Raw genomic sequence first — 57,671 nt, 5'->3', positions numbered from 1 at the left:
CAGAAGAGGCGTAAATGAACTGACAATTATTAGCTTGGCTAAAATGAAGTAAACTCTTCGAGTACTCATAATTATTAGCCATCATGAACTTTCCATCCCACTCCGTGGTAGATGAACAAGCGCCTTGATGGAAGATGACTTCTAACTTTCCGTTAAATTCTCCAGCTTTGATTTGTGCCAGAAATTGGTCTTTATCCAGATAATCGGCAATTTCGCAATCGGCCAGGTTAAACATCTGTGTGCCATCACTGAGATCATCTACTGCGATAATGTCGTTGCGACCTAGCTGGTTAAGTGCCTTAACCAGGTTACTGCCAATAAAGCCTGCTGCACCGGTAACTACTATCATATTCAATTCCACATTTATGTCGATATTCTAACGAAGAATATCACGGTGAGTTTAATATCATTCACTATAGTGAGTATTTAAAAAATCAGCTATCCCAGACGATGCTGCATCCAGATCGATCAAGTCCATATTACGTCCCGTTTTCTTTCCTATGGGAGGGGTAAAGGCCAGACGCTTATGACTCTGGGTTAATGTTTGCCAACGCACTTTCGGCGCCGATCGCCTACCGGCGTAAAAACCAACGGTAGGAACGTTATGTAAGCCTGCGATATGTAATGGTCCAGTAGAACCCGCTATAAACATATCCGCTGCAACAATAGACTTAGCGAAATCTGAGAGCTCGTTAAGTGGTTTAGCCATGACCGCATTGGTCCCTTTTTCATTGAGGCCTGCGTGTATCTCCTCGGCTAAGCGCTCTTCATCTCCGTTGAAGGTCAGTACAAATCTGCATTTATGACGGCTCTTACTATCTACACTTTCCAGTAACTTTATGAAAGTCTCCGTGGATAGACTCCCGGATGACCCTCCGGTACCCGGATGGACAAAAATGAGCTTTTCACCATCTTGCTTACCATAGTACTCCTGCCACCTTGGACGTTCGGCACTCATATCCCAATATTGCGTGGGGTGGGGGGGAATGGTTATATCGTGTGCAGCCAGAAAGTGTTCAACCAGCATACAGCCACCACGCCAGCAGCCCTCTCCCTTTTTATATTGGGCGTCGGCTCTGTGTTTGTAAAAGTACTGATACCAGTTGTGTTTAGGGGCTAGTTTATAGGGAATATCAAGGTGCTGGATCATCTTATAAATACGGAATTGCGACAGAGATACAATAACCGCATCGTATTGGCGTGCAGCAAATTCGGCACTAATGGCTTGATCGTCACCGGTATCGACAATGACATGATCGATATATGGACAGGCTTCAGCCAGCGATTTTACCGCCGGTGCGACAAACACCTCGATACTGGCTTGAGGTAGTGCTGTCTTAAGCAAGTGTAATGCCGGCCAGAAAAGAACAAAGTCGCCAATTTTATCGTGTCGAATTACCAATACTTTTTTGATCATATAAAAACAACCGTTTATAGATATAGATACTGGTTAATACGGCGATGAACCGCAATAAACAGAGAGCTGTAAAACTATACAAATAGCCGCGTATTGTATCAGTTTTATATCCCTTAATCTGTACTTTTGGGTGTGTGGAGGTACAGTTTTCCAATTGGAATTTAGTTAACTCCTTGGCATTAGGGTCTTTTTACTTGCGTGTTGTTTCACTGGAGCAAGGCGGCGCGCCGTTGAACCTCGTTGCGTGAGAAAGTGTCTGTAGCAGAAATAGACTGTAAAGGTAACAGGAGCAAGAAAAATTAGGTACAATCGGGGTTTATTTTTGCAATAGATAAGAGTGTTATGAAGGTTTCTCTGCCAGCATTTGAAAAAGCGAAGGTTCTTGTAGTCGGTGATGTCATGCTAGATCGTTACTGGGCAGGGCATACAGGACGTATATCTCCGGAAGCGCCGGTGCCTGTCGTTCGCGTAAACCAGATAGAGGATCGCCCAGGTGGAGCGGCTAACGTGGCGCTTAATATTGCGACACTGGGCGGGCAGGTATCTTTAGCCGGTATTGTTGGCCAGGATGAAACAGCCGATGCTTTAACTACCGGTTTGCAAGCTCTGGGAGTTGAACCCAAGTGGCACAGTGTTGCCGATAAACCAACAATCACTAAATTAAGGGTCATGTCCCGTAACCAGCAGCTGATCCGTCTCGATTTTGAAGAGGGCTTCCAAGCCGCTGAGAGTCAAGCCTTGCTTAACGTCGCCGCTGAACAGCTTAGTTCTGCCAAAGTCGCCGTGTTATCAGATTATGCTAAAGGTGCGCTTGTCGATCCCCAGCCTTTTATTCAGCAGGCCAAGGCTCAAGGGGTTAAAGTTTTAGTCGACCCTAAAGGCAGCGATTTTTCCCGTTATCGTGGGGCGACCCTACTTACGCCAAACATGAGCGAGTTTGAACTTGTCGTCGGTGAGGTAAGTTGTGAGGCCGACCTTGTTGAAAAAGCGCATAAACTACTCGAAGAGTTTGAGCTGGAAGCGCTACTCGTGACTCGCTCAGAGAAAGGCATGACGCTCATCACTTCAGATAAAAATGAGCTGCACATTCCTACCGTTGCCAGAGAAGTCCATGATGTGACAGGGGCGGGGGATACTGTGATTGCATCACTTGCAACCGCGCTTGCAGCTGGAAGTGAGCTTCCCGAGGCTTGTGCAATCGCTAACATTGCCGCGGGTATTGTTGTGGCTAAACTCGGTACCTCCACGATCAGTCGTGTTGAATTGAGTGAAGCATTGTCCCGTAGCCATGGTGAGATGGGGTTTGGCGTTGTTTCAGAAGACCAACTCGCTTATGCACTTGAACAGGCAAAACTGCGTGGTGAGCGTGTCGTGATGACTAACGGTTGCTTCGATATATTACATGCTGGTCATGTGAGCTACCTGCAGGAAGCCAAAGCACAAGGAGACAGGCTCATCGTGGCGGTCAATGATGATGACTCAGTGAAACGTCTCAAAGGTGATGGTCGACCGGTGAACCAACTCGATAGGCGTATGGCTGTACTTGCAGGCCTGGCTTCGGTCGATTGGGTAGTACCTTTCAGTGAAGATACCCCGCAGCGGGTAATCGCACACTTACTGCCGGATATGTTAGTGAAAGGTGGTGATTATCAGATAGAGGAGATCGCCGGTGGCGAAGAGGTCATAGCTGCTGGCGGTGTCGTGAAGGTACTCTGCTTCGAAGATGGGATCTCTACGACTAAGATTATCGAAAATATTATGGCGAAGCAGTGATCGCTAAGGCCGTTTAAGTTGCTAACGCTCCGATCATCCTTTTGAGATTTTTTTATAATTTTAGTGTTAAAGGCTAGTTATGCACACAAGAGCTATATACCCCGGGACATTCGATCCTGTTACTAATGGTCACGCCGACCTCATAGAACGAGCGGCTAAACTGTTTAAGCATGTGGTGATTGGGATTGCTGCCAACCCCTCTAAGAAGCCGCGCTTCACTCTGGAGGAGCGTGTGGAGCTGCTCCGGGTGGTGACGTCACATCTGGATAACGTTGAGGTTGTCGGTTTTAGTGGCTTACTGGTGGATTTTGCCAAGGAGCAGCAGGCAAGTGTGCTGGTCCGTGGTTTAAGAGCCGTTTCTGACTTCGAGTATGAATTTCAGTTGGCGAACATGAATCGCCGTTTAAGCTCAGACTTGGAAAGTGTATTTTTAACTCCCGCAGAAGAGAATTCATTTATCTCATCGACCCTGGTAAAAGAGGTCGCGCATCATGGTGGTGACGTCAGCCAATTTGTTCACCCCGAAGTTGCGAAAGCACTGATGACGAAAAGTTGAGAGTGAAAGTCATAATGATGGAAAAATTAAAGTCATTTAGTGTGTGGTCTTTTGCAATACTTTGCTTATTTACCTCTTTTATTTCTGTATCCGCTCCTTGGGTGGATACTTCTGATATCTATCTGCGAGCAGATATTCAGGCTCTTGCCGATGAAGGTGTGATCACGGTTCCCGTTAATACCTATCCGCTGATGTGGTCCGGTATCGGTGCGGATCTGAGTAAAGTTGAGCCTTCGGTATTACCCCCTTCGGTAGCACAGGCCTTCGCCCGGGTTAATTACTATTACCGAAATGCGGTCGAAAATCGTGGCAATACGAGAATAAAAGCAGCGGCGGCAACCGATGCTGCTCGCTTTCAGCATTTTGGTTCAGATTACAGTGAGCAGGGTGAGTTACAAGCATCTTATGAGTATATGGGAGATCGCTTTGCCTTTAAGGCTTCGGCTTCTGCCAACTATGATCCCAGTGATGAGAAAGAGTTCAGACTCGATGATTCCTATATGGCGGTTATCTTAGGCAACTGGATTTTCAGCGCCGGCGCTATAGAGCAATGGTGGGGGCCAGGATTCGACTCGTCATTGCACAGATCTAATAATGCACGCCCATTGCCTTCGGTGATGGTCAGTCGTAATAATGCGGCGGCATTTGAAACCCCCTGGTTATCCTGGCTCGGACCCTGGACACTTACTGCCGGCGTGAGTCGTTTAGAGGAGGAGCGTGCGGTCGTTAATCCGCTACTGTGGAACTTCCGTAGTTCACTGCGGCCCTTCAGACAACTGGAGATAGGTTTCTCCTGGAGTACACAGTTCTGTGGTGAAGGGGAGGAGTGTTCCTGGGAAAGTGCCTTAAAGTCTATAACCGGTCAGCGTGATTGTCGTGGTGCGGGTGAGGCGGGTTGTACCAACTATGGTAATCAGATGGCGGGTTATGATATCCGTTTCAGCGATACCTGGTTCGATATTCCATTTGGTGTCTATTATGAGAAAACCTGTGAGGATGCCAAAGGTTCAGCCCCTTGGGATATCGTCGATTGTGGTCACGCTGCCGGTATAGATACTCGCTTTAACTTTGACTCTGCCCAGTACAAGCTCTTTTTCGAGTACACAGATACCATGGTCGCTTGTGGAGAAGATGACAACGTCTTCAACTGCATGTATGAGCATGGTGATTACCTGAGTGGCTCTCGTTATTACGGCAAGACCTATGGCAGCACCTATGAAAGCGATGCTAAAGTCTATGTACTGGGGCTTATTGGGCAGTTTGCGGATAGCCGGGGTATCACCTCACTGTTACGTTATGCACAATTGAACAAAGATGGATCCAGTCCGGCTCATGGTTGGGCGCCTCAACCTGCGAAAGAAGATCTGTTAATGCTGGAGCTTAGCTACCGCATGCCAATCTGGAAAGGGATGATGAGTGTCGGTGGCACAGTGTCTCAATCGGAATTTGAGGTCGAAGACAAACAAACCGATGCGACCCTGTTCGGTACCTACGAGTATCGTTTTTAGAAGAGTCTAGGAGCTAGACTCTAGACTCTAGGTTCTAAAAGCAGCTCGCAGCGCCCTCGCAGTGAGCCTGCGAACGTCCTTCTTTGTCATTTAGTCTGACATAGGCCACAAAATACTGTGGCCCTCTGTCCCAGTTTGATCTCGCTGAGCAGATTGCCACACTGGGTACAGGTCTCGCCGCCTCGGCCATAAACATGAAGTTTCTGGGCAAAGTATCCCGGCTTTCCTTCGGCATTGGTAAAGTCTTTCAATGTCGTTCCACCCTGCCTGATGGCGTTTGCCAAGATCTGTTTCACCTCGGTAACCAAAATGGTCAACCTCTCGCTGTCGACCTTGCCAGCCTGCATTTCTGGGTGAATGCCTGCAGCAAACAGGGCTTCGTTGGCATAGATATTACCGACACCCACGACAATATGGTTATCCATCAAACAGAGCTTAATGGCTTTCTTCTTATCCCTTAATTTCTGTTCAAGGTAGGCTGGATTAAACTCATCCTTCAATGGCTCAGGCCCAAGCTTTGACAGTAGTGGATGCGCCTCTTCCGGCAATTCACACCATAGCCAGGCACCGAAGCGACGTGGATCGTTAAATCTCAGTACTTTGCCGCTGGCCAATTCTAAATCTATATGGTCATGTTTCTCGACAGGCGTTTTCCTGGAGACGATTCTCAGGCTTCCTGACATGCCAAGATGCACGATTGTCGTGCCAGCATCGGTATCGATAAGCAGGTACTTTGCCCTGCGACGCACGTTTCTAATAGTTTCTCCCACGATCTGCTGGGCGATATCCGGTACCGGCCACCGAAGGCTGGCGTTACGAACTGTGAGAGCCGTTGCTTGTTGATCGACTAGATGAGGAGTGATCCCCTGACGGGTAACTTCTACTTCGGGCAATTCAGGCATATTCATTCTCGGATAAGTCGATAAGGTTAAGGCTAACTAAGAGCCGTCTTTTTGATTGTTAGCTATCGGTATTTGAGGCCGCGGCTATTTTGATGACCGGTGAAAGCGCCTCTCTTTGGCTGGGAGGGATCAGGTACCAGTTATTTGCCGGGGATTTCAGTAGTCCCAGCTTTTCATACCAGCTCCAGGGCTGCGCCTGCTCGCTGTTGGCGATAACTATGATGACCTCCTTGGGAATGTCGGCACTGGAATGTTCAAACAGCTCTTGTTGATCGACAAGTGGAGATAGTTGTATCTCGCTCCAGGCTTTTGCCCATACCTGACAATTGAGAATTTTTGGGTGGCATTGCCAATTGCTACTACCCTTGTTGAGCCAGAGTTCATTTACTTGCAGTTGCGCCAGAGGAGAAGTGTTATCGAAAAGTGGATGGGCATCTTCGGGCAGCTGAGATGTTTTGTCATCCAATAGAGTGAGTATAGTGATCATTAACAGGGAAGCGATAATGATTACGTTGTTCCATTTTTTTCGGGATAGAGCCATGGCATCAAGTTTCAGCGTGGTTGATTGACGGTAAATAGTCAGTCTATCATGCAGTAAAAAGCCAGGCGAAGAAAGCGGCGATAAATATTGGTAGCCGATTTTAGGACTGCAATAAAAAAGGTTGATAGCTTTATGCTATCAACCTTTTCGAATCGATTGGTACGCGTTTATCGTTATCCGCCTGTCGCGTTCATAAAGCGTAGGATCTGTACATCCCCCTCAGGCCCGAACACATGTTCTTTAGGTTTGAGTTTAATGGCATCCAAAATGGCAGTTTTTAGCTTCTCGATATCAGCGGGAAACTCTCTGACAATGGCTTTAAGATCCACGGAGTGTTCATTGCCTAAACAGAGTAACAAGCGGCCCTCTACAGTGACACGGACGCGGTTACATTCATGACAGAAGTTGTTGCTGTGAGGAGAGATGAAGCCCACATGAATAGAGCTACCCGGCATTGTGTAGTAACGTGCGGGTCCACCGGTGCGCTTGTCGGATACACTGAGTTCATATCGCTGAGAGATAATGGCTTTTACCTCTTCACTGCTGCAGTGACGACTCTTCTTACGCTCATCGATAATGCCGAGTGGCATCTCTTCGATGAAAGCTATGTCCAACTCTCTGCCACGACAAAATTCGATCAAGTCCAGAACTTCATCATCATTTTGGCCTCTCAGAATTACCGCATTGATCTTGATGCGAGTAAAGCCTGCGGCTTTGGCGGCATCGATCCCCTCAATGACGCGCTCAAGTTTGCCATTACGGGTCAGTTCGGTGAAGAGCTCAGGCTTTAATGTATCCAGGCTGATATTGAGCCTGCCAAGACCCGAGCCGCGCATCTTTTCTGCAAACTTGGTCAGTCGGGAACCATTGGTGGTCATCGAGAGCTCAGATAACCCGGGCAGTGCGCCGAGCAGTTTGACCAGTTGGTCGCAGTCGGTGCGTACCAAAGGTTCGCCGCCGGTGAGGCGAATTTTTTTCACACCCAGCTCAGTAAATGCCTGACCTACCCAGGCCAGCTCCTCTAGGCTGAGAACTTGCTCACGATTGAGAAAACAGGGATCTTCGCTCATGCAGTAAACACAACGAAAATCACATCTGTCAGTAACGGAAAGACGCAAATATTCAACCTTGCGTCCGAAGGTATCGACGATCAAACTCATACTAGCTACCTACAAAAACACCGTATTGACTCAGCTATCTGAGCCAATACAGAAAACAGTTAAACAGAGATCACCAATTAGAGTAGATCGGCAAAAGGTTGAATATAAACGGTATCACCAGGATTTAACTGATCATCTTTTTCGCTGATAACGATGAAACAGTTTCCTTTTACCATAGAGCTCAACATCCCCGAACCTTGTGCGCCTGTCGTCGTGACATGCAGCTTCCCATCGACTCCTAAGTGATAGATGCCTCTGGTAAATTCGGTGCGACCCACACGGCTACGTAAACCTGTATCTGCGATTGCGGGTACCATACTCTGGGTCCAGCTGTTTTCTCCGGCTAGTTTTCTAAGTGCAGGTTGCACAAATTGCATAAAGGAGACCATAACCGCAACCGGATTACCGGGTAGTCCGAAGAAGAGGCTATCGCCAATCTGGCCGAAAGCCAGTGGTCGTCCAGGTCGCATATTGATGCGCCAGAAGTTAATCTGGCCGACCCGCTCGAGTGCAAGCTTGATAAAGTCGGCATCGCCGACGGATACACCGCCGGAACTTATCACCACGTCGGCATCGACGGCGGCTTGGCTAAGCGCATCGGCAAGTGCATCTTCCGAGTCGTGAATGATCCCCAGGTCTATCACTTCACAACCCAACTTTCTGACCATAGATTTGATGGTGAAACGGTTTGAGTCGTAGATGCAATTAGGTTTTAGTGGCTCTCCGGGCTGACACACTTCATCACCGGTAGAGAAAACGGCAACCCTGGGGCGTTTGAATACCGGCAGCTGACCAAAGCCCAGTGAGGCCAATAGTCCCTGCTCTGGTGCTTGCAGCCGAGTATTAGCGGCTAGCGCCGTGTGGCCTTTAGCTATATCCTCGCCTGCGAGTCGGATATGTTGCCCCAAAGTGATATCGCCCTGAAAGCTAACTTGGCCTTCCAGCTCTGTAGCCAACTCTTTCATCTGAACGGTATCAGCGCCGGCGGGTACCGTTGCACCAGTCATGATGCGCACCGCTTCGCCTGCCTGAAGCACTGCAGAATATTGATGTCCTGCCATGACATCGGCGACAATCTTATAACTGGCTAGCATGGGACTGGAGTGCTTGAAGGCGTATCCGTCCATGGCCGAATTGGTCTGCTGTGGCACATTGACAGGGGATATCGCATCTTCGGCCAGTACCCGGCTGTTAAGCTCATCCAGAGGGAGTGCTTCACTGGACGTAATGGGATTAACGTAAGATAAGATCTTATCTATGCCTTGTCTTACCGACAGGGTTTTACTGGTATCGACCTCGCAACCACACTCTGGTGCCGGTGAGAGCGGTAAGTTGATATTTGCTGGCTGCCAGTTTTTTGCATACTCGATAACGAAGTCGGCAATTTGAGCGACATCATTGATATCCAGTCGTCTTAAGTCACCAGGAAGTTCAGTCTCATCACAGCAGGCGATTGCCTGAATGTTCTTGTCATGGGTATGAATAAAAGGTTTATCGTGGGCGGCACGATGGAGCTCAATCTTTGGTAGCTCGAGTTTTTTGAAGCCTTCAACCAATACAATATCGACACTATCTTGTTCAATCTGCTGGAGCAGGTGAGGTAGCTTGGGGTCTTCCTCGACGGCATCTTCCGTCATCAGCGCCCATCTGACGTGTGAGGCAACCAGCATCTGGCGAGCACCCGCCTTACGCATCTCGTAACTGTCTTTACCCGGAATATCCACATCGAAGTTATGATGAGCATGCTTTATGACTGCCAGCTTCACCCCCCTGCGGTTTAACTCGGGGATCAGTTTCTTTAATAGCGTGGTCTTTCCTGTGCCACTATAGGCACAAAATCCGAGAACAGGAATTGTTAACGGATTGGTAAAAGGGATGCTCATTTAAACCTCGGTTTTTATTTGGCAATTGCCTCAGAAAGTTGTTGTTTTTGTTCTGGCGTATTCACATTAACAAAGGCGTTCGGCTGATCTGAAAAGTCAGCTACGGCGCAGTTATGTTTAGCGTACCAAAAGTCGATTTTACGTTCGCCAGCATCTAAGAAGGCTTTCATCGAGTCTCTTAATTCTGGCTTTAAAAGTAGTACTACAGGTTGTTCGCGCTTCCCATCACTTGCTACTGCAAGGTCGGCATTTTCGATTTCTAACTGGGAGAGCATACGCTCGACAAGATCTGTCGGCAAAAGCGGACAATCACAAGGAACGACAAGAAGATAGTTGGCCTGTGTCTGCCCCATTGCAGTTATCATTCCTGCTAGTGGCCCAAGATAACCAGAGTCTTCGTCACTGATAACTTTATAGCCGAACTCAGCATAACGGGTTTGGTTACGGTTTGCGTTGATCAGGATCTCTCTAACTTGTGGTTTTATGCGATCTATGGCGTGTTTTATCATAGGTTGTGACTGGAGTTCGACTAAACCTTTGTCATTCCCCCCCATGCGCCTGGCCATGCCTCCGGCTAAAATAACTGCATCAATTTGCAATGACATATCTTGGTTCCTGTAGATTTATTGGCGTTGAGTCCGTAATATTCTCAGCCGTAAACGATGACATTATATGTTGATTTTCAATGACCCAGCTTTGGTTGCACAAACTCGTTAGTACACAAGATTGGTGGCTACTGATCAGCATGCCTGTTCCAAGTTGCTGTAGGTCAGAAATCATGGTCAGTACCAGATCTTGTGAAAACCTGTCCATATTGGATGTAGGCTCATCTAACATTAATAACTTAGGCTGCATTATCCAGGCTCTGGCGATAGCGAGTCGTTGTTTTTCACCACCAGAGAGGCTGGATGCCGCCTGATTTTTGAGGTGAGTTAATTCTGCCATCTCAATTGCAGTCTGGGTGCGCTCACTCAGTTGCTGTTTTGTCATGTTGCAAAACGGATGAGGGTAGCTCAGGTTATATTCGACGCTGCCATCGAACAGGTACGGATGTTGATGCAGATAGACGGCCTTACCTAACAAGGCATTGGAGCGCCACCATGGCAGTGGATCAAACCCTTCAGTTGTTATGACTCCTCTGCTGGGGGATATCAGACCGGCAAGCAGTTTCATCAGGGTGGTCTTTCCGCAACCGTTATCGCCCTGAAGGTGTATCGTTTGTCCCTGAGAAAGTTGAAGTCTATCGACACTGAATATATGTCTTTCACCAAACTTCATTTCTAGATTGTTAGCGACTAATTTGACCATCTCTTAATGACTCCTCGGCTCTGCTTTGCCTCTGAGCGTTCCTAAAGTAAAGTTAAGAACGAGAGATAAAATGAGCAGAACAAGACCGAGGGCTATTGCCTGGGCAAAGTCGCCTTTGCTGGTCTCGAGTGCAATAGCGGTAGGGATGTTTCGGGTCACATCTGCAATATTTCCACCGACCATCATGGAGCAACCCACCTCTGTTAAGATGCGGCTAAACCCAGCCACAATCGCCATGAGTAATGGTACTTTAAGTTCTCTACAAACTGTCCAGATGGCCCTGAACCATGAGGCTCCTAGAGTACGTGAGGTTTCCCAGGCTCTACGGTCGACGCTGGTAAAGGCCGCTTGACTCATCGCGACTAACACGGGAGCGCAGATCATCATCTGTCCTAAAATCATGCCTTTTTGAGTAAATAGCCATTTAAGATCACCCAGAGGACCCATGCGTGTGAGCATTAGATAGACGAGTAGGCCGATGACAACGGTAGGAATTGATTGGAGAGTTTGAATTAAGTTGGTGACAAACCAGCGGCCGGGAAAGCGGCCAAAAGCCAGCAGGAATCCCAATATCATCGAGGGCAACAGGGTGATCCCGAGAGCCGCAAAAGATACAGAAAAAGATACAGAAACAATGGACCACACATCCGGGTCCAATGAAAACAGCAGGCCTAAGGCCTGCTGTAAAAGGGCTAACCAGCCTTCATTCATCTGTGATAGCCCGATTCAGATAACTGGATAGCCAGAGCATTAGATGTGTCCGCTGTGTAGCATTTTAAAAAACGGCTTAACCAGAATCTTAGAGTCATTCGCTATAAGTTGCCTTAAATAGTTGCTCACCTTGAACTTTATAACTATTGATCATGCCTTGAGCTTCGGCACCAATCAACCAATCACTAAAGGCTCTTGCGCCTTTGTGGTTTAGATCAGGGTATTTAGCAGGGTTAATTAACATGATCTGGTATGGGTTCGCTAATGCCTGGCCGCCATCAAAATCGATAGCCATATCCAACTTTGCTTTGTAGGCCACGAAGGTACCACGGTCAGAAAGTGTGTAACCCTGAAGTTCGTTTGCCATCAACAGGGTTTTACCCATTCCCTGACCAACAGACTTATAACCAGCAAAAGAGGTTTCGACCTTAGCCTTGTTCCAGATGATCATCTCTTTCATGTTTGTGCCGGAATTGTCTCCACGAGAAACAAAAGTGGCGCCTGATTTGGCTATTTTAGCAAATGCCTCCTCAACTGTCTTACTGCTGCGGATCTTAGCCGGGTCATTTTTAGGGCCTAAGATCACAAAATCGTTTTCCATTATGCCGCGAGGTAAAAGACCGAAACCTTCATCTACAAACTTAGCTTCTGCTGCAGGGGCATGTGTCATGATGACATCGACATCACCTTGACGGGCAAGTTTAAGCGCTTTACCGGTACCCGTTGCAATTACCTGGACTTTGTAACCGCTTTCGGCTTCAAATTTAGGTAATAAATTTTTCAACAAACCTGAGTTCTCAGTGCTTGTTGTTGTGGCTAGCTTTATAATCTCTTCGGCCTGTGCTGGCATACCAGTGACTAAGGTCGCAGCTAATGCAAAGCTGAAGATAGATTTAAGGTTTAACATTCTTGCTCCTTGGCGATTAAATAATGAAGATTCTTTGCCAAAATTAATCTTCTACAAATTATGCCAGTTTATTTAGCAAATTTGATGCCAAAAGCTATCTGCCCGTGCAGGTGTCACAAATGGTTGTGGAGTGTGATCTTCGTCGCAAGCTTTAATGGTGTCATACAGACATTTTGTCCTATGTCCCTCATTCTTTGTCTCACAGTGACCTATTTTCTAGACTATGATGCTAGAATCACCGTTAAATGAGTCAAAATGTCCTAAAGAAGACAATATGAGCCAAAATAAAAAAGATTTAAAACCCCTTCCTTCAGCCGTATCTGTGCTTATTGTAGATGATGAGCCCGGTATGCGTAGCTTTCTGAAAAAGGCGCTATCTAAAAAATTCGCCCTGGTCGAGACCGCTTCCAGTGTCGAGGACGCAGAACAGTTAAGAAGTCGATGCCATTTTGATCTGCTGGTCGTGGATATTCGTCTACCCGGGCGTTCAGGAATTGAATGGCATGAAGCATTAAATGATCAGGAGAGACGTTCTGACATTATCTTTATGACCGGTTATGCGGATATGGATGTTGCCATCAAGGCATTAAGAGCCGGCGCTTCTGATTTTATCATGAAGCCATTCCATCTTGAGCAGATGATGAAGGCGGTAGATCGTTGTATCGAGCGTCGTCTACTCAAGCGTGAAAATCTGATGCTGCGTCGCGAAGTCTCTATTGGTCAATCCTCTACTATTATCGGCAGTAGTGATGCAATGCAAGAGGTGAAGCATGTCATCGAGCGTGTTGCCCCAACGAATGCGGTGATCTTAATTGAAGGTGAGTCGGGAACGGGTAAAGAGTTAGTCGCAAGACAGTTGCATCTTCTTAGTGGACGTCAGGGGCCTTTTGTCCCGGTCAATTGTGGTGCTATTGCACCGGAACTACTCGAGAGCGAACTCTTTGGCCATTCGGCCGGGGCTTTTACCGGTGCGAAGGGCAATCGTGAAGGTCTGTTTAGTTTTGCCTCCGGTGGCACAATCTTTCTCGATGAGATTGGTGAGATGCCTCTTAAGATGCAGACCGCTCTGCTTAGGGTTCTGGAACAGAGAACGATCCGTCCCGTCGGTAGTGAGAAAGAGACGAATATTGATGTCCGGGTACTAGCGGCTACAAACCGTAAACTCGCCGAAGAGGTGGAAGAGGGTAACTTCAGACGAGATCTTTATTACCGCTTAAATGTGTTAGATATCGTGATCCCACCCCTCAGAGATAGACCGGAAGATGTTGTTGAATTAACACATCATTTTACCAGACAGTTAGCGTCTGAACTCGGTGTTAAAGAGGTGGTTTGGAGCCATGAAGATATGCTCAAATTACAGCAGCATGAGTGGCCGGGAAATATCCGTGAACTGAGAAACATGATTGAGCGCTGCATCTTGCTGGGTAAACCACCTGCAGAGTATTGGAAACAGCAACCCAAATCTGACATGCCTAACGAGTCCGGTTATCCGTTAGACTGGGGACTAAAGGAGGTTGAAAAACATCACGTTACCCAAGTAGTCGACCTTCATAATGGCAATAAGTCCGCAGCGGCCAGGGATTTAGGGGTTTCGCGAAAAACCTTAGATAGGAAGTATAAAGAGTGGTTCGATACCGATAAACAAGAGGAGAGTTAAGGTGTCCTTTTTCCCTCGTATTTTTGGTATCAATTGGCAGCAGATGCAAGCTAAGGTCCGTTATCGAATTTTAATCCTTACCTTGCTTCCGATCTTGCTCACTCTGGTAAGCCTAGTATTTATCACCATCTATTGGAATATTAGCTATACGGGTAAGCAGTTGTTTATGAAGGTTAAGGCTGACCTGACTGTTGCGAATAACACGCTTATTTCCGTACAGAAGAGTCAGGAGAAACAGCTGGAACTCGTGATGGAATCATGGGAGTTTCAGAATGACTTTCGCCTGTTCGATAGCAATAAAAATAGCTACCGAAAGCAGATCGAGCTTTTACTGGATTCAAAAAAACAGCTGTTAAATTTAGATTTCTTGCGCCTGGTTAGTGTGTCAGAGGCCGCTGCAGATCCTGATCTTAGGGTTATGCTTCAGAAAGTTAATGGTGAGTCAGCATATTCAGGCTTAATGGTGCTGGAACCTAAGCGCCTGGCGTTAATCGATCCTGAGATGGTGAAGACGGCAAGTATTCCACTGGTTGAAACGCCAAGATCACAAAAACCGACTAAGACAGTCGAAGACAGGGGCTTACTCAGCCGAAGTTTGTTGCCCGTTCCCGATGCCGAAGGAAATATTGCCTGGTACTTAGATGGCGGCATCTTGTTTAATCGGGATATTCGTATCGTGGATCACATCCGAGACCTGGTTTACGACAAGGGAACATTGCCGGAACGCTCTATCGGTACTGTGACTATATTCCTGGATAACACGCGTATCAGTACCAATGTTCCCCTACACTTTTTCCCACAAGGTGGTGAGGTCGAGGGGCGCGCATTAGGCAGCTTGGTATCTGAAGAGGTGAAGCAAAAAGTATTTTCTCAGGGGTTGCTCTGGGTCGATCGAGCTTTCGTGTTTAATGATTGGTTTATCTCTGCCTATGCGCCACTCGAGGATGTTCAGGGTAAACGGATCGGGATGATCTACACCGGCTTCTCAGAATCGCCGTTTATTCACAACTATCTACTGAATATTATTGAGTTAGGGACAATTTTGATGCTGGTTTTACTGGTGTCTGGATTACTCGTCTATCGCGGTGCCTATAGTTTACTTCAGCCAATTGAGCGTATTCACCACGTGGTTAAGGCTGTGCAGTCAGGTCGAAACCTACGCATCGGATCTTTGGGACTTGAACGAGATAATGAATTATCAAACTTAGCCGAGCAATTTGATCGAATGCTGGATCTGCTGCAGCGCCGAAATTCACAGATCCAGGCTGCTGCCGAGCAGTTAGAGGTGAAAGTTGAAGAGCGGACACGAAGCCTGCAGGAGAAAACAGAGGAACTTCAAAACAACGTTGCTTTGTTGAATGAAACCAGACAGCAACTGGTCACCAATGAAAAGCTTACCGCACTGGGTGAGCTGACCGCAGGTATTGCCCATGAGATCAATAATCCGACCGCGGTGATCTTAGGCAATATGGAGTTGATGAAATATGAGTTAGGCGATAAAGCGGAGGATGTTGAGGAGGAGATCGATCTTGTCATCCAACAGGTGGGGCGTATCAGTACCATTATCCGTAGCCTGTTACAGTATAGTCGCCCCGGCGAGTTTAATGCGCCGCTTGAGATGCACCAGCTTACTCCGATTATCGAAGAGATGTTGGTACTGGTGCGTCACTCGATTCAAGAGCAAAAGGTGATACTGAATCAGGAGTTGAACGCCAGTTACCCGATAGAGGTTAACCGTCCTCAGCTATTACAAGTATTGATTAATCTCGTGGTAAACGCGGCCCATGCCATGGATGAAGAGGGAAGAATTTGGATTCGGACCTATGACTGGGTTCAAAGAGGTGAGCCTATCGGGGTTAAGATCGAAATTGAAGATGAGGGTAAGGGGATCCCGAAAGAGCAGTTGAGTCGCATTTTCGATCCATTTTACACCACCAGAGCCGACGGTACGGGTCTGGGGTTATCTTTGAGTTACGGGATTATTAAGCGTATCGGCGGAACTATAGAGGTCAGTTCTACGGTGGGCAAAGGGACGTTATTTACCATAGGTTTATACCATAAAGCTAAGGAAGAGCAGGTAGATACGCCCTATGAGGGGCTGCACTTTAACGGTAATTGATTCTGGTTATCTACTTCACTCGGAAATCTTTCTTGTGAAAATAGGCTAAAAAAATGCCGGGAAATAATCCCGGCTAATAAGTGTGTGAGCAATGTCGTGCTTTGCAAACCCATGCTATTTGTCTCTTAAAACCTGAGAGTGAATTAAACAGAGATGAAGTGTTTAAGTCTAAATAGAGCGAGTTTCTTGGAACGCATGTAAATAGTAATCATTATCATCTATGGGTGCAAGCTCTTTTTGATATTTTTATTGGTTATCTATATGTTCCTTTATTATCAAAGGTATACACTTTAATCATCCTATGCCTTACATTCCAGAAAAGTTCGTCGGTGCTAATCTCTGCTCTTTCTTATTGCTATTAGCTCTCTTTATCGAGCCTGATATATTTCAGACAAAAAAATGCCGGGAAATAATCCCGGCAAAAAAGTGTGTGAGCAATGTCGTGCTGTGCAAACTCAATCTAGTTTCTTCCTAAAACCGAGAATAGAATCAAACAGAGATGAAGTGTTCGAGTCTACATAGAGAGAGTTCCTTGGAACGCATGTAAATAATAATCATTATCATTAAGTGGTGCAAGTGATTTGTTGTTTTTAATTTAAATTTACACTATCTCTATGAGTGACTTCTGTAGTTCTATCTTGTTATTTTCAATATTATCAGTTGCTTGAGTTATATTGGTTATCTGATACCGACAGGCGGTTAGCATGGCTAACATAGATGGAAAACGGTTAAGGGTTTTAACTTCTATGTGTTGATATCCACTTTCCCTTGCCCAAGACTCTTGAGCCTGTAGCAGTTGTTGGGCTAAACCTAAATTTCGATACTCTGGAATCACACCACCGAGCCAGCTATAGAATGTAGAGCCATTGAGTTCGTAACCTAGCTTAAAACCAGCCAATTCACCCTCTACTCTGATAAACATGATAAGAATAGGTTTGTGATTAAGCCGTAATTGATACTCTGATTCAGGATATGGTTTATCAAATTCAGGGATCTGTTGATGTATATCGAGCAAATCCCTCAGCAGATCCGCGGTAAGCTCAGTTGTTGTTTCAATCTCTACATTGTACATGGGGGGCCAGTCTCTCTGTAAAAAAGCAGCAAGTGGATTGCTGCCTTCATTGGAATGGTTGTGTGCCTATATTATAAGCTGGCTATATTATTACAAAGTAACTGGTCTGGCCAGTTACTTCGGCGAAAGGTTTAGTTAGGAGCCAGTTCTTGTTGGCTTGGTATCTTTACGATTCTTCGTTCCAGTACCTTCAACAAAACACCATATGCTGGTAGAAATAGTCCTAAGCTAACGATCAGTTTAAAGCCATAGTCGACACTGGCAATTTCGGGCCAGTGTTCTGCCATGAAGCTGTCGCTGGAAGCATAAAAAGCCAGTGAGAAGAAGACTAAGGTATCAACCAGGTTTCCGACCAGTGTCGATGCTGCAGGCGCTACCCACCAAGATTGAGTATTCCTGAGTTTGGCGAAGACCGTGATATCCATCAGTTGGCCAATGAGGTAGGCGGCGAAGCTGGCGAAGGCGATACGGAAAACAAAACTATTAAACTCTGAGAGTGCCGTGAAGCCCTGAAAGCTTCCCTGGTGGAATATGACACCCATTAAATAGGAGATAAGCAGTGCCGGGACCATAGCCTTTAGAATAATACGCCTGGCAGAGCTCTGTCCGAAGATTCTGACGGTGAGATCGGTGGCAAGGTAGACGAATGGAAAGCTAAAAGCCCCCCAGGTAGTATGAAACCCAAATATCTGAAAAGGTAATTGAACCAAATAGTTGCTGGCGCAAATAATCAGTATGTGGAAGCCGACCAGCAGCAGCAGAGCGCGACGAATCTGCGCGTTTGTTAATGTTAACATCTTGTAGCCTTTTTAATTGATTATCCGTTTTCACGGTCACGGGGTGAGGGAACCCGTTAAGAAAAGTGGTATTTGGCACTATATTAAAACACTTAGCTTACTCGCGCACACTTAGCACGCACTTAGCATGTTAGTTATGCCTATTCTTGCCCCTGTAGGGGCGGCACATTATAGAGAGGTTTTCAGTTGGAGCAAGAGTTAAGAGGAGTTTTTGTTCAAAAGGTCGTAAAAAGACCTAGACTTCTATTAGTATTTACCAGATAGACTTAGTTTTTAGCTGATTTGAGTTTTGTTACTTTTGACTTAGCAGAGAATGGTTATCTCTATGAAGAGACAAATACTTACTACTTTACTGATATGTATGACTTTTCTGCCGAGTTACCTCTTGGCAAATCCTACTCAGCCTATCGAAGGCCCGAGGGTGGTAACCATAGCCACCGATAGCTGGTTGGGTTATACCAACAGAGATGGAAGCGGCTACTATTTCGATATTTTGAAACGGGTATTTCCTGAAAAAGAGTGGCAACTTCAAATCGATATCGTGCCCTTTTCCCGGGTGAGGTATTTAGTCGACCACAACAGGACCGATATGGCTTTAGGTTTCTATAGCGGAGACACTGCTAAGGCCTTGTATAGCCACTATCCGGTTGAAGTCGATAGTGTGGATGCCGCGATAACTCCAGAGATGGCTGTCATATGGAAAGGGGCCGAGAGCTTGAGCCACAAGAAGGTGCAGGCACTGCTGGCATATCGTTATGATGAATTTATCTCTGTACCTATGTACTACGAGGAGAGCAGTAATCTACTCGAGATGATGAATCGGGTAAACCGAGGCCAGGTGGATGCGGTGTTGGATTATAAGCCCGTGATGCTAACTATGGTGCCTAAGTTGAACCAGCCTAGGCAGTTCGTGATCATAGAGAATGTGTTCAGAACCGAAATCTACTTCGTTTTTTCTGACAATGAAAGAGGCGCAAAGCTAAAGCGCCACTTCGATAGCGAATTGAAAAAACTTATCGATAGTGGCGAACTCGACGAGCTCTTTCGTCATTACGTTGGGCCCGATGCTCAAAGGCTACATTCGAGCAGAGAGTAGTGATTCTTCGGTTTTCAAATCCTGTACAGAGGAGAAAAGCCCTGTAATCCTCAGAGTAGAACCCGAGCTTAGTCGCTTAGAGTTCAGTAACTCTTAACCCTGAACTTGATTTTAATAGCCTAGAGTTCAGTAACTCTTAACCCTGAACTTGAATTTAATAGCTTAGAGTTCAGTAAGAATGGAAAGTATCGTTGTTAGCTTATTTTCTAATTCAACCCATTCGGCTTCGGGCTCTGAGCCGGAAACAATTCCAGCTCCGGCAAATAAGTTGATCCGGCCCGGCTCTATGAGTGCACTGCGAATCGCGACGGCAAACTCACTCTCATATTTATTGAAATATCCACATGCACCGGCATACCAACCTCTGGCGTAGCCTTCACGTTGGCGGATAAAGTTCATAGCGGGTTCTTTTGGTAAGCCTCCCACTGCGGGTGTCGGATGGAGCGCCTGTAATAACTGAAAATCATCGATACCAGGCTTCAGTTCAGCGCGAATTGAACGGTGCAGATGTTGAATATGGCTGAGTTTAAATACACGAGGCGTCTCTTCTGCGCCAACGTAATTACTCAAAGGTGTCAGCGCATCAACGATGTGTTCCTTTACCAGCTGGTTTTCATGGCTATTTTTATTATCTTCCAGTAACTGCTGAGCAAGAGCCCTGTCTTCTTCCTGGTTTAGCCCACGTGTCGTCGTGCCAGCCAATGCTTCTGTAAATAGTTCTCTTTGTCTGCGTCGATAGAGGCGCTCAGGTGTGCAGGAGATAAAAGCCCGTTCGGGGCTAAACTGGAATCCAAATTGAAAACTATTTTGATTACGTCCCTGCCAGCAAGCAAGTAGCATCCAGGGGTCAACCTCTTCATCGACCTCCAGTTGCGTCAGGCGTGACAGCACAACTTTTGGGGTATCTTGTATAAACTTCTCGTGAGTGACTTTTTTTACCAATTCGGTCCAATGATAACGGTCGGGTCTATCACTTCTACTCAATAAGTTGATCTTATTTGGCGGGGGCAGTGGCCTTGGAGATACCAGTTTTGCCAGCGCTTCTATCGCTAGGGCTCGTTCAGCTTCCGGTTCATTACTTTCACAATTAAGGTTGATCAGTAATTTATATTCCTCACCACTACGTCTTAACTCTATTCTGGGCAGGACAAAGTGAGCGCGACCAAACTCAGGCCAACATTCAGTCGTTCTGTCGAAAGCGACGCCACCGTAATAGCGAATGTCCTGATTATTGGAGAGGGCTCTCTGTTTCTGATACTCCAGAGATAACTGGTTATCATCGACAGCTTCTTCATAGGTGAAATCTTTGCAGCTTCCGATGGCTGCAACTTCCTCTTCGGTATCCCTGCCTTTCCAATAAATTCTTGGGTAGATCGGCTGAGCGGCTAGCCAGGCGATTGCGGGCATGGCCGAAATTGGCACAGAAACTTGAATGATAGGATCACTGTGGGACTGAAATTTCAGTTGTTTTAGTTTGTCAGTAAGGGATGAGATAGCCTGTGACAGCGGGAAAGCAGTCAATTGAAACTCCAAACAAATATCAGTGAAAATAGAACAGTGGAAACTACCGCAGAGATCCTTTGATTCTGACGCTATCTAGTTCCTTTATATAGTTGGTAATAAGAATCTTTACCACAAAATAATGCTCAAGCTAAAAACTGTCAAGTCGTTGCGATTCAAGCTGTGAACTTGACCATGAATACAGCAACACAAGTTTGTATTTCACCTACCTTATCATCAAGTTGATGTCTATAACTCTGAGTAATTTTGTCCTTTCGCTTATCAGGTGTGGACAATTTGTCCCTGGGCATTAGCTCTATGTGTAGACATTGTCTGAATTTGTCGATCTTGGTTTGTTTTTGACTTTTTATTTCTTGAGGCCAGATAGGCGGATGCTGACAATAACGGCGAATAAGCTCTGGTCAGGATACGTTAAGTATGAAAGCACAACAAAAAATAATAAAAATGTCGGCAATCGCGCTCGCTATAGGTAGTAGTGGGGTTGCACTTGCGGACGATATAGATAGAGACCCTATCCTCAATATAAATGACGTCATCGTAGTTCATGGTGAGGGGCCGACCGCAACACAAGTTGCTACGACTCACTGGAGTATCGATGAGGACGAGATTAAGGCTCTCGGTGCTCAAAGCTTAGATCAAGTACTTAAGAATGTGCCTGGCGTATATGTGCGAACCGGCGGTCAGGGTACCCCAAGGGTCGATATTCGTGGTTTTAAGACTCGACACGTTACTCTGCTCATTAATGGCGTGCCGGCAAATGGTGCCGAAGATGGCCAGTTTGATCCAAGTGTGATCCCAACCAGTCAGATCGCTTCAGTCGAAGTTTCTGTGGGTCCGACTTCTGTTCTTTATGGTCCAGGTGGGGCCGGCGGTGTGATTAACATCATCACCAAGCAGGGAGAGGATGCGTCTACTTTGTCAGGGCGATTAGAAGCATCCGGTGAAGATACTTTCAATGGTGATATCAGCGCCGCGAGTTCAGGTGATAACTGGCAAAGCTTAGTCAGTATCAGTCATCAACAAACGGACGGTTTCCCCTTGTCAGGTGATTATCCACATAACGATGTTCAGTTTGATGATGTCAGGGCTAATTCAGATAAAGAGATCGATAATATCTATGCTCAGGGGAGCTATTGGTTATCGGAAAGTACCCAAATCACTGCCAACATGAGTCTTCGCTCCGGTCAGTGGGGCAAGCCTTCCCGAGATGGTAGTGGTAGCGGAACCGTTAAGTTTGAGCGGGCCGATGACTATGATGCAAAAACTTTCCAGTTGGGAATGGCACATAAATTCAGTGAGATGTTCACCCTTAGAGGCTTCGGTTATCACAATCAGAGTGATGTGCTGGAGACTCAATATACCGATGCCAGCTATACCAAGGTGAAGCAGAGCCAGGACGGACGCTCAAAGGTACAGGGCGGGAACCTGCAATTTATCACCAACTTTGGGGATGCGGGGATATTGACCAGCTCTGTAATCGCAGAGAATCAAAGCTGGGAGTCCACAACATCCAAGCCGTCGACAGGTGACAAGTCGAGTCAGAAACAGAGTCGGGCACTCGATGGCTACAGCGGCGGTGGAAACGGTGGCGGAAGTGGTGGTGGAAACGACGGTGGAAGTGGCGGTGGAAGTGGCGGTGGAAACGGCGGCGGAAGCGGCGGCGGAAGCGGCGGCGGAAGCGACGGCGGAAGCGACGGCGGAAGCGACGGCGGAAACGACGGTGGAAACGACGGTGGAAACGGCGGTGGAAATGGCGGTGGAAATGGCGGCGGAAATGGCGGCGGAAACGGTGGAAGTAGCAACTTCGATGACTCTGCATGGCTTTATACTTTAGCCGCCGAATATCAATATCAGGATGATGGCTTTTATGGTTTCACCATTGGTGGTGCTTTTCACGATCAAGACCGTGTCAAAGAGTCTGAAAATGATTACTCAGGACAGCTTTCCGGATTTTGGCAAGCATTTGAACAGACACGCTTTAATGCGGGAATAGCAAGAAAAGTTCGCTTCCCTTCGATGAAGAATCTGTATTCACAATCTTCAGGCAATGCCGATTTAGTTGCAGAAACGTCGAAACATTTTGAACTCGGTGTTGAGCAGGAGCTGGGAGCATCGACGGCGCTCTCTGTTGCGGGCTACTACACCGATGCCGAGAACTATATTGCTAAGGATATGTCAGGTGTTTATCAAAATATGGGACGTTATCAGTTCAAAGGGGTCGACCTGTCTCTGAACAACCAATCTTTCGACGATCTGTCACTAACATTCGTCTATAGCTTCCTGGACACCGAAGACAAAGATGCTTTCGATGGTATGGGGACTTTAGAGTATCGTCCAAGGCATCAGCTACGTCTTCAGGCCGAATATGAGCTTCCTTTTGCTATGCGAATCAACATGAACCTGGAAAGGATCATGGGGCAAATTTACTACGAGCAGGAGAAGGTTAACGGTAATAAAGTTTGGACTGAGCAGTCATTACAAGATTACACCTTGCTGGATTTGAACTTAGTACAGCCGGTATTGGATGACAAGCTTGAGCTCTATATCAGGGCGACAAACTTGTTAGATGAAAACTATTACCAAAGCGATGCTATTCCTCAGGCTGGCCGACAAGTCTTTGTCGGTATTAACTGGCAAATATAGGCCGATGATCTACAAGTTCAACTGAGGACTTAGTTGATCTGTGCTGGAACAGTTAACTCTCACTATCAAATCGGCGGATTTATCCGGGTGATGGTGGGAGTTGGCTTTTAGCTGGTTGGACTGAGCTTCAGTTATAACGCTAGCACTCAATAGCAAGTAAACAACATAAGTAATTCAAATGGATATGGTTTGTGTAGATATGAATCTACTGAAGTTAGATAGAGTAAGCTTCCGTTACTACAGTGACTCGCCTCTGGTGTTGAATGAGGTGAGTTTATCTGTTCGCAAGGGTGAGTGTCACTGCATTAACGGACCTACCGGCTCTGGAAAGTCCAGTCTTCTCAATCTTATTATGGGTTGCCTCTCCAGACCTTTCGATGGTGAGCTTCATATCGCCGACGGCGTTGTGCTTGGCTTGGTGATGCAAGACCCTAATGTGCAGTTCATCCGGCAGAGTGTCGGTGCTGAAGTTGCCTTTGCGTTAGAAAATCTGGCTGTCCCCTATGATCTTATGGTCGGTAAGGTTCAAGCGGCGTTAAGAAGAGTGGGGTTATACGTCAGTTTAGATATGCCCATCGAGCAGCTATCACTCGGACAGAAGTATCGCTTGATGATCGCGGCTCAATTGGTATATGAACCAGACATATTGCTGCTGGATGAACCCTGGGCTCAGCTCGATGATACCGGGGTCGAAGAGCTGATGTCGGTATTGAGGCGATTAAAAGCCGATAATGTCTCCATCGTTTTAGTTGAGCATAACCCTGCTGCCTTCGATGATGTGGTAGACCAATTTTGGAAACTACAAGATGGTAAGCTGACGTCAGGCTGTTTCGAGTCTGCTCCTGTTTCATTTACCCGGCCTGGATACGTTCCTGTTGGAAAAAGTGTACTGGCTTTCGAACCTTTTGAATTCTGCTTCGAAGAGCAAAGCCCACTGTTTTTGTGTCATGAACATCTTGAATTGTTTGAAGGCGAGATTGTCGCTTTGGTTGGCGATAATGGTGCCGGTAAAAGTAGTTTACTGAAGAGTATCGCTGGCATTCAGTCTAATGTCAGAGCTTTACCTCTGGCTGTATTAGGTAAGAAGCCTAAGCTTGGGATCTTCGGGTCAGAGCTGGGTTTACTGCTTCAACGTCCAAATCGTCAGCTTTTTGAAAACACTGTGCTGGAAGAGATGCAATTTAGCCTTAAGCGCTTCGGTTTACCGTTAGATAATGCCGACAGGCTATTGAGTGAGCTGGGATTGGAACACCTGAAACCTCATTCTCCCCATACCTTGTCCTATGGACAACAACATCTGGTCGCTCTGGCTTCACTTGCATCGCTGAAGCCTAAGGTACTGCTGCTCGATGACCCTCTTGCCGGTCTGGATCAGGCATTTTACTGCAGAGTATGGCAGCTGTTGGTCAGACTGAGTCAACAAGGTACGGCAATATTGTTGAGCAGTCACAGGCAGATGAGTCATATGCCTGTGACGAGATCATGGTTGCTTTCCGATGGCGTCTTGCAAAGTGAACAAGGGTTTATGGATAGTGTAAATGTGGGTTAAGGGCAGGCGTAAGCTAATTGCATATTGTGAAGACTATGCCTGTGAACATCAGCGGCTATGGCTGTTTTCGTATCGAATAATGCGCGGTGATGACTTGTCTTTGGCTGGTGTGGAGAGCATGAATGCAGGTTAAGGGCAGGCGTAAGGCTACTGAATATCGAAGAGCCACTGGCAGTGGCAATCGTTGCCTCGAAGGCTCGGCGGCTCAGAAAAGTAGTTTTGTTACTGCCGCCTCTTTAATTCTTGTCTTATTTTTGTCGAGTGCCGCTTTTTTTATTCCTGATAGATATCTTCCCGGTTTGATCTTGTGTGACATTTTCCTGGTTATCCATGGCTTATCTCGTCGCGGAAAGCTGGGCGTTATCGTTCGAGTTTTTTTGGTACAGCTCATTATCACCATGAGCCTCTACTATCTTATTCATGGTCAGGGACAGCTTGCTCAGGGAGCGCTAGCTGTACTGAGGATCTTATTGGCATTTATTCCTGGCTGGTGGTTGTCAGTCAGCTGTAGAGCGGAGCGGATCGGTGAGGTGTTAACCTGGATTTTGCCGGTTAAGTGGGCATTCGTTATTGCCGCATCGATAAGATTATTGCCATTTATGACGGTCGAACTGCGCGAAATTTATCAGATTCAGTGTCTGCGTGGTGCCCGTATCACTCCTAAATTCCTCAGAGATCCCAGGAATTGGCCTGAATTAATAAATTGCGTAATTTTCCCCCTTCTTATTCAACTTCTTAAGCTTTCCAGGCAGGTCGCTGTCGCCGCTCAATTACGATATTTTGGCAAGAATAAGAAACCGACTCATTGGAGGTGATTTTACATTTAGGGTATCTCTTTTTATTCAAACGGTTAAATAACCAAACTATATGAAGAAGGTGTTATGAGTAAGAGTTTTAACTTCAGTTTGCAGGATGCACTCTTTATCGGCTTTTGTGCCACCTTGTTGGTGGCATTGAAAAGTATGATGCGCCTTAAGTTGGGCATTTCGGGTCATTCGATGTTTCTGATGACATTTTTCTACCTCATCTGTTATGGAGTGGTGGGACGAGTGGGTTGTATCTCAGCATGTGGAGTGTTATCCGGGTTAGTTGCCATGATCTTAAGCGTGGGGAAAGGGGGGCCATTAATCCTCATAAAGTTTGCATTGCCGGCTATCGCGATGGACCTGAGTCTGCTCGTGTTTGCAGGGCTGTTTACCCTAAGATGGCGCTGCGTCGTTGTCGGTCTGATAGGTTGCTTCGCATGGGCTGGAAAGGGATGGGTAGAAGATCTGTTGGTGGGGATGACAATGCAGGTTGCCCTGGTTCAGTTTGCTCTGAGTATGTTAAAGGGGGGAATGTTTACCCTGCTTGCGGCCTCGATGGTTCCACCAGTTTTGAATCGATTGAAATCACATGATCTGTTGTACAAAGACAGCACCGAATAGCGTGGTAATTGTTGGTGTATAAAAAGTCCCATCACTTGGAAAAGCAGGTTTTATTGTATAGAGAGGCAGTAGATAAAATGAATAATGAACAGTTGAAGTCCTGGTTAATCTGTATCGATGATACGGATGATATAGGGACTAAAGGTACGGGAGAGATAGCGCAAGAGATCGCAGAGATACTGTCCGATGGTGAACATGAAAGCAGTTCGTTTATTACTCGTCATCAACTCTATGTACATCCGGATATTCCATACACCTCCCATAATAGTGCCATGTGTTTTCAGCTGCAGACCTATAAGTCTCTCGAGACGATCAAACAGTTGACCGTAGCACACCTGTTAGAGCAGAGCGCGGCGGCTTCCGATCCCGGCTTAGCGATATTGGATTGTGACTCAGAGTTCGATAGAGAGGCGCTCATCCGCTTCGGTTTGGAGGCAAAAGAGCAAGTTAAGACTAAACAAGACGCTTATGATCTGGCGCTGAGGTTAGGTATCTGTTTGAGTGAGCATGGTGGTACCGGACAGGGCGTTATCGGGGCGTTAGCCGGGATCGGATTAAGGCTATATGGCCGGGACGGCCGGGTGAAGGGACAGGTAGACCTTGGTCAGGAGCTTTATGAGGAGGGGGTAGAACTCACTGTGAAAGAAGCATTAACACGCAGTGGACTGGATATCGTCGTTGATTTAAGTGGTCAGCAATTAAAGATCACCGAAGTTCTGCACCTGACCAGGAAGGTCAAAGCTGTGTATTGCCAACATCAATTTGCTCTTTTGGTATATCGTCATGAGGGTCGGTGGTGTAACGCGTTAAAGCGACAGTTAAAGGAGTACTGATTGTGATGATACAGTTGAAACCTTGGTATGAGTTTGACGGTAAAGTTTTTCGCTTTAAGTTTGGCGTTGAAAATAGTGCAGCATCCAGAGAGGCGGCTCAAACCTGTAAGCAATTCAGCCCCGATGATGAAGATGAGCAGATCGATGACACGCTGGTTTCTTGTTACAACTGCATGAACCGACGCTGGCTCATCGATGGCGTCGAATGTATTCAGTTTAAGTAAACAATTGTTACAAAGATGAAGTTTTTACCCTTTGATAAATAAGCATTAACTTAAATTAACATGTGCTCTTGGTCAATGTTTGGATAGTTTGAGATTGAGATGCACATCTTTGCTGTGGTTATTTGTTTTTTCAAGGCTTAGAATACCTCCCCACAACGTCCTTGTTTTAAAGCAAAAAAATGTGGTAAAGATAAGACGTACCAACATATTCAAATCAATATGTTCATTTGCTGTAGGTCATCCTGGGGGGGCTTGGATTCATGGCAGATTCTGTAGAATCTAAAGCACTTGTTAAATTTCCTGTGTCTAAATTGACCGTTGGCATGTTTGTTACGGCAATTGACAGGCAAGGTTTGGTCAAAATTTCCAATGCCGGGCAGATCCGTCATCGTGATGCGATTGCCAAATTGGCTAAGAATGGTATTAAACATGTGTGGATCGATGTTGATCGCTCTGCAGACCATTGTGGATTAAAACGTGCACCATCACCAAAACCAGTCGTTAAGAAGCCCCAACAATCCCGGGAAAAGTCGCAAAAACAAGCCAAGAAGCTGATTGTTGAAGCTAAAGATCTCGTTAAAAAAGTCCTATCTGAAACATTTGAAGGCAAGGCGATAGAGGTTGCACCTTTTGGTGCACTTGCAGACAATATGATTGAGTCTGCCTTGCTCGATGCCGATGCCATGAAATGTGTATCGGCACTGAGAACGAAGGATGCCTATCTTCTTGAGCACTCTATCAATGTCGCTTTTCTCTTGGTCACCTTCGGAAAATACCTTAAGTTAGAGAAAGATACCCTGAGGCAGATGGCTATTGGCGGGATGCTACACGATATTGGCAAAATCAAGGTCGACGACAAGGTGCTGAATAAGCCGGGAAGGCTTACGCCTGAAGAGTTTGAACATATTAAGCTGCATCAGACTTTTGCCATAGATATCATGAAAGAGACAAAAGGCCTTTCCAGCATCAGTAAAGATGTTTGTCTGATGCATCATGAAAAGCTCGACGGTAATGGTTATCCGAACGGTTTGAAAGGCGATGAGTTACCGCTACATGGACGCATGAGCTGTATTGTCGATATTTTTGATGCCCTGACTGCAACTCGTTGTTACAAAGAGGCCATGAGTCCGGCTGCAGCCTTCAAAGTGCTCCTGAGCTTGACGCCATTTCATCTGGATCAAGCTTTAGTTTATGACTTTATTCGTTGTGTCGGAGTGTATCCGGTGGGCTCTTTAGTCGAGTTATCCGATGGCCGGATTGGTATCGTTTGGCAAGCGAGTAACCGAGATGCCCTGCATCCGATCCTCAAATGTTTCTACTCTATAAGACATAAGCGTTACACCGAGGTCGCCATGGTCGATCTGCTTAAGTCTGATCTGCATATTGAGCGTGGTGTTTCCCCCAGTAGCCTGGATGTCGACCCATCTCCCTTCTATTGATCGACTAAACAGCCTCCCTCTCAAGCAGAGACTGTCAAAGCACCAGCTCTCTGAATGTTCTAATCCTCGTTTTGCTTGGTATAATGCGTTTTTTTAATGCCGATGAGCAAGTTCCCCGATGAAAAGAATTCTCCCCGTTTTTATAATTTTGCTCTCCCTGGTATTACTGATCCCCGGAGTGACTCAGCCTATTTTGAGTATCAGTGGAACCATAGACAAGTCTGAATTGACCATGGCTGGTGTTGAGCATCTGGCAAACAGTTTTAGTGATGACTCTGCCGGTAGTGGAAGTGCCAGAGGCATGATCTCGATGATATCGGGTATGCTGGGACTCAACGAGATCGAAGGCGAAGTCGAAGTTTTTCAGAAGACACGGAGTATTTGGGGAACCATAGAGGAGCTCTATCGAGCGGGTAATGCTCCGGTGTCGGCTCTGGTGATGCTGTTTAGTGTTGTTATTCCTGCACTGAAATTAAGTTTGATGTTGTTGCTGCAATTTTCTGTTCCGGAAAAAGTTGAGTTGCGATTAAATCGGTTTATCGCATTAATCAGCAAGTGGTCGATGGCCGATGTTTTTGTTGTGGCACTGATGATCAGTTTTATGGCTGGAAATGCATCGGCTGGCATGGGAGAGTTATTGAGAACAACCGCGAACTTCGAGGTAGGATTCTACTATTTTACAGCCTATTGTATCTTCTCTGTCTTCAGTACCTATCTGGTGTCGCATACCGATCGTGTAAAAGCGGTCGATGAAGAGCGCCGCGTCGCTGTAATGGATGTTCAGTAGTGGTGCTATTGAGCTGTTTGAACGCAAACTTCAGTGATTAAATATCGGAGATCACGCCCGTGATCTCTTTCTCTATCAGAGGTAGCAAGGTTTCTATCGAGTCGAGTTGTTCGGTGATACTCTCCCTCGTCTGTTGATTATCAGGCCTTTTAGCGGCAGCTTCGATGGTTTCACAGTGGTTTCCTATTGAGAGTAAACCGACCGTTTTAGCGGAGGATTTGAGTTTATGGGCTAATTGTCCGATAGCGTCAATATCAAAATCGCGATCCTCAACCATAGACTTAATCTGTGGCAGGGCTATCTCCATAAAATCTGATAATGCGGCGAAATAGTCCTCTCTGTCATCGTCAAAGACTAAACTAATGACATTCTGGTCTAAGTAGCGCTTTTCAGCGCCCGTTTGTTTTTTATCAGTATCAATGCTGTTTTTAAGAGGTGAGGATAGCCATTTTTTTAGCATTTGGCTGAGTTTGACCAGTTCTACAGGTTTTGAAAGGTAATCATCCATTCCTGCAGCGATACACTTCTCAGATTCTCCCACCAGAGCATTGGCGGTGATCGCGATAATCGGCACTTCGATCCCACTCTTCTTTTGAATCCCCCTGAGTACTCTGGCCAGCTCGTAACCATCTCTTTTGGGCATATGACAATCGGTCAATACCATGGCGAATTTATAGGTCGGGTAAAGCTCTTCTGCATGAACTCCATCGTCAGCCACGACACAGGAGTAACCTAGCTTGCTCAGCTGGCGCTTAATCACCTCCTGATTGGTTTGATTGTCTTCGGCGACAAGAATTAGGCGTCCCGCTTTCTCGGCATCGGTAATCGACAGAGGAGTATGCGATAGGGCATCGGCTTCCTGAGCGGAAGAGTCTAACGGACTCTCTCTACCCAGAGCAACATGTAAGCCATATAGGAGAGTGCTTATTTTCAGAGGTGATGCTGCAATCGAGAAGGTTATATCATCTATGATGCCATCCCCTCTGGACGTTGGTTTTAGCACGAGAAAGCGTATGTTCTTCTGCTCTGCATCGGTAAAACTCTGCTCCACTCGCTGCCGGGATTGTTCGAGTTGATCTGTGGCTATGACGATTTGAATCCAGGTTTCAACATTCTCTCTGAGGTGTTCAGAGAGGTTCACATAAGGCATAGATATTATGTTGACCTCTTTTGAGCTTAAATATTCCTGAACTCTAATCGATAGCAGTTCTGAATCAATATCATTGATCACTAATACTTTTTGATAGTTATGAGTTAACGACAGAGGCCGTTCTAAATATGGAAATGAAAGGTTAACCTTAAAAATTGAGCCTTTATCCACAGTGCTGGCTACATCAATTTTACCTCCCATTAAGTTAATGAGATTATGGCAAATTGCGAGCCCCAGCCCTGTACCGCCGAATCGTCTTGTCGTCGATGATTCGGCCTGAGTGAATGGCTGGAAAAGTCTCTCTAGTTGTTCGGCTTCAATGCCTATGCCGTTATCCTGGATCTCAATAGTTAAGAAGACGAGTCGATTTCTCAATTCATTTTTTTTGAGAGAAATACGCACCTCTCCTCCATGATCCTGATCGGCAGAAAACTTAACCGCATTTCCAACTAAATTAAATAATACCTGTCGAATACGTACCGGATCACCCTGGATATGATGAGGAATATCGGGGTCAGTATAGAGCTCCAGAGTCACCTTCTTTTCATCTGCATGGGGCGTTATTGTGTCGACAACACTTTCGAGTAGTTCGCTAATGGAAAAGTTAAGGCTTTCAAGTTCTAATTTGCCAGCCTCTATCTTAGAGAAGTCGAGAATATCGTTAATAATGTTGAGCAGTGAAAAAGATGAATCGCGAATGGTATTAGTCATACTGCGCTGATCTCGGTTCAGACTCGATGTGAGCAGCAGATCTATCATTCCTATGATGCCGTTCATCGGAGTTCTGATCTCATGTGACATGGTGGCAAGAAAGCTGGCTTTTGCCTTGGATGCCGCCTCTGCATTATCTTTTGCCATTACCAGCTCCAGCTCTGCGGCATTGCGGGCGATCATATTAGTTTTAAACACCTCCACCGCCTGGGCCATATTACCGACTTCATCATGTCGATCCCGATAGACGACATCGACTTCGATATCGCCATCGGCGAGCTGTTTCATCGTGTTACTGAGCTTAGTGATGGGACGGGTGATGATCCGATAGGAGAAGTAGATAATACTGATACAAAGGGTCAGTACCAGAACTAATGAGATGACAAGGACGTATTGATTTGAGGTTGTCACTTCCCTCAAACCCAATAGCTCTTGATTGGTATTCTTCTCAGCATCTATAGATACATCATCTAATAAACGCTCTAACCGGGCGAAGGTTTGATGTTCCAGCTCATCGATAGCCTTGATTGCTTCGATCTTATTCGATGAGTTATAGCGTTGAAATACTTCAAACCCGCCATCTCGAAGTACTTTATAAAGGGCTTCTACCTCAGCCAGAAGGGCGATCTCTTCGGGTTTCTGCTCGAGAGGTTTCAGCTTGGTCAAATACTCCTCAAAATTTTGAGCGTTCTCAATGAAAGAGCTTTTAGCGTTATATATACCTGAAATATACTCAGTTAAGTTCGCCGTCATATCTCCGGCTTCATCGACTAACTCTAAGTAGTAGCGCACGCCGGGTAGATCATCATGGATCACCTCATCGAGCTCAGGCTGAGATCCGACATCTTTAATTTCACTCTCCTTGAGTGAATCTAATAGCACCTCCAGTTTATGGCCGGTGACATTAGTAAGTCCGTGGACTCTTTGCTTCGCCCAGGCTTCGTTATTCGGGTTATAACGGTTAAACACATTAGCTCTAGCGGAGGTGTGAAAGTCGTTAAACAACTCTTCGATCTCATCGATGCGGCGGTCATGTGCTTTAAGGGCTTTTTTCAACCTGGCAAGGTATTGTGTAAACATTATCTGGTTCTGGTCGAAATCACTTCTCTCATCGACTTCTCCCAGCACGTACTCCAGGATGTTGGCATTCATATCACCAATTTCGTCTAACATATTAATGGCTGCGATAGCCTTGGGGATCTCGTGTGTACTGACCTCTGTCGTATCCTCTTTTACTCGTGTATTCATGATGAAGTTTGATGCCGATAGCATGAGTACGAGTAAGCATATCCCAGTCATAGAAAGGATAACTTTACTGCCGATAGAAGTGAGTGAAAGCCATTGAGTTAAAAGCCTAAAAGGCATAATAAAAAACCGATTTTTCAATTTATACACTTTAGTGTAGAACAGAGGTTTAATTTTGGAGAGAAAGGACTGTATTAAGCTTACTCGAAGTTTCATTTCGATGATTCGGGCTAGGCTGCTGTTCAGCTTTTATAACCTGCTTGTTACGGGCACTGTTTAGTCAAATTCAGATCGATGTTTTTCTATCAATATCCCGTTTTATTGGCTATATCTTCTTAGTTCACACTTCAATTCATTTGCGATAAACAGAATGAATTTTCTCAAGATCAGACAGACTAATAATTTATATTTGTACCATTAATATGAGTAAGTGATGAAACGCCGTGATTTTTTAACTGCAGGCAGCCTGGCCATGGCCACCGCTATGGTCTCTCCGCAACTTTTTGCAGTAACTAAGGATAAACCTTTACAGATTCTAGCCTTAGTCTTCGATGACTATGAAACCCTGGATCTACATGGCCCGGTTGAGATGTTAGGCCATATGAAAAATGTGCAAATTAAGCTTGTTGGGGATAAGAGTATTATCAGAAGTTATCAAGGGCCAAAAGTGGTGACTGATGTCTCGATGAGTAGCGTGACTCCCTGTGATCTTTTCATTGTTCCCGGAGGGTTAGGTACCCGTAAACTGGTTGAGGATGAAGAGCTGATGGCTTGGCTAAGAAAGCAGGTTAGCGTATCGGGTAAGGTGTTTTCTATCTGCACCGGCTCCGCACTGTTGGCTAAAGCGGGAATTTTAGATGGCGTTAATGCCACAACCAATAAGATGGCCTATCAGTGGGTGACGGGATTAGCCGGGCAAGTTAATTGGCAACCGAGTGCTCGCTGGGTTGACGATGGTAAATATCTGACATCATCAGGTGTATCGGCTGGGACTGATGCGGCACTTTTTTATGTCTGTCAGCTGAGGGGGAAAGTTGAAGCGAGAAGAATCGAGAGACTTACCGAATATCATTGGAATGATGATGCAAAAAATGACCCCTACGCAGTCTCTTAGTTGATCTAGCTATTTGTTATTAAGAACGAATATTTTGGATCCCATCTCTATTCGATAAATAATGACCACTTCTTTGAACTTATGCCTGACTATTATTGAGGAGGCAAAATGAAGCAGTGGTTAATTATCTTATGTTGTACCGTTTTTGTTGCCGCCTCCCTGCTCACCAGCGGACTGACCCGCGCACTTATCGATCTGGCAGCCTTTGCCAGTCTGCTCTGGATTGTCCTGGGAATTAAATCAGAGCCTGTGAAGCACTAGCTCCCGGCTCTGATGATTTTAGAGATAGAGGATGTAGAGTAACGAACTCGTTCCTATCGATAACCATAACAGCACACCTAACAGCAGAGGCTTAGGACCTGCCGCCCGCATTTTTCTAACGGTGATCCCAGCGCCGATTAAGAACAGACAGAGCACCAAGACGCGCTTCGAAAGCTCAAATAGCACTTCATATACAGCCTGCCCCTGAGGAAGCCAGTGGGCGATGGCGATTGCCAGACAATAAAAGCCGATGAAATATGGGATGGTTATCCGTTTCTTGTCGCCGCCAAATGCCATAGCACTGAGCAGGGCTATCGGGATTATCCACAGCGCCCGAGCCAATTTAATGGTCGTTGCCGTAGTCAGTGCCTCTTCGCCATAGGCTGAAGCTGCACCCACCACCGAAGAGGTGTCATGAATCGCGATAGCGCTCCAAACGCCAAAGTCATACTGGCTCATCGAAAAGAGATGACCTAAGGCCGGAAACAGGAAGAGTGCCACCGAGTTTAAAATAAATACGGTTGCGAGTGCGATTGCCGACTGCTCACTCTTAGCATTGATTGCCGGTGCGACTGCGGCGATAGCGCTTCCCCCACAAATAGCCGTACCCGCCGAGATAAGGTGTCCCGTTTTGGTGTCGAACCTGAGTGCTCTTGTCAGTATAAAGCCCAGGAGCAGGGTGAAGATGATAGAGCCTAAGATCAGCGGAAGATTTTGCAAACTTGCCGATATAGCAGTTTGCAGCTGGATGCCGAATCCGAGGCCAATAATAGAATATGAGAGTAGACGTTTAGTGATCTTGCCCAGATCGATCTCATTGGGGATTAGCCCTAAGCTGGCTAAAGTGAAACCCAATACCAAAGCTATGGGTGATGAGATGATGGGGAACAGACACAGGGCAGCAATGAAGAAAAAAGGAAAGTGACGCTTTAGAGTCTGAAGGGATATTGTGCCGGGTTTCATCGAAAATTATTGCTAAGTGAATTAGGCGGTGATTATAGCCAGACCCATGTTTTCAATAAATTCAATTAATTTTAGCTTTAGGTTAAAAAAAACTTACTCTTTTGAACAGTAGAGTCACTCAATACTCAGCCCTTTAAGCCTGAACACCTGTCAGGCTTAGAGGAGAGAAGCATTATCTCATAGTCACAAACTCTTCGGCGCCCGTCGGGTGGATAGCGACAACGGAATCGAATTGTTTCTTGGTGGCGCCCATCTTCATGGCGACACCGAAGCCCTGAAGGATCTCATCCATGCCAAAACCTATACCGTGTATGCCCACCACTTTCTCATCGGGACCGGCACAGACTAACTTCATCTTACATGCCTGACGATGTGCTGTGACTGCGGTATACATAGAGGTGAAGCCCGAGCTGTAACACTTAACCTGATCTGCACCATATTGGGCGATGGCCTCCGGCTCAGAGAGGCCCATGGTGCCAATGGCGGGGTGACTGAAGACCACGGTAGGAATAAGGCTGTAATCCATTTTTGCATCTGTCATGCCATTGAACAGACGTTCGGAGAGTAGGCGACCCGCCTTAACGGCAACAGGGGTAAGCTCAACACCGCCTTCGATAATATCTCCCACGCAGTAGATGCCCGGGTTGGTGGTGTTTTGCTGTTCATCGACGACCACGTAACCTTTATCATTCAACTTAACTTGGGTATTTTCCAAGCCGATATTGCCTGTAGAAGGTTTGCGGCCTATTGCCCAGATAAGGGTATCAACCTCAAAACTCTCACCATTTTCAAGTTTCAGGGTCAGACTTCCGTCGTTATTTTTGATGACCGACTCAGGTATGCTGTTGGTATGCAGCGTTGGACCATCAGTCGCCATCGAATCCATCAGTGCTTCGCTGAGCATAGGATCGAAACTACGCAGCGGGGCATGTTTACGAACAAACAGATGAGTCTCACTGCCCAGAGAGTGCAGAACACCGGCGAGTTCTACCGCAATATAGCCCGCACCGATAACTGCCACACGTTTAGGTTGTGCGCGCAGCTGGAAGAAGCCATCGGAATCTATGCCATGCTCGGCACCGGGGATATTAGGAATGCTTGGTGAGCCACCCGTTGCGATCAGGATGTGATCGGCGGTGTACTCTTGTCCGTCGACCTCTATGGTGCGCTCGTTAACGAAACGGCCATAACCACGCACTAAGGTGACTTTATTGTTTTCAAGACCACGGTCGTATGAACCATGGATCCTCTCAATATAGGCTTCGCGACTCGCGACCAGAGTATTCCAGTCGAACTTGTTGACCGTGACATCGAAGCCATAATCTTTAGCGTATAGATGTAAGGCTTCGGCAACCTGAGCGCCATACCACATGACCTTCTTTGGTACACAGCCCACGTTGACACAAGTGCCGCCCAGCGCCTTAGCTTCGATCAGTAGTACCTTAGCACCACGCATGGCTGCGCGGTTTGCCGATGCAATACCACCACTACCTGCGCCAAGACAGATATAGTCAAAATGTTGGGCCATTCTTAATCTCCAAAGAGTATGTTCAAAAGTTGCTATAAAACAAGCAGCCATTGTAGGGGGAAATAATGCCTCAGTACAGAGAAGGTAGGCCTATCATATTTCAATCTAATCCATAGCTGTTCTCAGCGGCGGTATTGGCACCTGTCATAATCTTTTTGCTCCGGTCCTTCGACGCCACATTTCATACATTTCCACTCCTTGTTCCTGATGACCAACTCTTTTTTATGGTAACTGTTCGCCGAGCTATTGCCGGCAGATGCGAGGCTTTCCTCCAGTTTGTTCATTCTGCTGTTTAACCAACGACAGCTGGGATCGTTGGCGACATGTGATCTGCTGGTTAGTTGTTGTTTGCGGCTGAGTTTTTTCGTACGAGGCTTTTTTTTGCGGGGCTGAACAAGGGGGGAGTATTTATCGGTTTTTTTTACTTCCGGTGATCGAAACTCCAACGCACTCCGGTTTTGCTTGGGCAGAGATATGGGGTTACCTTCGCTATCCAGAACCACGCCAAGAGGGAGAGGAGCCCCGGTGTCTGCTTTATCGGATTCGGCTTGGCAAAAAAAAGAGGTGACTGTAGTAAAAATTAATAGGCTGAACATTGCCATTTTGGCAGGCTTATTAGGGCAAGTATATTTGGTTAAGAGTGACATTCCCTGTTCCTCTTGAAGGTGTGTTTTACAAACGTTTTGTCAAAAACATTCCCTGTCTTTGGTTTAGATAAATTTAGTCGAGGATCGATGTTTTTACAAAGTGCTCAGACTTTATCCCCTGAGCACTTTGGCTAAATGTCTAGAAGTTCCAGGTTAAATGAACACCTGCATAAGTTTGATCCAGGCTGCCTTCAACACCGTCGGCCTTAGCTTCAGCTTTGATATCTTCCTGGGCAATGGTGTGACTAACATGACCCGACAGAACTATTTGATCATTTAACAGATATTCAGCCTCTACACCAAACTGGAAATGGTTAGCTCCATCATGATCTTCGGTAGCATACTGAAAGTCGAATGCTTGAGTGACATAAGGCGTTACGGTGAAGTTTTCCAGTAACTCCCAGCTGCTGTGCAGGCTGGCCTCTACAAAGTAACCACCTGCTTCTGTCGCATAGGTGTAGGCTACAGATGGAGTTAGCCACTCGATACCGCTATAGGTAAGCGAGCTGAATAACTCATTATCATGGGCTCGTTCATCACCGTAAAACTCGAGTCTTTGGTAGCCAACGGTTGCCTCTAATGTATCGGAGAGAGGTATGGCATATTCAAGACCGAAGTTCCACTCGGTATAGTCCTGATCATCGGCGCGGCCAAGGGTGACGTAGACATTTAAATTTCCATGCTGTACGGCTGCTGTGCCCCAGAATATCCCGCCTTTATCCAGATTATTTCGGCCTTCCGAGACATATTTAGAATCCCAACCCAGATCGAGAAGGTAGTTTGTCTCTGGCTGTTCGTTTTGTGGGAGGCTAGTCCTGCTATGTGAGTCATCTATAGTTGCACTTGTGTCGGCATAAGCCGCCGACGCAGTAATGAGTAGGCTGGTCAGTAGTGAAAACTTAAATTTATTATTCATATATGGCTCAGATTCAGGCGAATTGGATGATGTTATTATTTACTTGGTGATAATAATACAAACGTCAAGAATGTAAATGATAACGCTTCCTATTTGAGAGATGATTCTCAACAGTAGGAATGTAAATGATTCTCATATGGTTTTCTTGCTCTAGATCAATTTATTCTAAGGTATGCCCTGATAGGTGAGCTGAGATGGAATGACTTGCTACAGATAGTTCTTGAATATGACTCAATTAGCCCATATCTAATCTTTAGACCATTATCTAGAGCATAGAGTATTTCTATGCTGAGGAATCAATATGAGCAACCCTTTGCTTACCAGCGCAGTGTTACCCCCTTTTTCTAAGATCAAACCAGAGCATATTCAAGACGCCGTTGAGCAGGGTATTGCCAATTGCCGCAGTCAGATAGAGAAGGTACTAGCCCAGTCAGTCCCTTTCGCATGGGATAACCTCATCGCTCCTCTCGAAGAGGTTGATGATGAGCTTAGTAAGATTTGGTCCCCTATCTCTCATATGAACTCAGTTGTAAGTAGCGAAGAGTGGCGCCAGGCCCACGATGCCTGTTTGCCCCTGCTTTCAGAGTACGGCACTTTCGTTGGGCAGCATCAACCACTTTATCAAGCTTATAAGTCTATAAAGGCTTCGGCAGAGTTTGAGCAGCTTACTCAAGCGCAGAAAATGGTGATCGAACATAGCTTGCGTGACTTCGAGCTTTCCGGAATCGGACTCAATGATACCGACAAACAGAGGTACGGTGAGTTAGTCAAACGTATGTCAGAGTTGACTAGCGGCTTCTCGAATCAACTCCTAGATGCAACTCAGGCATGGACTAAGTTGATCACCGATGAAAAGGAGCTCGCAGGTCTACCCGAATCTGCTATCGCAGCGGCTAAAGCCATGGCAGAAGCTAAAGAGCAGCAGGGCTGGCTATTCACCTTAGATTTCCCTTCTTATCTGCCTGTGATGACCTATAGTGAAAATCGTGAGCTGAGAGAGGAGTGCTACCGTGCATTTGTGACTCGGGCATCGGATCAAGGACCATTCGCCGGAGAATATGATAACGGCCCATTGATGGATGAAATCGTGGCATTACGCCATGAGTTGGCACAGCTACTAGGCTTCGACAGCTATGCACACAAATCATTGGCAACCAAGATGGCTGAGAGTCCCGAGCAGGTGCTGGAGTTTCTCAATGAACTGGCTTCCCGCTCTAAAGAGCAGGGAAAAACTGAACTCGCCGAGTTGACCGAATTTGCCGAGCAGGAGTTTGGCGCAACAGATCTATCACCTTGGGATCTCAGCTTCTACGCCGAGAAGTTAAAGCACCACAGGTATGAGATCTCTCAAGAGTTGCTTCGTCCCTATTTTCCGGAAGATAAGGTCTTATCGGGGCTTTTCTATACCGTTAATCGCCTGTTTGGTCTGAAGATCACCGAACTGAAAGAGTTCGACTCCTGGCATAAAGATGTTCGCTTCTTCAGCATCGAAGACAGCGAAGGCGAGCACAGAGGTAGCTTCTACTTCGACCTGTATGCCCGTGAAGGTAAACGCGGTGGAGCCTGGATGGATGATTGTCGCGTGCGCAGACAAACCACCTCTGGTATGCAAAATCCGGTGGCTTATCTTACCTGTAACTTTAATGCGCCTGTCGATGGTAAGCCTGCCCTGTTCACCCATGATGAGGTGACAACCCTATTCCATGAGTTTGGCCATGGCATCCACCATATGCTGACTAAGATCGACGTGGCCGGTGTTTCCGGGATTAACGGCGTACCTTGGGATGCCGTCGAGCTTCCGAGTCAGTTTATGGAAAACTGGTGCTTCGAAGAGGAAGCCTTGGCTGAGATCTCTGGTCACTTTGAGACCGGTGAGCCATTGCCGAAGGCTATGCTCGATAAGATGCTGGCTGCGAAGAACTTTCAATCTGGCATGGGAATGTTACGCCAGCTGGAGTTTTCACTGTTCGATTTCAGAATGCATTTGGAGTATAGCCATGAAGAGGGGGCTAATATTCAGGCTAAGCTGGATGAAGTGCGTAGTCAGGTAGCTGTGATCAAGGCGGCTGACTTTAACCGTTTTCAGCACAGTTTCGCTCATATTTTTGCTGGTGGATACGCTGCCGGTTATTACAGCTATAAATGGGCAGAAGTCTTGTCTGCAGATGCATTTTCTCGTTTCGAGGAGGAAGGCATATTTAACAGCGAGACAGGTCTGAGTTTCCTTAACAACATCCTGGAGATGGGAGGAAGTGAAGAGCCGATGGAGCTGTTTAAGCGTTTCCGTGGGCGTGAGCCTCGCATCGATGCACTACTTCGTCACTCGGGTATTAATGGATAACCCTATGCAGTAAAAGATGCCAATTGGTTCTGCCAATTGGCATTTTTGTAGCGTATTTTATTACTTTACTATCTCTAAAATATACCGTTTTTGCGAGCGAACCTCTTTGACACTACCATCCGTCTGAATTGATTCCGACCATGAATCAAGGCCGCCAATCGTCACTTTCTCTTCTGGTTCCGCTTTAACTTGGGTCACTATTTGATTACTGGAAACTAATTTCTCCCCTGTCACCTTATCAACTCTCGTAGAGATTATTTTCGCATCAATATGAAACAGGTTATCGCCAACATTTTGAATGCTAATTTCATATTGACCATTATTAAAGTTTAACTCCTTCTCAAGCTGAGCTCCGGACACCTTTATGGTTGCCAACGAGTCTGAGTCTTCGATAGTGATCACACTTGGTCGGGGATTATTGGCACATGCGCTTAGCGTTATTAATAGTGTTACTAATGAGATAGATAATATAAGGGACAAAAAAATAGACTTCACAAAATTTCCAGGTTTTAGTCGTTTGCTCAAGATGGTGATCTTAATGAATAGGTGCGGATAAGAGCAAGTCACAGTTTGTCTCGATATGTAATGAGACTGGTATCAAAAAAGCTGTGGTTGCAGTGGGTGTGAACTGGAGGGCTAAGATAAAACTAAAGGGTAACCCCTAATTTGAGCGAAACTTGTGATCTGGTATGACCTCTGTTAGCCTTTCGCGTTCATTCTAAGGGACTAATGTTAATGAACCTCTATTTCAGACTTTTTTGGCTATTTATCTGGCGTGTTCGCCACTGTAACTCTATCGATTTCTTGGGTACCAGTCGTATCAGTTATCGTGCATTGCCGTTGGACTGTGATATTAACTGCCACGTGACCAACTCTCGTTATCCGGCACTTATGGATCTGGCTCGTACATACATGCTGGCGGAGATGGGACTCCTTAAGCGCTTCCTTAAGCTTAAGTGGCTACCGATCGTCAATGCGGCAGAGTTTACCTATATTCGGGATATCAAGCCGCTCACTAAGTTTGAGATTGAATCTAAACTGGTTGGTTGGGATGATAAGTACTTCTATATCGAACAGCGCTTTGTCAGTGAAGATATACTGCACTGTATCGTTCATGTCAGAGGTGTCTTTGTGTGCAAAGGTAAACAGGTACCGATAGATACCATGGTTAAAGAGGTTAACTTCGAGGGACCCAGGCCCGAGTTACCGCCGGAGGTGGTTAAATGGAAAGCCTTCCTGCAACTGAAGAAAGAGCGCAATATATAAAAGGTCCTAAGTTCTTGAATTCAGGCCCTTCTCCTAAGGAATGGGTCTGCGGCCTGAGAGTACATCGACCATAGCCAGTTCAACCTCCTCTTTGACCTGTAGATATGAGCCTCTGAGCTGAGCCTGATGCCAGTATCGGTTCAGGTTGTCATATTGAAACAGTTTAAAATAGTCTTGTGCACAATAGAGACAAGGAAACAGAGCACAATCTGCCAAGGTTAAACCGTCTGAGCATAACCAATGATTTTTCTCTAATTTTTTGTCCAGATAAGCCAGAAACTGACTGAGATCATTTTCAAGTTGCTTGATCATTATATGGTTTTGATCGCTGTCCTCTAGTTTCTGATGCTCTAGCTCGAAGAGTACATTACTGAAATCATTGTCAATTAAGCGATCTTGTAATCTTGTATCGAGTGCAATCCTTTTATCTATAGGGAAGAGCCGTGTCCCGGTAGAAAATTCACTGTCGATGAATTCGATAATTATGCTGGATTCCGGGATCAGCTGACCACTCTTACTCTTAAGCAGGGGAAGTTTCCCCGGAGAGTAGAAATGACAAAACTCTTGTCTGGATAGTGGATCCGATAACTCAATAACCCGCGGATAAAAATTGGCTTGTTTTTCATAGAGCGCAATCAGTACTTTCTGTGAATAACGGGAAAGTGGGTGGTAAAACAGTTCCATCAGCAACTTCTCTCGACAGGGGTAACGAAAAGTTAGATCTAGATAACTTTGGCCTGGGTATACCCTCAATTATAGTCGTTAATCAGGTAAAACCATTCGTTCTTATTGCCTGAATCCTTTATGCCGCCTGAATTCCGAGAATATCCGGCGGCATAAGATATGTTGAAGTCTGGTTACATTTGGTTGTCAGGGAGCAGACGTTTTTCTATGAAATTGAGAAATGCCCTGACTCTAGGCGGCGTAACATCGTCAAACGGATGAGTGGCATATATCACTCCCTCCCTAAGGTGGTAGTCGGGAAGGATATGAACGAATTTGCCACTGTCTATCTGGGGCTGTACTAAATAGCTGGGGAGTATCGCTATTCCTAACCCCTGCTTAGCAAGTTTGACGATGCCATGATTGCTGTTACAGCTGATAAATGGATTGATCTTAATCTTGAATTTATCTCCGAAGCTGTTTTGTAGCAGACAACTCTTAGGAAGATAGTTAGATGACTGCATAATCCATTGGTGCTTTGCCAGCATGTCCGGGTGGAGAGGTGAGCCATGTTGTTCAACATATTCCGGACTTGCAATCAGGTATTCATCGAACTGACCGAGCTTGATAGAGGTTAATTCTGTAGCCTGCTCAGTCTGTATTGCGATATCGATATTATTTTCCAGTAGGTTAAGCCTTCTATCTTCGAGTAGTAATGTGATTCGAATCTTGGGATAGCGTTTATTAAATTCGCCTATGTGCTGAATGAGGTTTTGTTCTCCAAGACAAACGGGAGCCGAGATCTTGATGCTGCCCTGTAGCTCTTTATCTTGAGGTTTTGTTGAGTTCTCGGCTTGTTTGGCAAGTTGTAGCAGTTCGGCGCAGTAGTGATAAAAGCTTTGCCCATCTTCTGTTAGTGCCATTTTTCGTGTCGTGCGGTGTATCAGTTGTGTCGCACATCTTAGTTCAAGCTTCTTCAGGTGTTGACTGACCATAGAGCGGCTGATGCCAAGCTCATCAGCAGCTGCAGTGAGCGAACCTTGTTCGACAACGTTGGCAAAAACAAGCATTCGATAGAGTTGGGCCGCGTCCATAAGCATAATCCACGCTTGTTGATGTCTATTGGTTAATTTCGATTACCAAAATAGGGTTGTTGGTGTTGATTGTGTAATCTAATTAGGTGTGTATTAAACCTAGATGTCGAGGTGGATTTTGTCCAGTAAATAGCCCTTATGAGACAGGCTAAGGATTGCTTTATCTTACTGGTTTCATACTATGTAGCTCTCTACTTCGTTTGAAAGCTAATTTAATTATGAGTCAATTAGAGTCTTTTTCCTCTATTTATCAAAGAGCCAGTGATCGTAAAGGTGGAAGTTCCGGGTTAGAAAGCCTCTTGTCTGCAAGTTTATCCGCAGATGAGATTGGGCAATATCGAGATTCCGAGCTTCTGTCTGAGATGAGTAAGAAGGTCTTTCAGAGTGGTTTCGTGTGGCGTATCGTCGAGAATAAGTGGCCAGCTTATGAAGCTTCCTTCTTCAATTTTGAACCCCATAAAATTCTGATGCTGTCACCGGAACAGTTGCAGCAAAGGGCGACGGATCCAAATCTCATTCGGCATATGAAGAAGACCATGGCCATTTATGATAATGCCTTGATGACACATGATGTTGCTAAGGAGCATGGCAGCCTGGCCGAATATATTGCTAATTGGCCTAGTGAGGAGATCACTGGTCTTTGGTCTGTGTTAAAGCGACGGGGCACCCGCTTAGGCGGCAATACCGGTCCCTACTTTCTACGTGCCATAGGTAAAGACACTTTCCTGCTGACAGGCGATGTGCAAGGTTACCTTAAGACACATAATTTGGTCGATTTTGGTTTCAGCTCTAAGAGTGGATTAAATCAGGTTCAGGCCGTGTTTAATCAATGGCAGCAGGAGTCGGGGCGCAGTCTGGCGGACATCAGTCGGATCTTAGCCTGTAGCGTCGGAGATAACAGGGTTTAGAACCAGAAGCCAGAAGTCCGGAGTTGTAAGTGTTAAGTGGTAAGGAAATAGCCTACAGAAAAAAGCGCCAGCCTGGAGTGGGCTGGCGAAAGATTGCCGAAGATAGAGCAATAAATAGAGATAAACATCGAACTGTGTATTAGGTGGAACAGTTTTCCAAAGTTAAAACTTAAAAGCTCTTGTTGATGCCGATAACGACCCGGTCATCAAAAATTTCAGTCTGTGTACCGTAAACCTTGTGAGTCTCATCGACGGTGCTGCCATGATATCTAAGATCGAAATTCAGACCGTAAAATGCTTTGCTGACACCTAAGTTCCAGTGCCCCCAGCCTTCCGCATTGTCACCATCAAGATCCTGATAACCGACAGACCCCGATACTTTCAAGCCATTGCTGAATGCATAGCTTGGGTGAATTGAGTAGTTGACACCTTGCCAACCGTCGACACCAAACCAGTCATCGATTGTTGGAGTGACTTCTAGTTGAATATTGGCCTGACCGAACTGCTTACCGACTTTCATCCAGAGTTCGGTGTAGTTAGAGTAAGAGGCACCCGGATAAAGATATGAGAACACCATAACATCATAAGTGATACCACTGTCACCGAACTCACCGGCTTTACCTATGTAAGGTGCGGTAACGATCTCGAGATTGGGATCGGCAAATTTGATATTTGACGCAAATACTCCGCCATACCAACCGTCATCATTGCCCCAGCCAAGTGTGCCCTGAACTACCGGAACATCGCCGTCCATGGTTTCAGACTCGCCACGGAATACATAATCAGAAGCAAAGGTCAGGTTGCCACTGATTGTTCCACCGAGAACTTCAGCTTCATTTTCAGCTTGTGCAAATGAGGCCGCGGAGAGTAGTAGCCCGCCTAAAAGTATCTTGTGTTGTAGTTTCATCTGGATAGTCATGGTTCTCATCTCATATTGAATTATTTGTTAACACAGTTGTTACTATAGGGTTAACTTATGAATGGCGATGGGTTATGGCGTGAATCAATAGCGTCATAATATGAACAATTATGAACGAGCAGATCATCGACTGGCTTGTGGGGAGGCTGTGAATGTATTGGGAAGTTTGAGGCCGGCTCGGCAATTGTAAAAAAACAAGCGAGCAACAAGGGTAGGTTTAGGACATTGAATTTAACTTGTCATTAACACAACACGCTGATTAATGGTGAATATTTGCATTCGTTTACAAAATTATAGCCTTGTACTCCTTGTTGAGATGGGCCAGTTATGAGATAAAGACAGGTTCAAATCTTACACAAAAATTATGCTGTCAATAAATGAAGCCGCAGAATTTCCTGCTGCTACGATTGTTATGTTTGATAGGTAGCTTTATTAGGAGTTCTCATGCGGCAAATAGTGAAAATTGCCTCTGTTTTAAGTGTGGCGTTATGGATAACTGCTTGTGGACAACAACCTGAACAAGGGCCACAGGAACGTGGACCTATGGAAGTAGGTGTTATAAAAGTAGAGGCAAAGCCTCAATCAATTTTGGTTGAGTTGCCTGGTCGAAGTAAAGCTTACTTGGAAGCGGAGGTTCGTCCTCAGGTCAGCGGTATTATCATGACCCGCGGCTTTGTGGAAGGAAAAGATGTTGAAAAGGGTCAGTCTTTATATCAGATCGACTCAGCGACTTATACTGCAGCACTTATCAGTGCTAAAGCGGATCTCAAGAGCGCACAGGCAAACTTAGTATCGGCTAAGGCTAAGGCGTTACGCTTTGAAAAGTTGGTCGAGCTTAATTCTATTAGTGAGCAGGACTACGATGATGCCGATGCTGCATACAAAGCTGCATTAGCAAGAGTTACCGTTGCCGAAGCTGCGATCAATACCGCAAAAATTAACCTTGAGTACACCGAGGTGCGTGCACCAATTTCCGGGCGTGTAGGTAAGTCTTCAGTGACTGCCGGTGCACTCGTTACAGCCAATCAAACTCAAACGTTAGCGACGATTCAGCAACTCGATCCTATTAATATCGAGATAGCGCAATCAAGTGCTCAAATGTTGCGCCTGAAAGCTAAATTAAAACAGGGACAACTAGAGGCTGCTGACAACGCGGGTGTTCAGTTAATTTTGGAAGACGGTACAACATATAAGCACGATGGTGTGTTGCAGTTCGCCGAAGTTAGCGTGAATGAGGACACGGGTTCCGTGATTTTGCGTGCAGAGTTTCCTAACCCGGATGGTGTGTTAATGCCTGGCATGTATGTGCGTTCTGTGTTGAATACCGGTACCGATCCTGAAGCGATTTTAGTACCGCAAAGAGCCATCACGCGTAATACCAAAGGTGAGGCCGTAGCCATGATTATCGATACAGAGGGTAAGGTTGCTGCGCGAGTCGTCACGACTGCCGAGGTGATTAATAATCAGTGGCGTATTATTGATGGTTTAACTGTGGGTGATCAACTGATTGTTGAAGGTCTGCAAAAAATTCGTCCTGGTGCACCTGTTAAAGCTGGTCCGTTAGTGGCGGATAAGAAATCACAAGCACAACAACAGAAATAGGGTAAAACTATGGCACGTTTCTTTATCGATCGCCCTATTTTTGCTTGGGTGATCGCCATTATTGTGATGCTGGCCGGGGTGTTATCTATCCTGGGTCTACCCGTATCGCAATATCCGAGTATCGCACCGCCATCGGTTGAGATTAGGGCTGTGTATCCGGGAGCATCGGCTAAGACGATGGAAGATTCGGTAACTCAGGTTATCGAGCAGCGAATGACAGGTATTGACCACCTGCGTTACATCTCATCAACCAGTGATAGTTTCGGTAATGCTACAATTACCATAACCTTTAATGCCGAGGCCGATCCGGATATCGCGCAGGTACAGGTGCAGAACAAGCTTCAGCTTGCAATGCCACTGCTTCCGCAAGAAGTTCAGGCTCAAGGTGTTAACGTTGCCAAGTCCAGTGCTGGTTTCTTGATGGTTGTGGGCTTCGTATCTCAGGATGGTTCACTGGATAAGAATGATATCGCTGACTATGTCGGCTCTAACGTTCAAGATCCTATGAGTCGTGTGCCTGGTGTGGGGACAATCCAGTTATTTGGTGCCCAATATGCGATGCGTATCTGGCTCGACCCACTGAAACTGACCCAGTATAACCTGACCAGCCAAGATATTATTGCTTCTATCAGGGAGCAAAATGCGCAGGTTTCAGCTGGACAGTTGGGCGGCGCACCATCGGTCGCAGGCCAACAGTTGAACGCGACGGTATCGGCACAGAGTCGTCTGCAGACGGCCGATCAGTTTAAGAAGATCATCATCAAGGCCGATTCGACCGGTGCAAAAGTGTTCCTCGAAGATGTCGCACGAGTTGAGTTAGGCGCTGAGAACTATGATGTAGAGTCTTACTATAACGGTAAACCCGCTGCCGGTATCGGTATTCAGCTGGCAACCGGTGCCAACGCGCTCGCTACCGCCGAAGGGGTTCGCGCTAAGATTGCCGAATTGCAGCCTTTCTTCCCACAAGGGTTAGAAGTCGTTTATCCCTACGACACTACACCATTCGTTGAGAAATCGATTGAAGGGGTTGTGCATACCCTGCTTGAAGCTGTGGTCTTGGTTTTCTTGATCATGTATCTGTTCCTGCAGAACTTCCGCGCAACGCTGATCCCAACGATTGCGGTGCCGGTTGTACTCTTAGGTACATTTGCGATTTTGTCGGCTGCAGGCTTCTCAATCAACACCTTAACCATGTTTGCCATGGTACTGGCCATTGGTTTGTTGGTAGATGATGCCATCGTTGTGGTTGAAAACGTCGAACGCGTGATGTCCGAAGAGGGGCTCAGTCCCATTGAGGCCACCAAGAAGTCGATGGATCAGATCACCGGCGCACTTGTGGGTATTGGTCTGACGCTTTCAGCGGTATTCGTTCCCATGGCATTTATGTCTGGGTCGACCGGTGTGATCTACAGGCAGTTTTCGATAACGATCGTGTCGGCGATGGCGCTATCTGTGATGGTTGCTATCATCTTGACGCCTGCGTTATGTGCCACCATGCTCAAGCCCATAGCTAAGGGACATCATGCGGTTGATACCGGCTTCTTCGGCTGGTTTAACCGTAAATTTGATGCTTTGACCTCTCGTTATGAGGCAAGTGTTGCCGCCATGATCAAGCGCGCCGCTCGTACCATGATGGTTTATTTAGCCATTACGGTCGCTGTGGGTTGGATCTTTATGCGTATGCCAACCGCCTTCCTGCCGGATGAAGATCAGGGCATCTTGTTTACTCAGGCTATCTTGCCGGTGAACTCGACTCAGGAAGAAACGAAGAAAGTCTTGTCAGATGTGTCAGACTTCTACCTGGAACAGGAAGGCGACAACGTTAAATCTGTATTTAGCGTGTCGGGTTTCAGTTTCGCCGGTAACGGTCAGAACATGGGTATTGCGTTCGTGGGCTTGAAAGACTGGGCTGAACGAAGCAATCCTGGTCAGGATGTGCAATCTGTCGCTGGACGTGCCATGGGTATGTTTATGCAGATGAAAGAAGCCTTCGTGTTCGCGTTTGTGCCGCCAGCGGTTATTGAACTGGGTACAGCGAATGGTTTTGACTTCTATCTGCAGGACAGAAATGGTCAGGGTCACGATAAACTGGTTGAAGCGCGTAACATGTTGTTAGGCATGGCTGCACAAAACCCTAACCTTGTGGGCGTTCGTCCCAATGGTCAGGAAGATGCGCCCATGTATCAGATCCATATCGATCACGGTAAGCTCAGAGCCTTGAGCGTCGATATCGATGCAGTTAACAGCGTGCTGGGTACTGCCTGGGGTGGTAACTACGTTAACGACTTCATCGACCGTGGCCGAGTGAAGAAGGTTTATGTCCAGGGTGAAGCGGATTACCGTATGCAGCCTGAAGATATCGACTCCTGGTACGTCCGCAACACTAAGGGCGACATGGTGCCATTTTCAGCCTTTGCAACCGGCTCATGGGAATATGGCTCACCGCGACTGGAGCGTTTCAACGGTCTACCCGCGATGAATATCCAAGGTGGTGTTGCACCGGGCTTCAGTACCGGTGAGGCGATGAACATCATCGAAGATATGGTTAAGCAGCTGCCACCAGGTTTTGGTGTCGAGTGGAACGGTCTATCTTATGAAGAACGTCTCTCTGGTAACCAGGCGCCAATGCTATATGCACTGTCTATAGTGGTGGTATTCCTGGTACTGGCAGCACTCTATGAGAGTTGGTCGGTTCCTTTCTCGGTTATTCTGGTTGTGCCCTTGGGTATTATCGGTGCGCTGATTGCGATGAATGGTCGTGGTTTACCTAATGACGTATTCTTCCAGGTTGGTCTGTTGACGACCGTTGGTCTCGCGACCAAGAATGCTATCTTGATTGTAGAATTCGCTAAAGAGTACTACGAGAAAGGCGCTGGATTGGTTGAGGCAACGCTGCATGCTGTCCGCGTTCGTTTGCGTCCAATCTTGATGACGTCGCTGGCATTCGGTCTTGGGGTTGTACCTCTGGCTATCAGTAGTGGTGTAGGTTCAGGAAGCCAAAATGCTATCGGTACTGCGGTACTGGGCGGCATGATGAGCTCGACCTTTATGGGGATCTTCTTTATCCCGATCTTCTTCGTTATTGTTGAACGTATCTTCAGCAAACGTGAGAAGAAAGGAGCTAAAGCAGAAACACCAAAGGCTGAATAGCACTAACGTGTTTGCTTAAATCTTTAAAGCCCGGCAATTGCCGGGCTTTTTGTTAGGCTTTTTTTAAGGTCTCCTGAAGACTATTTATTTCACCTCCGACATGCACTCTTCGATTAATATCGCTTGGTATAGTGCGTTAACTTAATGGCTTATCAGCAGAAAAAACTATCAAAGATTTTTCTGTTAACCACATCGGATATTTAGTCATTACTTTACTGAACATCCGGCTTTGTAAGTAATCGTTGAGCCATTTTCTAATGTTGGGATAGGGTGACTGTAAGTACCACTGACGCTCAACTCGGGCCAACTGTCGAATAAATGGCAATATCGCTAAATCCGCTAAGCTTGGGCTATCAGACATCAAATATGTGTGTTGAGATAGCTTCAGCTCCAACATTTTCAAATATTGCTCACAAGCTAACCTATGTTCCAATACACTTTCGTCATGATAACGTTTTGCGCTGCGATACTTCTCAAGCCGTAACTTAAACTCGGTATCAAAAAGGTCGACTAAACTAAGCATTTCGGCTCGTGTATTCGGACTGTCGCTCATTAAGTAGTTGTTAGGGTCGCTTTGTTCAAAAGCCCATATCATTATCTCCAGACTTTGCTCCAACACTTCGCCATTGCTCAGTACTAAAACCGGTACTGTTGCCTTGGGCGAGACCTGGAGCATATGAACAGGCTTATCGCTTAATACGATATCGCGGAGCTGCACAGCTTGGCCTGAAACATAAACAGCCATTCTTGCGCGCATGGCGTAGGGACAATTTCGTAAAGAGTAAAGCATTGGTAGAGATGATATTGTGGTCATAGCGATAACATTAACTCCTTTTTACTCTGGAAATACCTCATATTTAGCTATCCAACTAAGCATAACTTAATCGCAAGTGGATCCATGCTAACTTGTTTTTTAGCTATGATAACCTTAGAGTTGCTTTATCATCTGCAATAGCGCTTAAATCATTAATTTACTATGGTTTACTAGTCTGAATTGCACCGATTTTTTAGTGTTAAAGAGGGTTTTGTGGATAAACTTACCATTGCAGTTGATTTCTTACTAACTCATAAGCTTTTATTGACCATTCTGGTGATTGTCTTCATCTCACTGATCAAACGTGTTGTGATCTCGAAAATTCGTGGTGATATCCCATTTTTAACAGAGGTGCAGCGCAAGTGGATGTCGCGTACCAAAAACGGTACCTTTATCTTAATCATCGTCATTCTATTTATGCTTTGGCAGACAGAGATAAATAGATTTGCACTGTCAGTTACCGCCATTGCTATCGCGATTGTGGTTGCTTCAAAAGAGATTATATTGTGTTTTACAGGCTCAATTCAGCGTGCGAGTTCACGCTCATTTGTCATCGGAGATTGGATTGAAGTTGGTAAATTATGTGGTGAGGTCATTGAACATAATTTAATGGCGACAGTGATCCAGGAGATAGATCTTCACCACGGGCAATACCATTACACAGGTAAAACGGCAACGTTACCTAACAGCATGTTCTTCAGCTATGCGGTCAAGAACCTTAATTTTATGAAGCGCTATGTCTACCATAACTTTCATATAACCATTGTTGAGTTCGTTAACTTATATCCTCTCTTTCCTGAACTACGCGAACAAATTGAAGCGCATTGTGAAGACTTCCATGAAGTGGCAACACGCTACAATAGTGTTATTGAAAAACATGCGGGTGTTGATCTACCAGGCTCAGAGCCGCATATCCATATCAATAGCGGTCCAAATGGCGAGCAAAATATTCATATTATGATTTTTTGCCCCACTGAGCGCGCAGCTCATCTGGAGCAACTTATTCGCGAAGATTTTATGATTGCTTACCATGAAGCTTTTGGTAAAGAAGCACTTCAGTAGATCTTAACACTCATTAAGATGTGATATTTAAAATATGTAAAGGCGCAGCACAGGGGAGCCCCAATTGCTGCGCCATATTTTTATCTCTTCATTTACGGGGTGTAATAGGTCTCTGCTCCGGGTCCTACCGGTAGACCCAGTACGAATACCCAGATGAAGAAGAAACAGGTCCAGCCGATGAAGAAGACGATGGAGTAAGGCAGCATGGTCGCGATCAGTGTGCCTATGCCGAGATTCTTCTTATATTGAGAAGCGACCGCGAGTATTAATCCAAAATAGCTCATCATGGGGGTGATCAGGTTCGTGACCGAGTCGCCTATTCGATAAGCCGCCTGAATCGTCTCCGGTGCATAGCCTACCAACATCAACATAGGCACGAAGATGGGGGCAGTTACGGCCCACTGCGCAGAGGCGCTACCCAGCATCAGGTTGATGAAGCCACACAGCATGATAAACAGCACAAACACTAATGGACCTGTCAAGCCGATAGCGCTCAGGGCGTCGGCCCCGGAGACGGCTAACACTGCACCTAAGTTAGTCCACTTAAAGAAGGCGACGAACTGAGAAGCGAAGAATACCAGCACGATATACATGCCCATAGAACTCATACTGTGCGACATGGCGTCGATGACATCTTTATCTTTTTTCATGGTGCCCACGACCTTACCGTAGACCAAGCCCGGAATAGCGAAGCAGATAAAGATAAAGGCGACAATGCCTTTAAGGAAAGGGGAGCCTGCCACTAAGCCTGTCTCAGGATCTCTCAGTGGACCATTTTCAGGCACAACAGTCAGTGCGACCAGTGAAGACAGTATTAATACCGCGATCCCCGCAGCCTTTAGACCGCGTTTCTCATCAGTGCTGACACCATCCATCTTTTGGCTGGCGAGATCGACTGCAGCTTCATCAGGATCATACTTCCCCAGTTTGGGTTCGACAATTTTCTCGGTGACGATAGCGCCCAGAATGGTGATAAGGAAGGTAGAGACGAACATGAAATACCAGTTCACCTCGGGTCCTACCATATACTCGGGATCGATCATCTGCGCTGCGGCTTCGGTGATCCCGGACAGAAGCGGATCCACCGTGCCCAATAACAGGTTGGCACTGTAGCCGCCCGATACACCGGCAAAAGCGGCGGCAAGCCCCGCTAGGGGGTGACGACCGAGAGAGTGAAATATCATCGCCGCCATGGGCACAAGGACGACATAACCCAGCTCGGATGCGGTGTTAGAGACAATACCGGCAAATACAATCGTGAGGGTTACCAGACGTTTTGAAGCTCCGATGACCAGTAAGCGCATCGCTGCCGAGAGTAGGCCGGAACGTTCGGCTATGCCGACACCCAGCAGGGCAACCAGTACAGTGCCCAGTGGAGTGAATCCGGTGAAGTTAGTCACCAGGTTTGAGACTATCATCCTCAAACCTTCGCCATTCATTAGGCTCACGACATGGATAAGGCCATCTTCACTTCGACCCGATGAGCCTATCGGACGGGGATCGACGACTGTTAATTCAAAATAGCCGGCGATGCCACTGATGGCGATAACGGCCAGACAGAACATAGCGAAAAGGGATATCGGGTGGGGAAGTAAGTTTCCTAATCGTTCGACAATATTAAGAAAACGAACAAAAGCACCACTCTGCGGCCCTGATGCTCCCGGTGAATTGAGAGGCAGTTCTATGCTCTCTTCTTTATTTAAACCCATACCCTTTCCTTCAATGTTTGGCCTCTGTGGACCTTTTAAATGCCAGCTTCGATTGCGGCTTTATACCAATCGGTATTATTGGTTTTCGGACTCGGTATTTCCGAGTAGACCAGCCATAGTGTCTTAGTTGGTTTAACTGAATATTAAATTTGTAAAAGAATTGAGGTATGACAAGACTCGAGCGAGGAGGGAATAGCGCGAGGGGAGGGTTTAAATATTAACCGAGTTAGCCGAAATTCAGGCAAAAAAATAGCCCCATAAAAGTGGGGCCAAAAGGGATAGGGTTGCGCCAGCAATAACATCAAATCAATCAGTTGGGGTTGGTTGTCATCATGTTTGCTTGTGACCAATATAGCTTATATTGACTGTATGAAAACTGAATGAGAATAGCGTGTTTTCATTGGGTTACAGGCAAAAAAATAGGCTCAAACTAGAGCCTAAAAAGGATGTACAACTATGACTTAATGAGATGATGTAACAAGACTTCATGAGACCTATTATGCCTGGGCTTGTCTGTATGGAAACTGAATGGTTTGCTGTAAATCTGAACATCAATGTCATTGTCGTTTGAGATGAATTCGATGGCGACATGCCGTTAAGCATGAATATAGGTGTTAAAAACCTGGTTATTGACAGCATCTCGCATAATACATCCCTTAGTGGTGATTTATTCAGGTTAACTTAGTGAGAGTTCAGGAATATGCTTTACTATTTCTGAATGGGTGCTCATTTTTTACCACTTCGCCGTTCGATGCTTTCTGATTGTTAAGTAAGGTTTTTTATCTGAAATTAAATTTATGATTTTATTTTAGTAGTGGTTTTTCTGATCCTCGCTGATATTTATCGTTAGCATCTTGTTAGCGTATGTTTACTTTTGAATAAATGTCATAAAATGGCTGAACATTTTGAAAAAAGCACAATTTGTACCCTTTATTCTTTGGCCTAGATGGCCGATAAATATCTGGAAATATTATAAAAAATAGGTGAGAGTAGAGAGTTATGGCTTTATAAATAAGCTGAGAATATCCAAATAAAAATCAGAATAATAAGGACATATGATGGAAGGGTTGCTGTTGGGGTTAGGGCTACTGGTTATCATTGCCTACCTTTGGTACGTCAGTCTGGTTAAAAAGCGTAATTCTGTTCGCGAAGCTCTATCCGGTATAGATGTGCAGTTGAAAAAAAGATCTAACCTGGTGCCTAATATTTTAAAAATTGCTCAGAAATTCATGGATCATGAAAAGTCCTTATTGACTGAGATCACCGAGCTACGTGCCCAGGTAGAAAAATCTTATGACATCGGCGATGCGTCAGCTGTTAAGGATCATCTGGTTAAAGCCGAGCTATTGAATGGCAAGATGGGTCAGTTGATGGTGAGTGTCGAAAACTACCCCGAGCTAAAATCCGACAACACTATGCTACAAGCGATGCAGACCTATAATGAGGTTGAAGCTCATATCTCTGCTGCTCGCCGATTCTACAATGCATCGGTAACTGAGCTAAATAATGCGGTGGAGATCTTCCCCGGCTCAATTATCGCTTCTATGGCGAATATTAAGGTGATGCCTTTCTACGAAGCCGACGAAGCTTCGAAGGCGCCGGTCGATGCCTCCGATTACCTGAACTAATGTTATGGGTGACACGAGTGCCGTACATCACTGCAGGTGTTCACTTAGCTTAACTTCTCATGAATATAATTAGTTTTCTTTTTGGTGCACGTATTAAGCCTAAGCGCCAGGCAAAACCTCTGAGTGCCGTGGGTGATGAACTCGAGTCGTTACAGGCGCATTATGATGAGCATATAGAGCCATTGACGCGCAAGTTTGAGAATCGTCGAGTGGCCTGTCTAAAGGCACTTAGGCTGCGAATATATATGAGCATAGGTCTTTTTGCTGCCGTGCTCTTTATCTGTCTCTTATTTGATTCGACACAGAGACTAGTCATACCTTGGCCCTTCTACTTGTTGCCCTTGGTCCCCCTTTGCTGGTGGTGTTCCAGACCCGTGACCCATTATCAGAGCGATGTAAAGCTGCAGGTATTTCCCAAGATATTTCGCTATTTTGGTGATGACTTTATCTTTAGCCCAACACACAGCATGAGCATGAGTACGCTCAAGCGTTCAAAGCTGCTACCCGGTTACGATAAGGCCCATTTCGATGATTACGTTCAGGGTACTCACCGGGGGATCGAGATAGCGATCAACGAGCTGGCGCTTACTAAGGAGGTCAGGCGAGATAAGCGCAACGAAACTAAGACGGTTTTCAATGGTGTGATGGTGCAACTGGGCTGTCATAAGAAGTTTAATGGTCACACTGTGGTTGTACGTAACAGAGGTAGTCTGATGAACTTCCTTTCTGACTCCTTTAAGCGGTTGTCCAGGGTCAAGCTTGAAGACCCGCGGTTTGAGAAATTATTCGATGTGTTTTCATCTGATCAGATCGAGGCCCGTTATCTATTGACCGTCTCTTTTATGGAACGCTTACAGGAGCTGGCGGACTGCTTTTCCGGTCAGTTTCAATGCGCTTTCTATGAAGATAAATTACTCATCATGTTAGCCAGCAGAGAAAACCGATTCGAGCTGGGTTCCATTTTTCATGGCGCCACCTTCGAGTATGAGTTTAGTCAGATTAACAGAGAGATGAGGCAACTGTTTGCTATGATTGAAGTACTGAAACTCGATGAATATACCGGTCTGTGATGAAATATATGCATGCCTTCTGCTGTGGTGGCATTGTCAGCTCTCTGCTTTGGCTTGCGGGCGTAACCCACAGTTATGCTCAGGTCACTATTGAGAGGGATGTTGAGGCGGATGCCAAGCCTCATTATAAAGCCAGTTACTCTAAAGAGGGGATACTGGGCAAGTCTTCTACTGCTCATCCTGCATCCTTCTCTCCTTCGAAAGAGGCTGAAAACCAGCTAAAGGTATACCAATACAGGCAGGAGAATGGTGTCATGGCATTCTCCGATCATGCTCCGGGTTCGGCTCAATATCAGGTGCTGTTATATGACTGCTATGCATGCCAGCCCGACTCCAGTCTGGATTGGAAGAAAATACCTCTTTTCTACAGAGACTATGATGAGTTAATCAATCAAGCCGCCAATACCCATAACCTTGATCCAGCACTCATTCGGGCGGTTATTCACGCCGAATCGGCATTTAAGGTATTTGCCTTGTCCCGAAGCGGCGCCATGGGGCTGATGCAACTTATGCCCGAAACGGCGAAAGAGTTGGGGGTTAAAAATGCCTTCAAGCCGGAGCAAAATATCGATGGCGGGGCAAAATATCTGGCTCAAATGTTGCGACGCTTCGATGGGGATATAGATTTAGCCTGTGCCGCCTACAATGCCGGCCCCGCGAATGTTACCCATTATAAGGGGATCCCGCCTTACCCTGAGACTCAAGCCTACGTAAAACGGGTGAAGATCTTACTCGAACGATACCGCAAGCCGGGGTAAGTCGTTTTAGTGGCTGAGTGCTTAGGCGATAATCTCCTTCCTTAGGATCCCGCTCCAATACCTTCAGAGACCCAAGCCTACGTTAAACGGGTGAAGATCTTGTTGGAGCGTTATCGCAAGCCCGGCTAAGTAGTTTCAGTAGCTGAGTGCTTAGGTGATAATCTCCTTCCTTAGGATCCCGCTCCAATACCTTCAGAGACTCAAGCCTACGTTAAACGGGTGAAGATCTTACTCGAACGATACCGCAAGCCGGGGTAAGTCGTTTTAGTGGCTGAGTGCTTAGGCGATAATCTCCTTCCTTAGGATCCCGCTCCAATACCTT

The 57,671-nt window shown here is 46.1% G+C and carries 49 protein-coding genes (1 of these 49 running past the window's edge); 25 read left to right on the top strand and 24 right to left on the bottom strand.

The window, feature by feature from the left end; all coding sequences use genetic code 11:
* Both rfaD and EKG39_RS19535 read right to left on the bottom strand, forming a co-directional pair.
* Positions 1 to 349 carry the 5' end (the start) of an ADP-glyceromanno-heptose 6-epimerase gene (gene rfaD, locus EKG39_RS19540; protein WP_126507687.1) on the bottom strand. Its footprint begins 605 nt before the window's first position, so only the first 349 of its 954 coding nucleotides appear in the window; it begins with the start codon at positions 347 to 349; the stop codon falls past the left edge of the window.
* 57 nt (positions 350 to 406) lie between these two features.
* The gene (locus EKG39_RS19535) at positions 407 to 1,417 is read right to left on the bottom strand and encodes a glycosyltransferase family 9 protein (RefSeq protein WP_126507686.1); all 1,011 of its coding nucleotides are present in this window, start codon (positions 1,415 to 1,417) and stop codon (positions 407 to 409) included.
* Positions 1,418 to 1,759: 342 nt separating this feature from the next.
* On the opposite strand from EKG39_RS19535, the gene hldE reads away from it, so the two are divergent.
* From hldE to EKG39_RS19520, 3 genes are all read left to right on the top strand, one after another.
* On the top strand, positions 1,760 to 3,190 hold the full coding sequence (hldE, locus tag EKG39_RS19530; protein ID WP_126507685.1) for a bifunctional D-glycero-beta-D-manno-heptose-7-phosphate kinase/D-glycero-beta-D-manno-heptose 1-phosphate adenylyltransferase HldE: 1,431 nt from the start codon (positions 1,760 to 1,762) through the stop codon (positions 3,188 to 3,190).
* A 79-nt stretch (positions 3,191 to 3,269) separates the two neighbouring features.
* Entirely contained in the window at positions 3,270 to 3,746 is a 477-nt protein-coding gene (coaD, locus tag EKG39_RS19525) for a pantetheine-phosphate adenylyltransferase (protein WP_126507684.1), read from the top strand.
* A gap of 14 nt (positions 3,747 to 3,760) precedes the next feature.
* Entirely contained in the window at positions 3,761 to 5,254 is a 1,494-nt protein-coding gene (locus tag EKG39_RS19520) for a capsule assembly Wzi family protein (protein WP_126507683.1), read from the top strand.
* 86 nt (positions 5,255 to 5,340) lie between these two features.
* Here EKG39_RS19520 and mutM read toward each other — a convergent pair whose 3' ends face one another.
* From mutM to EKG39_RS19480, 8 genes are all read right to left on the bottom strand, one after another.
* The gene (gene mutM, locus EKG39_RS19515) at positions 5,341 to 6,156 is read right to left on the bottom strand and encodes a bifunctional DNA-formamidopyrimidine glycosylase/DNA-(apurinic or apyrimidinic site) lyase (RefSeq protein WP_126507682.1); all 816 of its coding nucleotides are present in this window, start codon (positions 6,154 to 6,156) and stop codon (positions 5,341 to 5,343) included.
* Between the two features lie 58 nt (positions 6,157 to 6,214).
* On the bottom strand, positions 6,215 to 6,697 hold the full coding sequence (locus tag EKG39_RS19510; protein WP_126507681.1) for a hypothetical protein: 483 nt from the start codon (positions 6,695 to 6,697) through the stop codon (positions 6,215 to 6,217).
* Between the two features lie 173 nt (positions 6,698 to 6,870).
* On the bottom strand, positions 6,871 to 7,857 hold the full coding sequence (gene moaA, locus EKG39_RS19505) for a GTP 3',8-cyclase MoaA (RefSeq protein WP_126507680.1): 987 nt from the start codon (positions 7,855 to 7,857) through the stop codon (positions 6,871 to 6,873).
* Between the two features lie 77 nt (positions 7,858 to 7,934).
* Positions 7,935 to 9,740: a bifunctional molybdopterin-guanine dinucleotide biosynthesis adaptor protein MobB/molybdopterin molybdotransferase MoeA gene (locus EKG39_RS19500; protein WP_126507679.1), complete on the bottom strand. Its 1,806-nt coding sequence runs from the start codon at positions 9,738 to 9,740 to the stop codon at positions 7,935 to 7,937.
* A 14-nt stretch (positions 9,741 to 9,754) separates the two neighbouring features.
* Complete coding sequence (mobA, locus tag EKG39_RS19495) at positions 9,755 to 10,345, bottom strand: molybdenum cofactor guanylyltransferase MobA (RefSeq protein WP_126507678.1); 591 nt, start codon at positions 10,343 to 10,345, stop codon at positions 9,755 to 9,757.
* Positions 10,329 to 11,048 carry an ABC transporter ATP-binding protein gene (locus tag EKG39_RS19490; RefSeq protein ID WP_126507677.1) on the bottom strand — a complete coding sequence of 240 codons (720 nt, stop codon included), beginning with the start codon at positions 11,046 to 11,048 and terminating at the stop codon, positions 10,329 to 10,331. Before EKG39_RS19490 ends, mobA begins: the two co-directional genes overlap by 17 nt.
* A 3-nt stretch (positions 11,049 to 11,051) precedes the next feature.
* A complete protein-coding gene (locus tag EKG39_RS19485; protein WP_126507676.1) occupies positions 11,052 to 11,759 on the bottom strand; it encodes an ABC transporter permease in 708 nt (235 codons plus the stop codon).
* A gap of 94 nt (positions 11,760 to 11,853) precedes the next feature.
* On the bottom strand, positions 11,854 to 12,666 hold the full coding sequence (locus EKG39_RS19480) for an ABC transporter substrate-binding protein (RefSeq protein WP_126507675.1): 813 nt from the start codon (positions 12,664 to 12,666) through the stop codon (positions 11,854 to 11,856).
* Between the two features lie 226 nt (positions 12,667 to 12,892).
* Here EKG39_RS19480 and EKG39_RS19475 point away from each other — a divergent pair, with 226 nt between their 5' ends.
* Together EKG39_RS19475 and EKG39_RS19470 are read left to right on the top strand one after the other, a co-directional pair.
* The gene (locus EKG39_RS19475) at positions 12,893 to 14,323 is read left to right on the top strand and encodes a sigma-54-dependent transcriptional regulator (protein WP_185817661.1); all 1,431 of its coding nucleotides are present in this window, start codon (positions 12,893 to 12,895) and stop codon (positions 14,321 to 14,323) included.
* 1 nt (position 14,324) lies between these two features.
* A complete protein-coding gene (locus tag EKG39_RS19470) occupies positions 14,325 to 16,442 on the top strand; it encodes a sensor histidine kinase (protein ID WP_126507673.1) in 2,118 nt (705 codons plus the stop codon).
* A 601-nt stretch (positions 16,443 to 17,043) separates the two neighbouring features.
* Here EKG39_RS19470 and EKG39_RS19465 read toward each other — a convergent pair.
* Together EKG39_RS19465 and EKG39_RS19460 are read right to left on the bottom strand one after the other, a co-directional pair.
* Positions 17,044 to 17,514: a GNAT family N-acetyltransferase gene (locus tag EKG39_RS19465; protein WP_126507672.1), complete on the bottom strand. Its 471-nt coding sequence runs from the start codon at positions 17,512 to 17,514 to the stop codon at positions 17,044 to 17,046.
* A 131-nt stretch (positions 17,515 to 17,645) separates the two neighbouring features.
* Positions 17,646 to 18,311 carry a 7-cyano-7-deazaguanine/7-aminomethyl-7-deazaguanine transporter gene (locus tag EKG39_RS19460; protein WP_126507671.1) on the bottom strand — a complete coding sequence of 222 codons (666 nt, stop codon included), beginning with the start codon at positions 18,309 to 18,311 and terminating at the stop codon, positions 17,646 to 17,648.
* A 325-nt stretch (positions 18,312 to 18,636) separates the two neighbouring features.
* On the opposite strand from EKG39_RS19460, the gene EKG39_RS19455 reads away from it, so the two are divergent.
* Complete coding sequence (locus tag EKG39_RS19455) at positions 18,637 to 19,407, top strand: substrate-binding periplasmic protein (protein ID WP_246028567.1); 771 nt, start codon at positions 18,637 to 18,639, stop codon at positions 19,405 to 19,407.
* Positions 19,408 to 19,569: 162 nt separating this feature from the next.
* Here the strand turns inward: EKG39_RS19455 and EKG39_RS19450 are convergent, their stop codons facing one another.
* The gene (locus EKG39_RS19450; RefSeq protein WP_126507669.1) at positions 19,570 to 20,928 is read right to left on the bottom strand and encodes an isochorismate synthase; all 1,359 of its coding nucleotides are present in this window, start codon (positions 20,926 to 20,928) and stop codon (positions 19,570 to 19,572) included.
* 417 nt (positions 20,929 to 21,345) lie between these two features.
* On the opposite strand from EKG39_RS19450, the gene EKG39_RS19445 reads away from it, so the two are divergent.
* From EKG39_RS19445 to EKG39_RS19410, 8 genes are all read left to right on the top strand, one after another.
* The gene (locus tag EKG39_RS19445; RefSeq protein WP_126507668.1) at positions 21,346 to 23,571 is read left to right on the top strand and encodes a TonB-dependent receptor plug domain-containing protein; all 2,226 of its coding nucleotides are present in this window, start codon (positions 21,346 to 21,348) and stop codon (positions 23,569 to 23,571) included.
* A gap of 199 nt (positions 23,572 to 23,770) precedes the next feature.
* Positions 23,771 to 25,120, top strand: coding sequence for an ATP-binding cassette domain-containing protein (locus EKG39_RS19440; RefSeq protein ID WP_126507667.1), 1,350 nt, complete (start codon positions 23,771 to 23,773; stop codon positions 25,118 to 25,120).
* 122 nt (positions 25,121 to 25,242) lie between these two features.
* The gene (locus tag EKG39_RS19435; RefSeq protein ID WP_126507666.1) at positions 25,243 to 25,935 is read left to right on the top strand and encodes an energy-coupling factor transporter transmembrane component T; all 693 of its coding nucleotides are present in this window, start codon (positions 25,243 to 25,245) and stop codon (positions 25,933 to 25,935) included.
* 66 nt (positions 25,936 to 26,001) lie between these two features.
* On the top strand, positions 26,002 to 26,547 hold the full coding sequence (locus EKG39_RS19430; RefSeq protein WP_126507665.1) for a core component of ECF transporter: 546 nt from the start codon (positions 26,002 to 26,004) through the stop codon (positions 26,545 to 26,547).
* Between the two features lie 92 nt (positions 26,548 to 26,639).
* Entirely contained in the window at positions 26,640 to 27,380 is a 741-nt protein-coding gene (locus tag EKG39_RS19425) for a DNA-binding protein (protein ID WP_126507724.1), read from the top strand.
* A 5-nt stretch (positions 27,381 to 27,385) separates the two neighbouring features.
* On the top strand, positions 27,386 to 27,604 hold the full coding sequence (locus tag EKG39_RS19420) for a hypothetical protein (RefSeq protein ID WP_126507723.1): 219 nt from the start codon (positions 27,386 to 27,388) through the stop codon (positions 27,602 to 27,604).
* A 260-nt stretch (positions 27,605 to 27,864) separates the two neighbouring features.
* Entirely contained in the window at positions 27,865 to 29,043 is a 1,179-nt protein-coding gene (locus EKG39_RS19415; RefSeq protein ID WP_126507664.1) for a cyclic di-GMP phosphodiesterase, read from the top strand.
* Between the two features lie 118 nt (positions 29,044 to 29,161).
* Positions 29,162 to 29,830 carry a paraquat-inducible protein A gene (locus EKG39_RS19410; RefSeq protein WP_126507663.1) on the top strand — a complete coding sequence of 223 codons (669 nt, stop codon included), beginning with the start codon at positions 29,162 to 29,164 and terminating at the stop codon, positions 29,828 to 29,830.
* Positions 29,831 to 29,867: 37 nt separating this feature from the next.
* Here EKG39_RS19410 and EKG39_RS19405 read toward each other — a convergent pair whose 3' ends face one another.
* A complete protein-coding gene (locus tag EKG39_RS19405; protein WP_185817660.1) occupies positions 29,868 to 33,056 on the bottom strand; it encodes an ATP-binding protein in 3,189 nt (1,062 codons plus the stop codon).
* Positions 33,057 to 33,369: 313 nt separating this feature from the next.
* Between EKG39_RS19405 and EKG39_RS19400 the strand changes: the two genes are divergently transcribed.
* The gene (locus tag EKG39_RS19400) at positions 33,370 to 34,050 is read left to right on the top strand and encodes a DJ-1/PfpI family protein (protein ID WP_126507661.1); all 681 of its coding nucleotides are present in this window, start codon (positions 33,370 to 33,372) and stop codon (positions 34,048 to 34,050) included.
* Positions 34,051 to 34,158: 108 nt separating this feature from the next.
* Positions 34,159 to 34,311: a hypothetical protein gene (locus tag EKG39_RS23455; protein WP_185817659.1), complete on the top strand. Its 153-nt coding sequence runs from the start codon at positions 34,159 to 34,161 to the stop codon at positions 34,309 to 34,311.
* Positions 34,312 to 34,329: 18 nt separating this feature from the next.
* Here the strand turns inward: EKG39_RS23455 and EKG39_RS19395 are convergent, their stop codons facing one another.
* The 4 genes from EKG39_RS19395 to EKG39_RS19380 all read right to left on the bottom strand — a co-directional run bounded on the left by EKG39_RS19395 (position 34,330) and on the right by EKG39_RS19380 (position 38,365).
* Positions 34,330 to 35,274, bottom strand: a complete 945-nt coding sequence (locus tag EKG39_RS19395) for a YeiH family protein (RefSeq protein ID WP_126507660.1) — start codon at positions 35,272 to 35,274, stop codon at positions 34,330 to 34,332.
* Positions 35,275 to 35,446: 172 nt separating this feature from the next.
* Positions 35,447 to 36,802, bottom strand: coding sequence for a glutathione-disulfide reductase (gene gorA / locus EKG39_RS19390; RefSeq protein ID WP_126507659.1), 1,356 nt, complete (start codon positions 36,800 to 36,802; stop codon positions 35,447 to 35,449).
* Positions 36,803 to 36,924: 122 nt separating this feature from the next.
* The gene (locus EKG39_RS19385) at positions 36,925 to 37,449 is read right to left on the bottom strand and encodes a hypothetical protein (protein ID WP_126507658.1); all 525 of its coding nucleotides are present in this window, start codon (positions 37,447 to 37,449) and stop codon (positions 36,925 to 36,927) included.
* A gap of 139 nt (positions 37,450 to 37,588) precedes the next feature.
* A complete protein-coding gene (locus EKG39_RS19380) occupies positions 37,589 to 38,365 on the bottom strand; it encodes a hypothetical protein (protein ID WP_126507657.1) in 777 nt (258 codons plus the stop codon).
* Positions 38,366 to 38,666: 301 nt separating this feature from the next.
* Between EKG39_RS19380 and prlC the strand changes: the two genes are divergently transcribed.
* Positions 38,667 to 40,706 (top strand): oligopeptidase A, encoded by a 2,040-nt coding sequence (gene prlC, locus EKG39_RS19375; protein WP_126507656.1) that lies wholly within the window; start codon positions 38,667 to 38,669, stop codon positions 40,704 to 40,706.
* Between the two features lie 60 nt (positions 40,707 to 40,766).
* On the opposite strand, the gene EKG39_RS19370 is transcribed toward prlC, so the two are convergent.
* Positions 40,767 to 41,201 (bottom strand): hypothetical protein, encoded by a 435-nt coding sequence (locus EKG39_RS19370; protein WP_126507655.1) that lies wholly within the window; start codon positions 41,199 to 41,201, stop codon positions 40,767 to 40,769.
* Positions 41,202 to 41,441: 240 nt separating this feature from the next.
* Here EKG39_RS19370 and EKG39_RS19365 point away from each other — a divergent pair, with 240 nt between their 5' ends.
* Positions 41,442 to 41,972, top strand: coding sequence for a thioesterase family protein (locus tag EKG39_RS19365; RefSeq protein ID WP_126507654.1), 531 nt, complete (start codon positions 41,442 to 41,444; stop codon positions 41,970 to 41,972).
* Between the two features lie 33 nt (positions 41,973 to 42,005).
* Here the strand turns inward: EKG39_RS19365 and EKG39_RS19360 are convergent, their stop codons facing one another.
* Both EKG39_RS19360 and EKG39_RS19355 read right to left on the bottom strand, forming a co-directional pair.
* On the bottom strand, positions 42,006 to 42,656 hold the full coding sequence (locus EKG39_RS19360) for a glutathione S-transferase family protein (protein ID WP_126507653.1): 651 nt from the start codon (positions 42,654 to 42,656) through the stop codon (positions 42,006 to 42,008).
* A gap of 173 nt (positions 42,657 to 42,829) precedes the next feature.
* Positions 42,830 to 43,729: a LysR family transcriptional regulator gene (locus tag EKG39_RS19355; RefSeq protein ID WP_185817658.1), complete on the bottom strand. Its 900-nt coding sequence runs from the start codon at positions 43,727 to 43,729 to the stop codon at positions 42,830 to 42,832.
* A 218-nt stretch (positions 43,730 to 43,947) separates the two neighbouring features.
* Between EKG39_RS19355 and EKG39_RS19350 the strand changes: the two genes are divergently transcribed.
* Positions 43,948 to 44,637, top strand: a complete 690-nt coding sequence (locus EKG39_RS19350; protein ID WP_126507651.1) for a DNA-3-methyladenine glycosylase I — start codon at positions 43,948 to 43,950, stop codon at positions 44,635 to 44,637.
* A gap of 169 nt (positions 44,638 to 44,806) precedes the next feature.
* Here EKG39_RS19350 and EKG39_RS19345 read toward each other — a convergent pair whose 3' ends face one another.
* Positions 44,807 to 45,544, bottom strand: coding sequence for a TorF family putative porin (locus tag EKG39_RS19345; RefSeq protein ID WP_126507722.1), 738 nt, complete (start codon positions 45,542 to 45,544; stop codon positions 44,807 to 44,809).
* Positions 45,545 to 46,000: 456 nt separating this feature from the next.
* Between EKG39_RS19345 and EKG39_RS19340 the strand changes: the two genes are divergently transcribed.
* Together EKG39_RS19340 and EKG39_RS19335 are read left to right on the top strand one after the other, a co-directional pair.
* Positions 46,001 to 47,158, top strand: coding sequence for an efflux RND transporter periplasmic adaptor subunit (locus tag EKG39_RS19340; RefSeq protein ID WP_126507650.1), 1,158 nt, complete (start codon positions 46,001 to 46,003; stop codon positions 47,156 to 47,158).
* A 9-nt stretch (positions 47,159 to 47,167) separates the two neighbouring features.
* The gene (locus EKG39_RS19335) at positions 47,168 to 50,308 is read left to right on the top strand and encodes an efflux RND transporter permease subunit (protein ID WP_126507649.1); all 3,141 of its coding nucleotides are present in this window, start codon (positions 47,168 to 47,170) and stop codon (positions 50,306 to 50,308) included.
* Between the two features lie 136 nt (positions 50,309 to 50,444).
* Here the strand turns inward: EKG39_RS19335 and EKG39_RS19330 are convergent, their stop codons facing one another.
* On the bottom strand, positions 50,445 to 51,122 hold the full coding sequence (locus tag EKG39_RS19330) for a glutathione S-transferase (protein WP_126507648.1): 678 nt from the start codon (positions 51,120 to 51,122) through the stop codon (positions 50,445 to 50,447).
* Between the two features lie 213 nt (positions 51,123 to 51,335).
* Between EKG39_RS19330 and EKG39_RS19325 the strand changes: the two genes are divergently transcribed.
* Positions 51,336 to 52,184 carry a mechanosensitive ion channel family protein gene (locus EKG39_RS19325; RefSeq protein WP_126507647.1) on the top strand — a complete coding sequence of 283 codons (849 nt, stop codon included), beginning with the start codon at positions 51,336 to 51,338 and terminating at the stop codon, positions 52,182 to 52,184.
* 92 nt (positions 52,185 to 52,276) lie between these two features.
* On the opposite strand, the gene EKG39_RS19320 is transcribed toward EKG39_RS19325, so the two are convergent.
* Entirely contained in the window at positions 52,277 to 53,893 is a 1,617-nt protein-coding gene (locus tag EKG39_RS19320; protein ID WP_126507646.1) for an AbgT family transporter, read from the bottom strand.
* A 1,058-nt stretch (positions 53,894 to 54,951) separates the two neighbouring features.
* Between EKG39_RS19320 and EKG39_RS19315 the strand changes: the two genes are divergently transcribed.
* Genes EKG39_RS19315 through EKG39_RS19305 form a run of 3 tightly spaced genes read left to right on the top strand, consistent with a single transcriptional unit; the run spans position 54,952 to position 57,349 of the window.
* A complete protein-coding gene (locus tag EKG39_RS19315) occupies positions 54,952 to 55,521 on the top strand; it encodes a LemA family protein (protein WP_126507645.1) in 570 nt (189 codons plus the stop codon).
* 59 nt (positions 55,522 to 55,580) lie between these two features.
* Positions 55,581 to 56,591 (top strand): DUF3137 domain-containing protein, encoded by a 1,011-nt coding sequence (locus EKG39_RS19310; protein WP_126507644.1) that lies wholly within the window; start codon positions 55,581 to 55,583, stop codon positions 56,589 to 56,591.
* 8 nt (positions 56,592 to 56,599) lie between these two features.
* Positions 56,600 to 57,349: a lytic transglycosylase domain-containing protein gene (locus EKG39_RS19305; protein WP_126507721.1), complete on the top strand. Its 750-nt coding sequence runs from the start codon at positions 56,600 to 56,602 to the stop codon at positions 57,347 to 57,349.
* The last annotated feature ends 322 nt before the right edge of the window (positions 57,350 to 57,671 follow it).

Source organism: Shewanella atlantica (assembly GCF_003966265.1).
Lineage (GTDB): Bacteria > Pseudomonadota > Gammaproteobacteria > Enterobacterales > Shewanellaceae > Shewanella > Shewanella atlantica.
The sequence above is the reverse complement of the archived record's forward strand: the minus strand, read 5'-3'. Positions and strand labels throughout refer to the sequence as shown.

What these genes read in the sequence shown, in the direction of transcription:
- EKG39_RS19500 (WP_126507679.1), bottom strand. Translation starts at nt 9,740, where the DNA reads ATGAGCATCCCTTTTACCAATCCGTTAACAATTCCTGTTCTCGGATTT.
- EKG39_RS19510 (WP_126507681.1), bottom strand. Translation starts at nt 6,697, where the DNA reads ATGGCTCTATCCCGAAAAAAATGGAACAACGTAATCATTATCGCTTCC.
- EKG39_RS19320 (WP_126507646.1), bottom strand. Translation starts at nt 53,893, where the DNA reads ATGGGTTTAAATAAAGAAGAGAGCATAGAACTGCCTCTCAATTCACCG.
- EKG39_RS19445 (WP_126507668.1), top strand. Translation starts at nt 21,346, where the DNA reads ATGAAAGCACAACAAAAAATAATAAAAATGTCGGCAATCGCGCTCGCT.
- mutM (WP_126507682.1), bottom strand. Translation starts at nt 6,156, where the DNA reads ATGCCTGAATTGCCCGAAGTAGAAGTTACCCGTCAGGGGATCACTCCT.
- EKG39_RS19340 (WP_126507650.1), top strand. Translation starts at nt 46,001, where the DNA reads ATGCGGCAAATAGTGAAAATTGCCTCTGTTTTAAGTGTGGCGTTATGG.
- EKG39_RS19465 (WP_126507672.1), bottom strand. Translation starts at nt 17,514, where the DNA reads ATGTACAATGTAGAGATTGAAACAACAACTGAGCTTACCGCGGATCTG.
- EKG39_RS19460 (WP_126507671.1), bottom strand. Translation starts at nt 18,311, where the DNA reads ATGTTAACATTAACAAACGCGCAGATTCGTCGCGCTCTGCTGCTGCTG.
- EKG39_RS19345 (WP_126507722.1), bottom strand. Translation starts at nt 45,544, where the DNA reads ATGAAACTACAACACAAGATACTTTTAGGCGGGCTACTACTCTCCGCG.
- mobA (WP_126507678.1), bottom strand. Translation starts at nt 10,345, where the DNA reads ATGTCATTGCAAATTGATGCAGTTATTTTAGCCGGAGGCATGGCCAGG.
- EKG39_RS19350 (WP_126507651.1), top strand. Translation starts at nt 43,948, where the DNA reads ATGAGTCAATTAGAGTCTTTTTCCTCTATTTATCAAAGAGCCAGTGAT.
- EKG39_RS19520 (WP_126507683.1), top strand. Translation starts at nt 3,761, where the DNA reads ATGATGGAAAAATTAAAGTCATTTAGTGTGTGGTCTTTTGCAATACTT.
- EKG39_RS19355 (WP_185817658.1), bottom strand. Translation starts at nt 43,729, where the DNA reads ATGGACGCGGCCCAACTCTATCGAATGCTTGTTTTTGCCAACGTTGTC.
- prlC (WP_126507656.1), top strand. Translation starts at nt 38,667, where the DNA reads ATGAGCAACCCTTTGCTTACCAGCGCAGTGTTACCCCCTTTTTCTAAG.
- EKG39_RS23455 (WP_185817659.1), top strand. Translation starts at nt 34,159, where the DNA reads ATGAAGCAGTGGTTAATTATCTTATGTTGTACCGTTTTTGTTGCCGCC.
- EKG39_RS19360 (WP_126507653.1), bottom strand. Translation starts at nt 42,656, where the DNA reads ATGGAACTGTTTTACCACCCACTTTCCCGTTATTCACAGAAAGTACTG.
- EKG39_RS19305 (WP_126507721.1), top strand. Translation starts at nt 56,600, where the DNA reads ATGCATGCCTTCTGCTGTGGTGGCATTGTCAGCTCTCTGCTTTGGCTT.
- EKG39_RS19310 (WP_126507644.1), top strand. Translation starts at nt 55,581, where the DNA reads ATGAATATAATTAGTTTTCTTTTTGGTGCACGTATTAAGCCTAAGCGC.
- EKG39_RS19420 (WP_126507723.1), top strand. Translation starts at nt 27,386, where the DNA reads ATGATACAGTTGAAACCTTGGTATGAGTTTGACGGTAAAGTTTTTCGC.
- EKG39_RS19475 (WP_185817661.1), top strand. Translation starts at nt 12,893, where the DNA reads ATGCTAGAATCACCGTTAAATGAGTCAAAATGTCCTAAAGAAGACAAT.
- EKG39_RS19455 (WP_246028567.1), top strand. Translation starts at nt 18,637, where the DNA reads ATGAAGAGACAAATACTTACTACTTTACTGATATGTATGACTTTTCTG.
- hldE (WP_126507685.1), top strand. Translation starts at nt 1,760, where the DNA reads ATGAAGGTTTCTCTGCCAGCATTTGAAAAAGCGAAGGTTCTTGTAGTC.
- EKG39_RS19490 (WP_126507677.1), bottom strand. Translation starts at nt 11,048, where the DNA reads ATGGTCAAATTAGTCGCTAACAATCTAGAAATGAAGTTTGGTGAAAGA.
- moaA (WP_126507680.1), bottom strand. Translation starts at nt 7,857, where the DNA reads ATGAGTTTGATCGTCGATACCTTCGGACGCAAGGTTGAATATTTGCGT.
- EKG39_RS19400 (WP_126507661.1), top strand. Translation starts at nt 33,370, where the DNA reads ATGAAACGCCGTGATTTTTTAACTGCAGGCAGCCTGGCCATGGCCACC.
- gorA (WP_126507659.1), bottom strand. Translation starts at nt 36,802, where the DNA reads ATGGCCCAACATTTTGACTATATCTGTCTTGGCGCAGGTAGTGGTGGT.
- EKG39_RS19415 (WP_126507664.1), top strand. Translation starts at nt 27,865, where the DNA reads ATGGCAGATTCTGTAGAATCTAAAGCACTTGTTAAATTTCCTGTGTCT.
- EKG39_RS19440 (WP_126507667.1), top strand. Translation starts at nt 23,771, where the DNA reads ATGAATCTACTGAAGTTAGATAGAGTAAGCTTCCGTTACTACAGTGAC.
- EKG39_RS19335 (WP_126507649.1), top strand. Translation starts at nt 47,168, where the DNA reads ATGGCACGTTTCTTTATCGATCGCCCTATTTTTGCTTGGGTGATCGCC.
- EKG39_RS19410 (WP_126507663.1), top strand. Translation starts at nt 29,162, where the DNA reads ATGAAAAGAATTCTCCCCGTTTTTATAATTTTGCTCTCCCTGGTATTA.
- EKG39_RS19535 (WP_126507686.1), bottom strand. Translation starts at nt 1,417, where the DNA reads ATGATCAAAAAAGTATTGGTAATTCGACACGATAAAATTGGCGACTTT.
- EKG39_RS19315 (WP_126507645.1), top strand. Translation starts at nt 54,952, where the DNA reads ATGGAAGGGTTGCTGTTGGGGTTAGGGCTACTGGTTATCATTGCCTAC.
- EKG39_RS19430 (WP_126507665.1), top strand. Translation starts at nt 26,002, where the DNA reads ATGAGTAAGAGTTTTAACTTCAGTTTGCAGGATGCACTCTTTATCGGC.
- EKG39_RS19365 (WP_126507654.1), top strand. Translation starts at nt 41,442, where the DNA reads ATGAACCTCTATTTCAGACTTTTTTGGCTATTTATCTGGCGTGTTCGC.
- coaD (WP_126507684.1), top strand. Translation starts at nt 3,270, where the DNA reads ATGCACACAAGAGCTATATACCCCGGGACATTCGATCCTGTTACTAAT.
- EKG39_RS19405 (WP_185817660.1), bottom strand. Translation starts at nt 33,056, where the DNA reads ATGCCTTTTAGGCTTTTAACTCAATGGCTTTCACTCACTTCTATCGGC.
- EKG39_RS19330 (WP_126507648.1), bottom strand. Translation starts at nt 51,122, where the DNA reads ATGACCACAATATCATCTCTACCAATGCTTTACTCTTTACGAAATTGT.
- EKG39_RS19380 (WP_126507657.1), bottom strand. Translation starts at nt 38,365, where the DNA reads ATGAATAATAAATTTAAGTTTTCACTACTGACCAGCCTACTCATTACT.
- EKG39_RS19485 (WP_126507676.1), bottom strand. Translation starts at nt 11,759, where the DNA reads ATGAATGAAGGCTGGTTAGCCCTTTTACAGCAGGCCTTAGGCCTGCTG.
- EKG39_RS19385 (WP_126507658.1), bottom strand. Translation starts at nt 37,449, where the DNA reads ATGTCACTCTTAACCAAATATACTTGCCCTAATAAGCCTGCCAAAATG.
- EKG39_RS19395 (WP_126507660.1), bottom strand. Translation starts at nt 35,274, where the DNA reads ATGAAACCCGGCACAATATCCCTTCAGACTCTAAAGCGTCACTTTCCT.
- EKG39_RS19480 (WP_126507675.1), bottom strand. Translation starts at nt 12,666, where the DNA reads ATGTTAAACCTTAAATCTATCTTCAGCTTTGCATTAGCTGCGACCTTA.
- EKG39_RS19435 (WP_126507666.1), top strand. Translation starts at nt 25,243, where the DNA reads ATGCAGGTTAAGGGCAGGCGTAAGGCTACTGAATATCGAAGAGCCACT.